The 57,671-nt window shown below is 26.0% G+C and carries 52 protein-coding genes, 7 tRNA genes and 1 CRISPR repeat array (1 of these 60 running past the window's edge); of the genes, 29 read left to right on the top strand and 30 right to left on the bottom strand.

Going from position 1 to position 57,671, the window contains the following annotated elements; all coding sequences use genetic code 11:
• Window positions 1–327, bottom strand: partial view of a 3-oxoacyl-[acyl-carrier-protein] reductase gene (gene fabG, locus AS160_RS02320; protein WP_165144370.1) — the 5' portion only. Its footprint begins 423 nt before the window's first position; 327 of the gene's 750 nt are visible here — the first part of the coding sequence; its start codon is at window positions 325–327; the stop codon falls past the left edge of the window.
• 95 nt (window positions 328–422) lie between these two features.
• On the opposite strand from fabG, the gene AS160_RS02315 reads away from it, so the two are divergent.
• From AS160_RS02315 to AS160_RS02295, 5 genes are read left to right on the top strand one after another with little or no spacing between them, the layout of a single operon-like run.
• Window positions 423–2,588: a bifunctional (p)ppGpp synthetase/guanosine-3',5'-bis(diphosphate) 3'-pyrophosphohydrolase gene (locus AS160_RS02315; protein ID WP_165144369.1), complete on the top strand. Its 2,166-nt coding sequence runs from the start codon at window positions 423–425 to the stop codon at window positions 2,586–2,588.
• 2 nt (window positions 2,589–2,590) lie between these two features.
• Window positions 2,591–3,043, top strand: coding sequence for a D-aminoacyl-tRNA deacylase (dtd, locus tag AS160_RS02310; protein ID WP_165144368.1), 453 nt, complete (start codon window positions 2,591–2,593; stop codon window positions 3,041–3,043).
• Window positions 3,044–3,080: 37 nt separating this feature from the next.
• On the top strand, window positions 3,081–3,278 hold the full coding sequence (locus tag AS160_RS02305; RefSeq protein WP_165144367.1) for a hypothetical protein: 198 nt from the start codon (window positions 3,081–3,083) through the stop codon (window positions 3,276–3,278).
• Between the two features lie 11 nt (window positions 3,279–3,289).
• On the top strand, window positions 3,290–5,959 hold the full coding sequence (polA, locus tag AS160_RS02300) for a DNA polymerase I (protein WP_165144366.1): 2,670 nt from the start codon (window positions 3,290–3,292) through the stop codon (window positions 5,957–5,959).
• Window positions 5,960–5,968: 9 nt separating this feature from the next.
• Window positions 5,969–6,649 (top strand): hypothetical protein, encoded by a 681-nt coding sequence (locus AS160_RS02295; protein WP_165144365.1) that lies wholly within the window; start codon window positions 5,969–5,971, stop codon window positions 6,647–6,649.
• Between the two features lie 19 nt (window positions 6,650–6,668).
• Here the strand turns inward: AS160_RS02295 and AS160_RS02290 are convergent, their stop codons facing one another.
• The 4 genes from AS160_RS02290 to AS160_RS02275 form a co-directional block, all read right to left on the bottom strand.
• A complete protein-coding gene (locus AS160_RS02290; RefSeq protein ID WP_165144364.1) occupies window positions 6,669–8,147 on the bottom strand; it encodes a YfcC family protein in 1,479 nt (492 codons plus the stop codon).
• A gap of 1 nt (window position 8,148) precedes the next feature.
• Entirely contained in the window at window positions 8,149–9,489 is a 1,341-nt protein-coding gene (locus AS160_RS02285) for a Sapep family Mn(2+)-dependent dipeptidase (RefSeq protein ID WP_165144363.1), read from the bottom strand.
• Window positions 9,490–9,749: 260 nt separating this feature from the next.
• Window positions 9,750–10,670, bottom strand: a complete 921-nt coding sequence (gene rbsK / locus AS160_RS02280; RefSeq protein ID WP_165144362.1) for a ribokinase — start codon at window positions 10,668–10,670, stop codon at window positions 9,750–9,752.
• On the bottom strand, window positions 10,667–11,722 hold the full coding sequence (locus AS160_RS02275) for a hypothetical protein (RefSeq protein ID WP_165144361.1): 1,056 nt from the start codon (window positions 11,720–11,722) through the stop codon (window positions 10,667–10,669). Before AS160_RS02275 ends, rbsK begins: the two co-directional genes overlap by 4 nt.
• A 205-nt stretch (window positions 11,723–11,927) precedes the next feature.
• Between AS160_RS02275 and argF the strand changes: the two genes are divergently transcribed.
• Genes argF through AS160_RS02260 form a run of 3 tightly spaced genes read left to right on the top strand, consistent with a single transcriptional unit; the run spans window position 11,928 to window position 14,570 of the window.
• A complete protein-coding gene (argF, locus tag AS160_RS02270) occupies window positions 11,928–12,908 on the top strand; it encodes an ornithine carbamoyltransferase (RefSeq protein WP_165144360.1) in 981 nt (326 codons plus the stop codon).
• Between the two features lie 25 nt (window positions 12,909–12,933).
• On the top strand, window positions 12,934–13,875 hold the full coding sequence (gene arcC / locus AS160_RS02265; RefSeq protein ID WP_165144359.1) for a carbamate kinase: 942 nt from the start codon (window positions 12,934–12,936) through the stop codon (window positions 13,873–13,875).
• Window positions 13,872–14,570, top strand: coding sequence for an HAD hydrolase-like protein (locus tag AS160_RS02260; protein WP_206528045.1), 699 nt, complete (start codon window positions 13,872–13,874; stop codon window positions 14,568–14,570). The genes arcC and AS160_RS02260 overlap by 4 nt, the downstream gene beginning before the upstream one ends.
• A 30-nt stretch (window positions 14,571–14,600) precedes the next feature.
• Here the strand turns inward: AS160_RS02260 and AS160_RS02255 are convergent.
• From AS160_RS02255 to AS160_RS02245, 3 genes are all read right to left on the bottom strand, one after another.
• Window positions 14,601–14,677, bottom strand: a tRNA-Met gene (locus AS160_RS02255).
• 10 nt (window positions 14,678–14,687) lie between these two features.
• Window positions 14,688–14,764, bottom strand: a tRNA-Met gene (locus tag AS160_RS02250).
• 22 nt (window positions 14,765–14,786) lie between these two features.
• Window positions 14,787–14,875 (bottom strand) — tRNA-Leu (locus tag AS160_RS02245).
• 231 nt (window positions 14,876–15,106) lie between these two features.
• On the opposite strand from AS160_RS02245, the gene AS160_RS02240 reads away from it, so the two are divergent.
• Window positions 15,107–16,606, top strand: coding sequence for a GGDEF domain-containing protein (locus tag AS160_RS02240; protein ID WP_206528043.1), 1,500 nt, complete (start codon window positions 15,107–15,109; stop codon window positions 16,604–16,606).
• A gap of 17 nt (window positions 16,607–16,623) precedes the next feature.
• On the opposite strand, the gene AS160_RS02235 is transcribed toward AS160_RS02240, so the two are convergent.
• The 5 genes from AS160_RS02235 to AS160_RS02215 all read right to left on the bottom strand — a co-directional run bounded on the left by AS160_RS02235 (window position 16,624) and on the right by AS160_RS02215 (window position 17,892).
• Window positions 16,624–16,700: transfer RNA gene (locus tag AS160_RS02235), tRNA-Met, on the bottom strand.
• Between the two features lie 10 nt (window positions 16,701–16,710).
• Window positions 16,711–16,787 (bottom strand) — tRNA-Met (locus AS160_RS02230).
• A gap of 22 nt (window positions 16,788–16,809) precedes the next feature.
• A tRNA-Leu gene (locus AS160_RS02225) sits at window positions 16,810–16,898 on the bottom strand.
• A 69-nt stretch (window positions 16,899–16,967) separates the two neighbouring features.
• The gene (locus tag AS160_RS02220; RefSeq protein ID WP_165144357.1) at window positions 16,968–17,720 is read right to left on the bottom strand and encodes an ATP-binding cassette domain-containing protein; all 753 of its coding nucleotides are present in this window, start codon (window positions 17,718–17,720) and stop codon (window positions 16,968–16,970) included.
• Window positions 17,721–17,724: 4 nt separating this feature from the next.
• The gene (locus tag AS160_RS02215) at window positions 17,725–17,892 is read right to left on the bottom strand and encodes a hypothetical protein (RefSeq protein ID WP_165144356.1); all 168 of its coding nucleotides are present in this window, start codon (window positions 17,890–17,892) and stop codon (window positions 17,725–17,727) included.
• Between the two features lie 217 nt (window positions 17,893–18,109).
• Between AS160_RS02215 and AS160_RS02210 the strand changes: the two genes are divergently transcribed.
• A tRNA-Leu gene (locus AS160_RS02210) sits at window positions 18,110–18,197 on the top strand.
• Window positions 18,198–18,229: 32 nt separating this feature from the next.
• Here AS160_RS02210 and AS160_RS02205 read toward each other — a convergent pair.
• The 5 genes from AS160_RS02205 to surE are packed head-to-tail and all read right to left on the bottom strand — an operon-like array spanning window position 18,230 to window position 21,654.
• The gene (locus AS160_RS02205) at window positions 18,230–19,213 is read right to left on the bottom strand and encodes a lysylphosphatidylglycerol synthase transmembrane domain-containing protein (protein WP_165144355.1); all 984 of its coding nucleotides are present in this window, start codon (window positions 19,211–19,213) and stop codon (window positions 18,230–18,232) included.
• Window position 19,214: 1 nt separating this feature from the next.
• The gene (locus tag AS160_RS02200) at window positions 19,215–19,430 is read right to left on the bottom strand and encodes a copper chaperone (protein ID WP_165144354.1); all 216 of its coding nucleotides are present in this window, start codon (window positions 19,428–19,430) and stop codon (window positions 19,215–19,217) included.
• 4 nt (window positions 19,431–19,434) lie between these two features.
• Entirely contained in the window at window positions 19,435–20,376 is a 942-nt protein-coding gene (gene fmt / locus AS160_RS02195) for a methionyl-tRNA formyltransferase (RefSeq protein ID WP_165144353.1), read from the bottom strand.
• Window positions 20,373–20,903 (bottom strand): peptide deformylase, encoded by a 531-nt coding sequence (gene def / locus AS160_RS02190; RefSeq protein ID WP_165144352.1) that lies wholly within the window; start codon window positions 20,901–20,903, stop codon window positions 20,373–20,375. Before def ends, fmt begins: the two co-directional genes overlap by 4 nt.
• A complete protein-coding gene (gene surE, locus AS160_RS02185) occupies window positions 20,893–21,654 on the bottom strand; it encodes a 5'/3'-nucleotidase SurE (protein ID WP_165144351.1) in 762 nt (253 codons plus the stop codon). The genes def and surE overlap by 11 nt, the downstream gene beginning before the upstream one ends.
• Before the next feature lie 270 nt (window positions 21,655–21,924).
• Between surE and AS160_RS02180 the strand changes: the two genes are divergently transcribed.
• The 7 genes from AS160_RS02180 to AS160_RS02150 all read left to right on the top strand — a co-directional run bounded on the left by AS160_RS02180 (window position 21,925) and on the right by AS160_RS02150 (window position 30,216).
• Window positions 21,925–23,862 carry a hypothetical protein gene (locus AS160_RS02180; protein WP_165144350.1) on the top strand — a complete coding sequence of 646 codons (1,938 nt, stop codon included), beginning with the start codon at window positions 21,925–21,927 and terminating at the stop codon, window positions 23,860–23,862.
• A gap of 4 nt (window positions 23,863–23,866) precedes the next feature.
• Window positions 23,867–24,958, top strand: a complete 1,092-nt coding sequence (locus tag AS160_RS02175) for a BMP family ABC transporter substrate-binding protein (protein WP_165144349.1) — start codon at window positions 23,867–23,869, stop codon at window positions 24,956–24,958.
• Between the two features lie 169 nt (window positions 24,959–25,127).
• A complete protein-coding gene (locus AS160_RS02170; protein ID WP_165144405.1) occupies window positions 25,128–26,672 on the top strand; it encodes an ABC transporter ATP-binding protein in 1,545 nt (514 codons plus the stop codon).
• 16 nt (window positions 26,673–26,688) lie between these two features.
• Window positions 26,689–27,723, top strand: a complete 1,035-nt coding sequence (locus AS160_RS02165; protein WP_165144403.1) for an ABC transporter permease — start codon at window positions 26,689–26,691, stop codon at window positions 27,721–27,723.
• Window positions 27,720–28,670 carry an ABC transporter permease gene (locus AS160_RS02160; protein WP_165144348.1) on the top strand — a complete coding sequence of 317 codons (951 nt, stop codon included), beginning with the start codon at window positions 27,720–27,722 and terminating at the stop codon, window positions 28,668–28,670. The genes AS160_RS02165 and AS160_RS02160 overlap by 4 nt, the downstream gene beginning before the upstream one ends.
• Before the next feature lie 90 nt (window positions 28,671–28,760).
• Window positions 28,761–29,876 carry an MFS transporter gene (locus AS160_RS02155; protein ID WP_165144347.1) on the top strand — a complete coding sequence of 372 codons (1,116 nt, stop codon included), beginning with the start codon at window positions 28,761–28,763 and terminating at the stop codon, window positions 29,874–29,876.
• A gap of 10 nt (window positions 29,877–29,886) precedes the next feature.
• Window positions 29,887–30,216 (top strand): hypothetical protein, encoded by a 330-nt coding sequence (locus tag AS160_RS02150; RefSeq protein ID WP_165144346.1) that lies wholly within the window; start codon window positions 29,887–29,889, stop codon window positions 30,214–30,216.
• An 18-nt stretch (window positions 30,217–30,234) separates the two neighbouring features.
• On the opposite strand, the gene AS160_RS02145 is transcribed toward AS160_RS02150, so the two are convergent.
• Together AS160_RS02145 and AS160_RS02140 are read right to left on the bottom strand one after the other, a co-directional pair.
• Window positions 30,235–31,272 (bottom strand): DUF362 domain-containing protein, encoded by a 1,038-nt coding sequence (locus tag AS160_RS02145; RefSeq protein WP_165144345.1) that lies wholly within the window; start codon window positions 31,270–31,272, stop codon window positions 30,235–30,237.
• Window positions 31,273–31,292: 20 nt separating this feature from the next.
• Window positions 31,293–32,213: an alpha/beta hydrolase gene (locus AS160_RS02140; protein ID WP_165144344.1), complete on the bottom strand. Its 921-nt coding sequence runs from the start codon at window positions 32,211–32,213 to the stop codon at window positions 31,293–31,295.
• Window positions 32,214–32,351: 138 nt separating this feature from the next.
• Between AS160_RS02140 and AS160_RS02135 the strand changes: the two genes are divergently transcribed.
• Complete coding sequence (locus AS160_RS02135; protein WP_165144343.1) at window positions 32,352–32,972, top strand: deoxynucleoside kinase; 621 nt, start codon at window positions 32,352–32,354, stop codon at window positions 32,970–32,972.
• A gap of 1 nt (window position 32,973) precedes the next feature.
• A complete protein-coding gene (locus AS160_RS02130) occupies window positions 32,974–33,600 on the top strand; it encodes a deoxynucleoside kinase (RefSeq protein ID WP_165144342.1) in 627 nt (208 codons plus the stop codon).
• A 15-nt stretch (window positions 33,601–33,615) separates the two neighbouring features.
• Here the strand turns inward: AS160_RS02130 and msrA are convergent, their stop codons facing one another.
• Window positions 33,616–34,113: a peptide-methionine (S)-S-oxide reductase MsrA gene (msrA, locus tag AS160_RS02125; RefSeq protein ID WP_165144341.1), complete on the bottom strand. Its 498-nt coding sequence runs from the start codon at window positions 34,111–34,113 to the stop codon at window positions 33,616–33,618.
• A 111-nt stretch (window positions 34,114–34,224) separates the two neighbouring features.
• Here msrA and AS160_RS11210 point away from each other — a divergent pair, with 111 nt between their 5' ends.
• From AS160_RS11210 to AS160_RS02080, 9 genes are read left to right on the top strand one after another with little or no spacing between them, the layout of a single operon-like run.
• A complete protein-coding gene (locus AS160_RS11210; RefSeq protein WP_206528041.1) occupies window positions 34,225–35,142 on the top strand; it encodes a hypothetical protein in 918 nt (305 codons plus the stop codon).
• Entirely contained in the window at window positions 35,139–36,200 is a 1,062-nt protein-coding gene (locus AS160_RS02115) for a glycosyltransferase family 2 protein (RefSeq protein WP_206528040.1), read from the top strand. The genes AS160_RS11210 and AS160_RS02115 overlap by 4 nt, the downstream gene beginning before the upstream one ends.
• Window positions 36,193–36,768, top strand: a complete 576-nt coding sequence (locus AS160_RS02110; protein ID WP_165144340.1) for a glycerol-3-phosphate acyltransferase — start codon at window positions 36,193–36,195, stop codon at window positions 36,766–36,768. The genes AS160_RS02115 and AS160_RS02110 overlap by 8 nt, the downstream gene beginning before the upstream one ends.
• Window position 36,769: 1 nt before the next feature.
• Window positions 36,770–37,237, top strand: a complete 468-nt coding sequence (locus AS160_RS02105; RefSeq protein WP_165144339.1) for a nuclear transport factor 2 family protein — start codon at window positions 36,770–36,772, stop codon at window positions 37,235–37,237.
• A gap of 1 nt (window position 37,238) precedes the next feature.
• A complete protein-coding gene (locus AS160_RS02100) occupies window positions 37,239–38,234 on the top strand; it encodes an SDR family NAD(P)-dependent oxidoreductase (RefSeq protein WP_165144338.1) in 996 nt (331 codons plus the stop codon).
• Window positions 38,192–39,736: an NAD(P)/FAD-dependent oxidoreductase gene (locus AS160_RS02095; protein WP_165144337.1), complete on the top strand. Its 1,545-nt coding sequence runs from the start codon at window positions 38,192–38,194 to the stop codon at window positions 39,734–39,736. The genes AS160_RS02100 and AS160_RS02095 overlap by 43 nt, the downstream gene beginning before the upstream one ends.
• Before the next feature lie 4 nt (window positions 39,737–39,740).
• Complete coding sequence (locus tag AS160_RS02090; RefSeq protein ID WP_165144336.1) at window positions 39,741–41,264, top strand: FAD-dependent oxidoreductase; 1,524 nt, start codon at window positions 39,741–39,743, stop codon at window positions 41,262–41,264.
• A gap of 9 nt (window positions 41,265–41,273) precedes the next feature.
• Window positions 41,274–42,056, top strand: coding sequence for an EFR1 family ferrodoxin (locus AS160_RS02085; RefSeq protein ID WP_165144335.1), 783 nt, complete (start codon window positions 41,274–41,276; stop codon window positions 42,054–42,056).
• Complete coding sequence (locus AS160_RS02080; RefSeq protein WP_165144334.1) at window positions 42,053–42,790, top strand: SagB/ThcOx family dehydrogenase; 738 nt, start codon at window positions 42,053–42,055, stop codon at window positions 42,788–42,790. Before AS160_RS02085 ends, AS160_RS02080 begins: the two co-directional genes overlap by 4 nt.
• A gap of 5 nt (window positions 42,791–42,795) precedes the next feature.
• Here AS160_RS02080 and AS160_RS02075 read toward each other — a convergent pair whose 3' ends face one another.
• From AS160_RS02075 to dnaN, 5 genes are read right to left on the bottom strand one after another with little or no spacing between them, the layout of a single operon-like run.
• Window positions 42,796–43,053: a hypothetical protein gene (locus AS160_RS02075; RefSeq protein ID WP_165144333.1), complete on the bottom strand. Its 258-nt coding sequence runs from the start codon at window positions 43,051–43,053 to the stop codon at window positions 42,796–42,798.
• Window positions 43,054–43,057: 4 nt separating this feature from the next.
• Window positions 43,058–43,837, bottom strand: a complete 780-nt coding sequence (locus tag AS160_RS02070; protein ID WP_165144332.1) for an inositol monophosphatase family protein — start codon at window positions 43,835–43,837, stop codon at window positions 43,058–43,060.
• Complete coding sequence (gene nfi / locus AS160_RS02065) at window positions 43,837–44,511, bottom strand: endonuclease V (protein ID WP_165144331.1); 675 nt, start codon at window positions 44,509–44,511, stop codon at window positions 43,837–43,839. The genes AS160_RS02070 and nfi overlap by 1 nt, the downstream gene beginning before the upstream one ends.
• A 7-nt stretch (window positions 44,512–44,518) precedes the next feature.
• A complete protein-coding gene (ispF, locus tag AS160_RS02060) occupies window positions 44,519–44,983 on the bottom strand; it encodes a 2-C-methyl-D-erythritol 2,4-cyclodiphosphate synthase (RefSeq protein WP_165144398.1) in 465 nt (154 codons plus the stop codon).
• Window positions 44,980–46,194 carry a DNA polymerase III subunit beta gene (gene dnaN, locus AS160_RS02055; protein ID WP_165144330.1) on the bottom strand — a complete coding sequence of 405 codons (1,215 nt, stop codon included), beginning with the start codon at window positions 46,192–46,194 and terminating at the stop codon, window positions 44,980–44,982. The genes ispF and dnaN overlap by 4 nt, the downstream gene beginning before the upstream one ends.
• Before the next feature lie 145 nt (window positions 46,195–46,339).
• On the opposite strand from dnaN, the gene AS160_RS02050 reads away from it, so the two are divergent.
• Window positions 46,340–47,053, top strand: a complete 714-nt coding sequence (locus AS160_RS02050) for a glycerophosphodiester phosphodiesterase family protein (protein WP_165144329.1) — start codon at window positions 46,340–46,342, stop codon at window positions 47,051–47,053.
• A gap of 353 nt (window positions 47,054–47,406) precedes the next feature.
• Window positions 47,407–49,742: direct repeats of the CRISPR family, unit length 29 nt; unit sequence TTTCCATACCTCATAGGTAGGTTAAAAAC.
• 411 nt (window positions 49,743–50,153) lie between these two features.
• On the opposite strand, the gene AS160_RS02045 is transcribed toward AS160_RS02050, so the two are convergent.
• Genes AS160_RS02045 through AS160_RS02030 form a run of 4 tightly spaced genes read right to left on the bottom strand, consistent with a single transcriptional unit; the run spans window position 50,154 to window position 57,554 of the window.
• Window positions 50,154–51,512, bottom strand: a complete 1,359-nt coding sequence (locus AS160_RS02045; protein ID WP_241244207.1) for a sigma 54-interacting transcriptional regulator — start codon at window positions 51,510–51,512, stop codon at window positions 50,154–50,156.
• 15 nt (window positions 51,513–51,527) lie between these two features.
• On the bottom strand, window positions 51,528–52,310 hold the full coding sequence (locus AS160_RS02040) for a hypothetical protein (RefSeq protein WP_165144327.1): 783 nt from the start codon (window positions 52,308–52,310) through the stop codon (window positions 51,528–51,530).
• Complete coding sequence (locus AS160_RS02035; protein ID WP_165144326.1) at window positions 52,303–56,430, bottom strand: hypothetical protein; 4,128 nt, start codon at window positions 56,428–56,430, stop codon at window positions 52,303–52,305. Before AS160_RS02035 ends, AS160_RS02040 begins: the two co-directional genes overlap by 8 nt.
• Window positions 56,431–56,441: 11 nt before the next feature.
• Window positions 56,442–57,554: a putative CRISPR-associated protein gene (locus AS160_RS02030; RefSeq protein WP_165144325.1), complete on the bottom strand. Its 1,113-nt coding sequence runs from the start codon at window positions 57,552–57,554 to the stop codon at window positions 56,442–56,444.
• Between the last annotated feature and the right edge of the window lie 117 nt (window positions 57,555–57,671).

Below are 57,671 nucleotides of genomic sequence, written 5' to 3'. Positions count from 1 at the left end.
AAAATCAAAATCTTCTTCTTTCATTAATAGCAATAACATATCTTTTGCTACCCCAGCATTATTTACAAGAACATCTATTCTTTTATATTCATTAAATATATCTTTTACAGCATTATTTACTTCTTCACTATTAGAAACATCAACTTTATATCCCCTAAAAAAACCTTTATTTAAAACATTTAATTCTTCTTCAACTTTTTTTAAATCTTCTAAATTTCTAGCAAAACCTAAAACTGTTGCTCCCTCTTCTACAAATTTTCTACATATCTCTTTTCCAATACCTCTATTAGCACCTGTAACAATACATACTTTATTTTCTAATTTCATATTTTTACCTCCAATTTCAAACCTTTGAATATATCATATTATATCATAAAAAATGGTTTTGTGATATAATTATAATATAGGAAGGATGTGAATAAATGGATAAAATAAACAAAGAATTCGACTTATATTTGAAAGAAATTAAAAATTTATTAGAAAGAAATTTAAATACTTCTGAAATAGAAATATTAAAAAAAGCATATTTTTTGGCAAAAGAAGCGCATGAAGGACAAATGCGTGCTTCTGGAGAACCTTTTTTTGAACACCCTAAGGAAGTTTCAAAAATTTTAGCTGAATTAAAAATGGATATTGAAAGCATTTCATCAGCATTATTACATGATGTAGTAGAAGATTGTAATGTAAATATAGAAGTTATTCAAAAAGAATTCGGAGATGATATAGCCAGAATTGTAGATGGAGTCACTAAAATTAGCAATTTAAAATTAAATGAAAAATTAAATAAAGTTGATATGAAATCACTAGAAAAAATAGAAACTATACGTAAAATGTTACTTGCTATGTCTAATGATATTAGAGTTATAATTGTTAAACTTTCTGATAGATTACATAACATGAGAACATTGCAATATGTTCCACAAAAAAAGCAGATAATAAAAGCTCAAGAGACTCTTAAGATATATGCTCCAATTGCTCATAGGTTAGGAATACATAAAATAAAAGCAGAATTAGAAGATTTATCTTTTATGTATCTTTATCCACAAGCATATAAGGATTTAAAAAATAAACTAGAAGAAAAAATTAAAAATGTTCATGATAGAATGGAAGAATATAAAGAGATAATTTTAGAACAACTAAAAAAACATAATATAAAATCTTCTCTTCAAGGAAGATCAAAGCATTTATATAGTATATGGGAAAAAATGCTTAGAAAAAATAAAAGTTTTGATGAAATATATGATGTTATAGCTTTAAGAATTATTACTGAATCACCAACCGCTTGCTATGCTGCATTGGGGGTTGTTCATTCTGTTTGGAGACCTGTCCCGGGAAGAATTAAAGATTATATTGCTGTTCCTAAATCCAATGGATATAGATCTATTCATACTACAGTAATTACGAATAAGGGTGAAACATTAGAAATACAAATTAGAGACTGGGAAATGCATGAAGAAAGCGAATATGGATTAGCTGCTCATTGGGCATATAAACAAGGTGTTGATTCTAAAAAATTATATTTTGTTAAAAGATTAATGGATTTACATAAGGAAATTGCACAATCAGCATTTAACTTAAATGATATAGAAGAAGAATTAAGTGTCCATGAAGTATTTGTTTTTACTCCTAAAGGAGAAATTTTACATTTACCATATGGTTCTACACCTATTGATTTTGCATATGCAATACACACAAATGTTGGAAATCACTTTGCCGGAGCAAAAGTTAATGGAAAAATTGTACCTATAAGTTACGAATTGCAAAATGGTGATATTGTTGAAATTATTGTCAATAGAAATTCACCTGGTCCTAGTATAGATTGGTTAAAATATGCAAAATCTTCTCGTACAAAACATAAAATAAAAAGATATTATAGATTAAAAAATGAAAAAAACCTTGAAGAAAAAGGTAGAGAAAAAATAAGAGAGATAGCTAAAGATTTAAATATTTCAATAGATAATTTAATTCACGACTTAAAAGAAAATCAGGTTTTTTGTGAAAAAAACAATGTAAAAAACGAAAATGAATTATATATAAGACTTGGATTTGGAGATATTAATCCTAAAGAAATTTATAAGCTTTTTGAGAAAAAAGATGAACAAATTGAACAAAAAAATGAGAAATTTATTACTCAAAAAATCAATTATAAGAAAAAAGGCATAGGAGTTATCGTTGATGGTCAAGAAGGCATAGATATATATTTTGCAAAATGTTGTAATCCAGTATTAGGCGATGATATTATTGGCATTGTAAGCAGACGTGGTATAGGAGTACACAGGGAAAATTGTATGAATATTAAAGAAGTTCCGCAATCTAGAGTAGTTAAAGTTTCGTGGATTACTGAAGATATAGTTAATTCAAAATATGTAACCCATTTACTTATAGAATTGGAGGATAAATCAGTTTTAAATGATATTAGACGTGTTGTTAAAAACGAAAAAGCTAATATAGAAATGTATGAAACATCTAGAAAAATTGATAGAGTAGATTTGAAATTAAGATTAGCTGTAAAAGATGTTCAGCATTTAATGAGGGTATTAACAGCAATAAAAAACATAAAAGGAGTATTTAATGTAAGGAGGAGTTAGTTGTGAGAGCAGTTGTTCAAAGAGTTTTAGAATCACATGTAGATGTAGAAGGAAAAACTGTAGGAAAAATTGGAAAGGGTATTTTAGTATTATTAGGTGTAGGACAAAACGATACAGAAAAAGATATAGAATGGTTAGCAGATAAAATTATGAATTTGAGAATTTTTGAAGATTCAGAAGATAAAATGAATCTTTCTTTACTTGATATAAAAGGAGAAATCTTGGTTATTTCTCAATTCACATTATACGGAGATTGTAGAAAAGGGAGAAGACCTTCATATTCTACCGCAGCAAATCCAGAAAAAGGTAATGAATATTATGAAAAGTTTATTGAATACATAGAAAAAAAATATAATTTAAAAGTAGAAAAGGGTATTTTTCAAGCCGATATGAAGGTTCATTTAATTAATGATGGTCCTGTCACATTATTATTAGACTCAGAAAAAACATTTTAAAGAAAAAATATTTTAAAAAAACATTGGAGGGATTATTATGAAAGAGGTAGAAATAACTGTATTTGTATATTCAATTCACCCGTTTGATGCACATATTAGTGCTGAAGGAGTTCAATATGGAATTACTCCAGAAAATATACATAAAATTTTTAGAGAAGAAGAAAAGCCTGCTAAAGGCGTTGTAGTAAAATTTAAACTTCCTGATGGAACAAAAAAGTATATAAGAGCTGAATGAGAGGTAAAAATATGAGAAATTTGTATTTAATTGATGGCAGTGGAATAGCTTATAGAGCTTTTTTTGCACTTGATCAAAATTTACAAACATCTACAGGTATTCCAACAAATGCCATTTTTGGCGTAACTAAGATGTTATTAAAAATATTAGAAAATTATGTAAAAAAGAATGACGATGCAATTATATTTATCATGGATAAAAAAACTGAAACATATAGACATAAATTACTTGAAAGTTATAAAGCTAATAGACCAGAAACCCCAAAAATATTTAAAGATCAATTTCCTTATATTTTAGAAATAGTAAATGCATTAGGTATCAAAACGTTAGCTGAAGAAGGTTATGAAGCTGATGATGTAATTGCTACATTAGCATTAAAAGGTCAAAAAGAGTTTGAAAATATATATATTTTCTCATCTGATAAAGATTTAATGCAATTAGTAAATGATAAAATTAAAATGCTAAGAATTGGGAGAGGAATTACGGATATAAGGGAATATGATATAGAAAAAGTTATAGAAAAATATGGATTTGGCCCAGAAAAAATTCAAGATTTTTTAGCATTAACAGGTGACTCCGTTGATAATATTCCAGGTGTTAAAGGAATTGGAGAAAAAACAGCTACAAAGCTAATAAAAGAATTTGGATCTTTAGAAGATATATATAAAAATATTAGAAATACAACAAATTCAATACAAAAAAAGTTGGAATCTGGTAAAGAAATGGCGTTTTTAAGTAAAAAATTAGTGCAATTAGTTACTGATGTACCACTAAATATAGATTGGAACGACTATATTTATAGTGGTTTTAATAGTAATCTAGAAGAAATACTAAATGAATTTGAATTTAGTTCTATAATTAGAGATCTTGGATTAAAAGAATCAAATAAAAAAATATCTAACAAAGCAAATGAACTCTCTGGTAAAGGAGATTATATACTATTAAAAAAGAATGATTTAAATATTTTATTTGATGAATTAAAAAAACAAGACTTAATATCTTTTGATCTCGAAACAACCTCTGTTGATCCATATGAAGCAGATATATTAGGTATAGCTATATCATATGAGCCAAAAAAAGGATATTATATTGATATCTCAAAAGAAACTAAAGAAGAAAAAATAAAAATTTTAGATGAATTATGGACTATTTTAAAAGAAAAAAATATTATTGGTCAAAATTTAAAATACGATCTATCTATTATGAAAGTTTATGGATTTGACATAAAAACACCTTATTTTGATACTATGATCGCTGCATATTTAATTTCTCCTGATTCAAGAAGATTTAATATGGACGACTTAGCAAAAAAATATCTAAATTATGAGACAATTAAATATGAAGATGTTGTTAATAATACTTTATTCGCTAAAACTTTAAATGACATAGAACCAGAAAAAGTTGCTGAATATTCAGGAGAAGATGCCGACATAACTTTAAGATTATTTCATGTTTTAAGACCAAGAATTTATGAATTCGGATTAGAAAAATTAATGTTTGAGATTGAAAACCCTTTAATACCGGTTTTAGCAAAAATGGAATTAAATGGTGTGTATTTTGATATACATTATTTAAAGAAATTAGAAAAAGAATATACAGAAATCTTAAATAAGACCTTGCTAGAAATATATGAACTTGCCGGTTATGAAATAAATCCTAGTTCTCCAAAACAAATTAGTGAATTATTATTTAATAAATTAGGATTAATGCCTAAAAAGAAAACTAAAGGCGGAGCTTTTTCAACAAGTGCACAAGTTTTAGAAGAAATGAAGGATGAACATCCAATAATAGAAAAAATATTAGAATATAGAAAGTATCAAAAATTACTTTCTACTTATATTCAAGCAATACCTAAATTGGTAAACAAGAAAACAAAAAGAGTACATACATCTTTTAATCAAACAGGTGCAGCAACTGGTAGATTAAGTAGTAGCGAACCAAATTTACAAAATCTTCCTATTAGAGAAGCAGAAGGCGAAAAAATAAGAAATGCTGTTAAAGCTGAAAAAGAAGGATATGTATTATTAAGTGCTGATTATTCTCAAATTGAATTAAGAGTTTTAGCTCATATGAGTAAAGACCCTGTTTTAATTGAATCATTTAAAAATGATTTAGACATACATACAATAACAGCTGCAAAACTTTTTGATGTCCCTGAAAATAAAGTGGATAATCATATGAGACAAATTGGAAAAATGATTAATTTTTCTATTATTTATGGAGTATCTTCATATGGTTTAGCAGAACGAACAGGAATTAGTAGAGATGAAGCTGGTGTTTTCATAAAAAAATATTTCGAATTATATAAAAACGTGGAAAAATACCAACATAATATATTAAGTAATTTAGAAAAAAACGGATATGTTGAAACATTATTTGGAAGAAAAAGGTTTTTAGGAAATCTGAGACTTAATAAAAATGATTTAAAACGAATAGCTATTAATACTCCTATTCAAGGCACTGCTTCTGATATAATGAAATTAGCTATGATTAAATTAGATGAAGTTTTACCAGAATATGCTAAAATGATACTTCAAGTACATGATGAAATTGTAATTGAATTACCTAAAGAAAAAGCTAATGAAATACGTAAAATAGTAAAAGAAACACTAGAAAATGCCTACAAATTAGATGTCCCACTTAAAGTAGATATTAATATATCCGAAAGGTGGACAAAGTGAGGCAATTTTATGAAAAAATTTATTATTTTAATTTTCTGTTTAATAACTATTGTTTCCTTTGGTTATACTAGTATAAATTTTAATTTTTTAATTACTTTCGGGAGTACAAATACAACATATAGTCAAATTGTAAAACTTTATTATATTGATGATTCAATAATATCTACAATTACTTTTAATTTTAAAAAATATCCTCAAAAAATTATTATTGATAATGAAGAATTTATAGTTTATTCAAAACTGCAAAAATTTATAACTGGTTCTGGAAAAATTAATATAAAATATAACAATAAGAATTATGAATTTTTATTAAATAATGAGGAATTAATAATCGGATTTGAAGAAGTAGAACCAAATATAAAACTTTATTATTATACAAAGAATATTTCTCCAAATAATGATTGGTATAATGATTCATTAAGACTTGTCCTTTATTCAAATACATATTGTACTTTGAAGATTCTAGGTTTTGAAAAATATATTTATCCTGGAAAAAATGAATTATATATACCAATTAATTTAAAAGACGGAAATTATAACACATCGCTTAAATTTATCAATTCTAAAGGAATATATACAAAAGATATAGAATTTAAAATTAATAGAAACAAAAAAACTTATACTAAATATATAATACTAAGTATTTTAGGATTATTTATAGGATTTATAGGATATAATATAATAAAATAGGGCGCAAAGCCCTATTTTATTATATATATACAGCTATAGTTAATAATGCCATTACAACTAATGATATTATAATTAATAATTTCCAAACAAATTTAAAGTATGTTTCATATGGAACTTTAGCAATTGCTAATGCACCCATAATAACTGCACTTGTAGGAGTAAATAAATTAATTACACCTGATGCAGATTGATAAGCTGTTATAACTAAATCTCTTCCTACTCCTGCAAAATCTGCTAATGGAGCCATAATTGGCATTGTTAAAGTAGCTAAACCAGATGTAGACGGCACTAAAAATGACATTGGCAAATAGAATAAATAAGCTATATTAACAAATGCTGCTGATCCTAATTTTGCTAATGTTTCTTCTCCCCAATGAAGAATAGTTGCTGTCATTCCTCCATCATTCATAACAACTGTTATCCCTCTTGAAACTCCAATAATTAATGCCACTCCTAATAAATCTCTTGCTCCACTTACAAAACTATCTATATATTCATTTTCACTCATTTTATACATTCTAGAAATTATTAAACTAGCTACAAAAAATAACATTGTTATTTCTCCAAACCACCAGTCTCCTAATGGTATTGGATGTCCTATAATTTTACCTAATACTGGAATATTCATTAAAAAGTTATTAAATTTTTCAAAGATTAATATATCAAACTTCCATGCCCAAGGTATAACCCCTAAAACCATTATAACAAATGTTAATCCGAAAACCCATAATACATTTTTTCTTTCTTTTGTTAAATGAATTTCTTCATTGTTTTCGTTTTTAAAATGTTCTTCATGTTCATCTTTCAAATGATATATTAAGGATTTTGATGGATCTTTTTTTACTTTATCCGCATATTTCATTACATATATAATTCCAATTATTTCTGAAATGAATAATATAACTAATCTCAATATAATTCCATCACCAATTGAAATATTTGCAAACCCAGAGGCTATACCTGTCGCAAATGGATTAACTGTAGAACCTAATACTCCCAATCCAGCACCTAATGCTATTGTTGCAACCGCAGTTAAAGCATCAAAACCTGCTGCTATAAATACTGGAATAATAAGAGGGTAAAAAGCAATTGTTTCTTCTGCCATTCCGTATGTTGTTCCACCCAATCCAAATAAAATCATTAAAATTGGAATTAACAATTTTTCTTTACCATTAAGTTTCTTTAAAACATTTGATATACCTGCTTCAATAGCTCCTGTTTTCATAACTATAGATAAAAAACCACCTATAACAATAACAAATAAAGCTATATCCACTGCATCATAAAAACCTTTAATTGGCGCATTAAAAATTTCCCATAATCCTTGGGGGTTTTGTTCAACCCTATGATATGTACCTGGAATAGGTTGTGGTTTTGAAGCTGTTGGATCAACATAATCATACTGCCCTGCTGGAACAATCCATGTGAAAATTGCTACTACAACTATAATTGAAAAAAGTATAGTGTAGGCTGTTGGCATCTTAAATTTCTTTTTCATCCTAAACCTCCTCACATAATTTATATATAGCTTTGGCATATATTTTAATACTATTTATTAAATCCTCTATTTTTACTCTCTCATTAGGTTTATGTTCTGTTGATATTCCATTTGGAAAAGTTGCTCCAAATGCAATACAATTATCTAATGCCCTTGCATATGTTGCACCACCAGATGATATTGGTTCTGATTCAAAATCTTTTGTTTCCTCTCGATAAGTTTCTAATAATATTTTGTATAAAAAATGTTCTTTAGAAAAATAAACAGGTTGAAGCCAATCTATTTCTTCACATTTAATGTTATATTGGTTTATTTTTTCTTTTATTTTCTCTATTACATAATCCTTTTTTACAGTAACCGGTATTCTAATATCCACTCCAATTTCTTGATAATCACTATCAATATTTATTTTCCCTATATTAAATTTTAAATACCCTGAATCATCATCTTTACATTCTCCAAATATTTTTCTAGCATATGGATCTTCTCCAATTTCATTAACAATAAAATTTATCAAATTGCTGCTATACCCTATATTTTTTAAGGCTATTAATAATCTTTCTATTGCATTTATACCTTTTTCTGTATCTTTTGCATGAGCAGACTTTCCTAAAACTATTATTTTTTTGTCTTTTATTAAATATTCATACCCTAATTTGTTCATTTCTTCTTTCAATTTATCTATATCTTTATCATATTCAATCTTATCAGGTACAGAATTTAATGCATTTCCACCAACTATTTTTATATCGCTTTTTTCTTCTGAATATATTTTTAATTGTAATAATCCTTTTTCTGCATAAACTAAAGGAAATTTAGAATCTGGTGTAAAAGATATATAAGGAATTTCTTCATTTTCTTTATATTTTTGAATTCCTCTCCATAACAATTCTTCATCTGTTCCAAAAATTATTCTTATTCTTTTATTGAATTTATACCCTAATTCGTCTAATATTTTTATTGCATATATTGATGCTAATAATGGCCCCTTATCATCTTGAACCCCACGTCCATATACATATTCATCTTTTATTGTCATATCAAATGGATTATTTTCCCAGTCATCTAAATTTCCAGCTGGTACAACATCTAAATGGCCTAAAATACCAATTAAATCTTCACCATTTCCAATTTCTGCATAACCATAATATTTATTATAGTAAGTTTTAAACCCTAATCTTTCACATATTGATAGAGTTTTTTTCAAAACCTTATCAATATTTTCACCAAATGGATAATCCAAAGAATCTTCATTAACACTAGGAATATCTATAATCTCTTTTAAATCGTGAAAAAATTCACTCTTCTTATTCAATATTAATTTTTCTAAAATTTCTAACATAATACACCCCCTCTTAAGAAACCACCTTATTATATACTATTATTTTCATTATGAAAAATATTTCATGTGTTATTATTCTCAACATAAGAACAATTATATACAAATATAATTAATTAACATTATTATTTTTATTTATTTTTGACTATACTATTTATTATTTCTTTATTAATATTTTATTATTTAAATATTTATAATTAATACTCTATATTAAAAATAAATCCCCACATAGGGGATTTATTAATTAAATCATATTAATTTCTTTACTTAATGTTTAATTTTATAAACTGCTCAACTTCCTCTCTATTTGGTATTGAAGATTGAGCTCCTTTTTTAGTTACAGATAAACCTGCTGCAGCTGAAGCAAAAATTATTGATTCTTTTATATCTTTTTTTTCCGACAAAGCTACAGCTAACGCTCCATTAAAAACATCACCTGCTGCTGTTGTGTCTACAACATCATCTATTTTAAATACTGGTATTTTTAAGATTGAATTAGCATTGTATAATATTATATCCTTTCCGCCTTGTTTTAATATAATATTTTTAACACCTAATTTAAAGAAATTTCTTAATACTTCTTTTAAATTTTCCTCTGGATTTAAATTGAAAAATTTCAAAGATAGATATTTAAACTCTTCTTCATTTGGCGTAAAATAGTCTATGTATTGAAAAATTTCCTTTTCTATATTTTGTGCTGGAGCTGGATCAAAAATAATTATTTTATTTCTTTTACTAAAGGTTCTTGCAATATATAATGTTGTTTCATATGGTATTTCATTTTGTAATAAAAAATATTTATATTCATTTAATATATTAATTTTTTTCTCTACTATTTCTGGGATTATAAAACTATTTGCTCCTTCATATATTATTATTCTATTCTCACCTCTTTTTGTTACTTCAATATATGCTCTACCCGTAGGTAAATCAGTATATATATATCCTATTATATTATTATTATCAAAATTATTTGCTAATTTTTTCCCAAATTCATCATTTCCTAATGCTGTAAAAAAATATACCTTATTTTTAGATAATTTAGCTGCAGTTACCGCTTGATTCGCACCTTTTCCTCCAGGAAAATATTCTAAAGAAATAGCCTTTTGTGTTTCACCTGGATTTGTAAATTTCTCAACAGTTAAAACTATGTCCATATTGGAACTTCCTATTACTGCTATCATTTTATAACCTCCGTTATATATTTTTGATATAGCATATCTAAATATATTAAAGCATATAACATTGAACCCCTAATTGTAACTAAATCCCAATCAGAAAAATACGTTTCTTCATTTCTATTATTTCCTAAATAAAAATATGAAATTAAATCAAAATTTCTCTCACCTTTATTTCCATCACCTATTGTATTATCTGTACTTGCTATCCCCAAAAAATCCGCATCTATTAATGTATGAGTAAGCCCAAAAGATAATGCATATATATTATTATTATCGATTTCAGCTCTGAATGACCCTGGAAAAAATCTCGACTCTTGCATTATAATAGCTAATATTAATTCAACTGGTATATGATTTAACTTAATTAATGAAGGATATAATTCTGATGATGTGTTATGTAATCTATTTAATTCAATATTTGAATTAGTATATGTATATGCAACATCTACTAGATATTCAGAATATTTTTTAATTTCTATATCTGTCAAATTTTCATTTGGATAAAAATATTCAAACCAGGATTTAAATGTTGAAGATGTATTATAATATTCTTTTATTTTATTATATAGTCTATTTACCAAAAATTCCCTTTTTTCAAATGAGGTTATTATATTTGGATTTAATTCTGGATATTTTTTTGAAGAATTTGTGGGAATTATTTCATCATAATTATCAAAAACATTTGGTGAATTATTTTTAAATTGGTCATTAATAATGTTTAATATATAATTTTTTATTTTTGGATTATAATGTGGATCATCTGATAAACTTTTTGTTTTTGTTGTATTATTAATTTCTCCAACAAAATATTTATAAAATTCTAAGACATTATCATCATATATATAACCATTTTCATTTGCATATTTTAATAATTCTTCAAAAGTCTTATTCCCACCTCTATTATATCCAGTAGCTATAACTCTAATTAATAATTCTTTTTGAGTATTAGTTAAATCAGAAAAATTTGTATCTTCAACTTTTGGAATATTTTTTAAACACGATGAATTTAAAATAATTAATAATAATATTATTATATAAACATATATCTTTCTCATTTTATCACCTCATTTAATTATATCATAAATAAGCATACTCAAGCATACTCATTTATACTTACGCATACTCATAATAACTAGGAATAATTATGAAATTTTCTTCATATTATCTGATTTTTTTATTTTTTTTTTGTTTGGAGAATACTAAAAAAAAATGTATAATATGAACGTCGATAGAATCTTATAATATTGAGGAGGAGATAATATGCCAGTAAACTTAAAAGGAAGAAGCTTATTATCATTAAAAGATTATACACCAGAAGAAATAAAATATTTATTAGATTTAGCTTTTGATTTAAAATCAAAAAAAAGAGCAGGTATTAGAAATGAATTATTAAAAGGCAAAAACATTGTATTAATTTTTGATAAAACATCTACTAGAACAAGAACAGCATTTGAAGTTGCTGCATTAGATGAAGGAGCTCATGTAACTTTCTTAACAAATAGTCAAATGGGTAAAAAAGAATCAATAGAAGATACAGCAAAAGTATTAGGTAGAATGTATGACGGAATTGAATACAGAGGTTTTAAACAAAAAGTAGTTGAAGATTTAGCTAAATATTCAGGAGTTCCTGTATGGAATGGTTTAACAGATGAAGCACATCCAACACAAGGATTAGCAGACGTAATGACAATGATGGAATATATTCATAAACCATTAAATCAAATGAAAGTTGTATTTATTGGAGATACTAGAAATAATGTTGCAAACACATTAATGAGAATTTCTGCAAAATTAGGAATGCACTATGTTGCAGTTGGACCTGAATCATTAAAACCATCAGATGAAATGATGAACGAAGCTTTAGAAACAGCAAAAGAAACTGGTGCTGTTATTGAATATACATCTGATTTAGATGGAGTAAAAGGTGCAGATGTTATATACACAGATGTTTGGGTATCAATGGGTGAAGAAGATAAAATGCCTGAAAGAGTAGAATTATTAACTCCATATAGGGTAGATATGGAGTTAATCAAAAGAACAGAAAATCCAAATGTAATTTTCTTACACTGTTTACCTTCATTCCATGACTTTGAAACTGTAGTTGCAAGAGAAGCAAAAGAAAGAGGATTAGATATTAGAGAAGTTACTGATGAAGTATTTAGAAGCAGACATTCAAAAGTATTTGATCAAGCAGAAAACAGAATGCATACTATAAAAGCTATTATGGTTGCTACATTGTAATTGATCTGATTAAGGAGGTTTTTATATGAAAAAATTAGCAGTAGTTGCTATTGGCGGCAACGCAATGAATAGACCTGGTGAAAAACCAACTGCAGAAAATATGTTTAGAAATATTAGAGCAACAGCATCATATTTAGCAGACATGATTGAAATGGATTATGATATTATTATTACACACGGAAATGGCCCACAAGTTGGAAATTTACTTTTACAACAAGATATTGCAAAGGATACTATTCCTCCATTTCCAATGGATGTTTTAGGTGCAATGACTCAAGGTTATTTAGGATATATGATTTCACAAGAATTAAAGAATATTTTAAGAGAAAGAAAAATTGAAAGAGATGTTGCTACTGTAGTAACTCAAATAGTTGTTGATAAAGATGATCCTGGATTTAAAAATCCTACAAAACCAGTAGGTCCTTTCTACACTGAAGAAGATGCTAAAAAAATGATGGAAGAAAAAGGATGGATCTTTAAGGAAGATGCTGGTAGAGGATGGAGAAGAGTTGTTCCTTCACCAATTCCATTAGATGCTATAGAAAAAAATACTATAAGAGACTTAGTAGAAAATGATGTAATTGTTATTGCCGGTGGTGGCGGTGGAATACCAGTTATTATTGACGAAAATGGTGAAGTAAAAGGCGTTGAAGCTGTTATCGATAAAGATAGAGCATCTGCTTTATTAGCTAAAGAATTAAATGCTGATGAATTTATTATATTAACAGCTGTTGAAAAAGTATATTTAAACTTCAATAAACCAGATCAAAAAGCATTAGATGAAATTACTGTAAATGAAGCTATAAAATATATAGAAGAAGGCCACTTTGCAAAAGGAAGTATGTTACCAAAAGTTGAAGCATGTATTTCTTTTGTAAAAGATACAGGAAAACCAGCATTAATAACAGATATGGAAAAATTAAAAGAAGCTTTAGAAGGAAAAACAGGAACTAAAATTTTACCATAATAAAAATTAAACCTTGTCTGGATTGTGAATCTCTCCCTCTCCCCACAATCCAGACCTTTTTATTTGGAGGTGGTATTATTTATATTTTTCTTGATTATGATGGTACATTAATAAAAAATGATGAAGATGAATTTCAAAAATACTATTTTTCTAGCTTTTTAAAATATTCAAAATTAGAAAAAAAAATTATTGATATTGTTTTAGAATGTACAATTGAGTTAATAAAAAAAGATGATGATAAAATAACAAATTTAGAATATTTTATGAATTTAATGGAAGAAAAAACAGGAAAAGATTCTATGTATTGGTATAATATATTTTTAGATTTTTATAACACTGAATTTCCAAAATTAAAAAGTATAATTAAACCTAATGATAAATTAATAAATAAAATAAAATATTCTAATCATAAATTTATTTTTGCTTCAAATCCTCTTTTCCCAGAAATTGCAGTAAAACATAGAATAGAATTTATTAATTTAAAAACAAACGATTTTATTTATATTTCCACAATGGAAAATTCTCATTATTGCAAACCTAATGAAAATTATTTTAATGAAATTATTTATAAATTGAATATTAAACCAGAGGATTGTTTAATGATAGGTGATACAGATTTTGATAGGGAGTGTATAAAAGCTGGAATTAATTTTATACATGTATCTGAAGAAAATATATGGGAAGAAATACTATAAAAAAGGAGCGTAAAGCTCCTTTTTTTAATATGGTGGCGGCGAAGAGACTCGAACTCTTGACACTGCGGGTATGAACCGCATGCTCTAGCCAACTGAGCTACGCCGCCATAAAAAAAATGGTAGCGGGGGCAGGATTTGAACCTACGACCTTCGGGTTATGAGCCCGACGAGCTACCAGACTGCTCCACCCCGCACCGCGTAGTAGAGTAAATAAAATGGTGCCGAGGGTGGGACTTGAACCCACACGGGTGTCTCCACCCAACGGATTTTAAGTCCGCAGCGTCTGCCAATTCCGCCACCTCGGCAACCTTCTTCGGTTATTTCAACCAGATTTATTCTATCACTTTTTATTATTTTTGTCAATACCTTTTTAGTTACAAGTTTTTTATGAATTTATTGGTATTAATTAAATAAAATATTTCCAAAAAAAATTTTATAATTAAACATTATACTTGATAAAAAATAATTGTAATGTTATAATATTACTAACAATAAATTTTATAGGTGATAATATGAAAAGATATATTTTTTTATTCATGAGTTTTTTATTTTTTTTATGTTTTTGGATATTTAGTTATAGAATAAATAACCTAGATGGTGAAAAATTAAATATATGGATTGATGAAAATGGAAATGAATTAAAAGTTCCTATTATAAAAGTATTAAAGGGTAATGAACTAACTTTAATAACCTATTTTAATAAAAATGATAAAAATTATATTATTTTTCCAGAAATATCTGGAAATTATGCAGAAATATACCTCAATGGTAACCTAATAGAAAAATTAGGTTATGGGAAAGATCATTTATTTAATCTTTATTTGAAACCTCATTTATTATTTTTAGGGAATAACTTAAAAGAAAAAAATGAATTAAAAATAGTTATTTTTGATTTATATAAAGGCGGAATTAAAACAACTCCTGTTTTAATCAATGAAAAAGATTTAAATAAATTTTCAATTTTAAAATTTATTAATTATGGTTTTATTTCATCATTAGGCGGAATTATATTCTTCTCTATAATATTAGTTTTAGATTATTTATTTTTTTTAAAATTAGAAAAAAAGGTTTTTTTATACTATCTTTTATCTTTAATTCTTTTACTTGTATCCTCAAGAGATTTTCATTATATTTCTTTGGGAAATCAACATACATATTTAATTATGAAAAAAATATTTTTTGTTTTTTTATTAGCAAGTTTTATGTTTTTTATTCAAACTATCAATACTAGTATCAAAAAAAGAAGATTATTTAATTATATCATTGGTATTTTATTATTAATCCCATCTCTTTTTTATATTTTTTCTAAGGATGTTTATACATTAATGGAATATTATAATAAATTTTCAATTATTCCAACAATAATTTTATTTTTACTTATTATTTTATATAGAAATATAGAAAGATATATTTTTTTATTTACATTTTTAGCTTGTACTATTTTACACGATATATTATTAGTTTATTATCCCATTAATGGAGATAGATTTTTATTTCAATATGGTCTTTTTTCTTACGCAATATTCATAGGATTTAGAATTATTGAAGAATTAAAAAATGCAAATATCAAAATCGAAGATTATTATAATAAAGCTTTTAGCGATCCATTAACTAATTCACATAATAGATTTTTACTTAATCACATCAAATTAACAAACGAAGATACTATAGTATTTTTTGATTTGAATGATTTAAAAAAAATAAATGATAATTTTGGGCATGAAAAAGGTGATGAAGCTTTAATTTTTGTTTCAAGTATAGTAAAAAAACATATTAGGATAAATGATTATTTAATTAGATATGGCGGTGATGAATTTATAGTCATTATGAAAAAATGCAGTACTAAAATTGCAAAATTGAAATTTCTTGAAATACAAGAAGATTTAAAAAAATTTGAAATCCCGCTATCCATAGCTTATGGAATTTCTAAATTTAATGAAAATCTTGATAAAACTTTACAGATAGCTGATATGAAAATGTATAAAATGAAATCTCTAATTAAGAAAAATAGAAGAAAAAAAATAAAAGGAGCGTAAAGCTCCTTTTTTTAATATGGTGGCGGCGAAGAGACTCGAACTCTTGACACTGCGGGTATGAACCGCATGCTCTAGCCAACTGAGCTACGCCGCCATAAAAAAAATGGTAGCGGGGGCAGGATTTGAACCTACGACCTTCGGGTTATGAGCCCGACGAGCTACCAGACTGCTCCACCCCGCACCGCGTAGTAGAGTAAATAAAATGGTGCCGAGGGTGGGACTTGAACCCACACGGGTGTCTCCACCCAACGGATTTTAAGTCCGCAGCGTCTGCCAATTCCGCCACCTCGGCAACCTTCTTCGGTTATTTCAACTAGATTTATTCTATCACTTTTTATTATTTTTGTCAATACCTTTTTAGTTACAAGTTTCTAAATTTATTTACTCTGAAGTTAATAATAAATTCCTTTGGAGTTGAATCAAAAACAATTTCACCTTCATTTAGTACTATTACTCTATTACATATATCAAGATATCTAAATAAATTTCTAGTTGCAAATATTAAAACTCTATTCTGGTTTATATCAAATATTAAATCTTTTATTTTTTTTAATAAATAATCATCTATATGATCAAGTATTGAATCAAACATAAAAATTTTTGGATTTTGCGCTAAAGATATAAAAAGTAATAACGATAACTTATCTGCACTCGACCAATTTGACAAATCATTATAATATTTTAAACTTTTCAAATCGGAAAACTTATCTATCAAATCTATTTTTTTTAATAATGTTATATTTTCATAAGATAAATTTTGTGGAGAAATTCCTAATGATATTTTTAATAATTCTTTTAAAGATATATAATTAAAATTTTGCAAAAATTTTGGTTCAGTATAAGTTATATTGCTTCTTAAATATTTTTTATCTTGCTCTCTAACATCTATTCCTTTATACTTTATATCCCCTTTCCCATACACATTACTAAATAATTCTTCATTCAAATGGACAAATGATCTTAATAATGAAGATTTACCCGAATTTCTTTCTCCGTATATTAATACAGATTCATTATTATATAATTTTAAGTTAATATTTTTTAATACCTCTTGATTATCAATAAACAAAGAAAAATCCTTCACCTCTATAATAGGCTCATCATCATAATACATATGTTCACCTATTTTCTTTCTTTTCTTTTATTTCTTTAGAATTAACATTTTCAATTGAATTAAAAAATCTTTTTTTAGTTATATTTTTTATTTCTTCTTCATTTTCTATATTTTTTATTTGTTTTAAAAAATCATATTGTGATAAGATATGAATTTTGTTCTTATATTCCATTTGAACACCTCCATAATATTATAATAATACAAAATTATATACATGATTTTGAAAAAATATATATTTTAATATTCTTTTTTGTTAATTGTTTTAGTTTTAATTTATTATATATATATTTTTTACTTTTGCGAAATTTAATTAATAGATGTTACTTATCAACAATTAAACGTCCACTATTGACAAAAAATAAAAGATATTGTATAATAGATAAGGTTATGCCGAGGTGGTGGAATCGGCAGACACGCATGGTTGAGGGCCATGTGGGAGTTTATCCCGTGCGGGTTCAAGTCCCGCCCTCGGCACCAACAAAAAAGAGTCCCGTTTTGGGACTCTTTTTTTAAACTTTTTTTCTTTTATGATTATACAATACAACAATTCCCCCAACTAATAAAACAAAATAATATATAGAAAATCTCCATAGTATAATAGCCGCTCCAATTTTTTCTGAAGGAATTATATTAGAAAATAATAAATAAAATATACCTTCTGCTCCTCCAGATGTACCTGGTGTTGGAACAATTGAAGAGGTAATTTGGGTAATTAACGACCTTATAATTATATTTAAGTTCATATTTAACCCAAATCCTTTCATAACAAAGGGTAAAACAAGAAAAGAAGTACTAAATTGTAAAAAACTTAAAATAAATAAAATTAATATTTTTATTATTTTTTTTGATTCTTTTTTAAAGATTTCTATAAATTTTTCAATTTTAAGAATAATTTCATTGGTGTATTTCTCTGGTTCTTTTAAAACGCCAATTTTTTTTAAAATTCTAATAAAATACATAGTTGTATTAATTGCAGCATTTTCATTAATAACATAAAACAATATCAAAAAAATAGCTAAAGAGTTCATAAATGTACCTAAAATTATACCAATTGTTATACTTTTATTATAATTAAATAAAGAATAAAATATACCTACCGCTCCTAGAAAAGCCATATTTATTTGAAAAATAAATGTTTTAAATAAAATTACAGCGGTTGCTTCACCGGGATCAATACCATATTTTGACAAATATATTATCTGAAATGGTTGTCCTCCTGTATAAAAGGGCGTTAAATAACTATAAAACTGTCCAATTAAGGTAAAATTTATCGCACTTTTATAACTTATTTCTTTCAATAATACTTTTATTATTAAAGATTCAATTAACCATTTTATAATCATTATAATAATTGATATTATAAAATATATATAATTATATCCAAAAAATGAATTAATATTTTTTATAAACCCATTTATCCCAGATACCAATATAAATACTACAATAGTAGTTATTAATGTAAATAAAAATCCATATAAATATTTCTTTTTCATATTAGTACTTTAATTCAAAACCTTTACTTTTCAATTTTTCACTAATTTCTTCCCTAGATACTTTTTCATCATCAAAAGTTAATTCCACAGCGCCAAAAGCTTTTTCAATTTTAAATGTTATTATTCCATCAATACATTCTAATATTTCTTCAATTATTTTTGCATCCTCTTCATTTTTATAACCTTTTATCATATACATGTTAAATGTTTCAGCCATAAAATCACTCCTTCCTAATATTTTTAAATATATCTCCTACTTTTATTTTTCTACCATTTAAAGCATCTATAAATTTCATGGCTTTTTTACCAGGAAATTGTACTTTTTCAACCCTTATACTTCCTTGGGCAGTTGATATAATAGCACCATCTTTATCAACGTTTAATATTTTGCCAGGTATATCATTATATGATGAATATATACTTGTATTAAAAAGTTTAATTATTTCTCCATTAAATTCACATTTTGCACCTGGGATAGGATCATATGCTCTTATCTTATTAAAAACTTTAAAATTGTCTTCAAACCAATTTATATATGTATCTTCATTAGATATTTTATTAGCATACGTAGCTTGTGAATCATCTTGGTATATAAGTTTCTTTGTATATAAATCAAAATTGTTTAAGAAATCCACTAATGATTCACTTCCAATTTTGGCCAATCTATTATATAATGACTCAAAATTATCTTCCATATATATAGGGGTTTCCTTCATAAAAGCAATTGGCCCAGCATCTAATGCCTCAACTATCTTAAAAATCGAAATACCTGTTTTACTTTCACCGTTTTCAATTGCTCTTTGTATTGGTGCAGCGCCTCTATACTTTGGAAGTAAAGATGCATGCACATTCCAACATCCATATTTAGGTAAATTTATTACATTTTCTTTAAGGATTTTTCCATATGCCACAGTAATTATAATATCTGGTTTTAATTCATTTAATTGTTCAAATCCAGATTTCAAATTTACACTATTTGGCTGAAAAACTGGTATATTATTTTCTTGAGCTATTATTTTCACGGGTGTAGGTAATAATTTTTTCCCCCTACCTTTGGGTTTATCAGGTTGAGAAAATACTCCCACAATATTAAAATTATTTTCAATTAATTTCTTTAAATGAATTGCAGCAAAATCTGGAGTTCCCATAAATACTATTCTCATTCAATCACCACTTCGCCTAATTCTTTAGCTATTTTTCTACCTTCTTTCATTAATTCGTTTAATTTCCCTTTATATTTTGCTTTTGCTGCTGTACTAACTTTATCTACGAATAAAACTCCTTCTAAATGATCATATTCATGTTGAAAAATTCTAGCAGTATAATCATGTAATTCTTCTTCTATTTCATTACCATTTTCATCAAAATATTTAACCTTTATCCCTTCAGGCCTTTTTACGTTTATAAACACACCTGGAATACTTAAACATCCTTCTTCATATACAACTTCATCACCAAGAAATTCTATTATTTCAGGATTAATAATTTTTCTTAATTTTTTACCATCATCCATTATAAAAAATCTTTTATTAATACCTATTTGTGGAGCAGCTAATCCAACTCCATCTTCTTTATACATAACATTAGTCATATTATTTAATAACTCTTGAAATTTTTCATCAATTTTTTCCACTTTTTTTGCTTTTTTCCTTAATATAGGATCTCCAATTATTCTCACTTTATATTCCATTTTTATCCTCCTTTAAATTTTTCATATATTCAAAATCCGTCAAAAAAGATTTTATAGGGGTAACAGAAACATAATTATCCTTTAACACTATATAATCTGACTCTTCACTATCATCATCTTCTATTATTTCTCCTAACATCCAATAATAGGTATTCCCATATGGGTCTTTTCTTGGCTCAAAATAATCTCTATACCGCCTTTTACTTTGTTTTGTTATTTTATATCCTTTGATTTCAGAAAATTCTATATTTGGAACATTTATATTTAATGCACTAAATTCTGGCATATTTTTAATATTAATTTCATCTAAAAAATGTAAAATAAATTTAGCTGCGCTTTCATAATTTGGATTTTGATAATCACTGGAGGAAATTGCAATAGAAGGATATCCATTCAATGAACCTTCTAATGCACCTGATACTGTACCGGAATATAACAAATCCGTACCCAAATTAGGTCCTTTATTAATTCCACTTATAACAATATCAAAATCTACATCCTTATATATTGCTTCTAATCCAAGTTTAACACAATCAGCCGGAGTACCATTAACCGCATATCCCAAAAATTCATCATTTATATAAATTTTTTTAGCCCATAATGGATTTCTTATAGTAATCGCATGACCTGTTGCACTTCTTTCTATATCAGGAGCAACTACATATACATTATGCTTTTTCGAAAGTTCTTTTTTTAATGCATATATTCCAGGAGCCATAATCCCATCATCATTTGTAACAAGTATATTCATAATATCACCTCTATTTTAAATTTCTAAAAAGAATTGTTAAACACATTAGCTTTCTATACAATTATAGCATGTGTAGTTTAAAAATAAAGATTATTTGCTTTAAACTTTAAATAACTCTATTCTAACCAAAATAAATAAATATATTTTGTGAAACCTATTACACAAACTTCTTGAAATTTAAATAAAAATATGATAATATCCTTTTGCAATTTTTCTCAAATTAAGATTTTGTGATATAATAATATTAGCCATTTTATAGGAGGTGCTTTTGTGAAAAAGGTTATTTTTACTATTATATTTTCACTTATTGCTTTAAGCATGTTTTCACTAAATATGGATGACATAAAGAGTTATTATACTACTTATATCAATGAATATGAATCAAATTCCGAAAATTTAAATTGGTTTTTTACGGAATTAAAAAACTTAGGATTATATAAGTTTTATAAAACTCAAATGGTTGGAAGTGCCGAATATACTGATAGACCATCTTATATTTCGAAACATTTATCTACTATATCTGAAAATCACTCGTTTAAATCATTAGAAGAAGAAATTGCATTTTCAGGTTTTCTTGCATATGTAGAAAGTAAGCTTTCCGGAAAAACATTAAAAGAAGAAACTATTAGATCCTTACCTGCTTTTTATCTAGCTTTAGAAGAATATTCTTCATATTTGCAAGATAATGGATTCTTATATATAAAAAATGCTATAGCTTATTCATTAGGATTAGTTAAAGATTCTCCAAATAAAACATTAATAATGAAAAAAATGAAAAATAGAAAAGCCGAACTTGAATTCCCAGAATATTATATATATGATGGTGAAGCAGATGAATTTTTTGATAACATTATTTCTAAAAATAAGGATTTATTGGAAGATGGCATAAATGAAATTTCAAAAATGATGATAACTGGAGAAGATTTAGAAATCGAAATTGATGATTTAGCTTCCAGGGTTTTATCTTTTGTTCCTGACACTATTAAAAATGATACACAAAATATTATTTCAATATTTTTAAATAATGCTAAGGTCGAAAAAAGTAATGAATGGATTAGATTTATAATATATATAGCTATTATATTAGCAATATACATTATGAAAAAAACAAACTTATACAAATGGGCTTTTTTTGTAATATTAATTTCAGAAGTAATATATATATTATTCTATTATAATTTTACTAAAGATATGATCACATCATTTATATACGGTTCATTTATCTTCACAGCATTTTTATTAACTTTAATTGTTTTATTCTTTAAAGCTTTTGGTAGAAATACATCATTATTATCTAGAATAATAAATATTTCATTTATTATAATTATTGGATTTTTATTTACAATTCCTCTTTTCACTGATGTTCAAGAAATAAAAATGGAAAATAACATTGATTTTCATAATTCTCCAATGCAAAAAGAATTATTAAATGACACTTTGATATATCCATACTCATTTGTAAATAAAGATGTTGCGTATATAGGTTCTCAATTATCAGCTGAATTTTCTGAAATAAGAAATATTTACAATCAATCTTTAAAGAAATTTTTATTAGATTCAGGAAAAAATAATATTTTAGATTATTTAACTTTTGAAGATGGTAAAGTATCTATGGATTTATTGGAAAAAGGAATATATATTGACAATATTGAAGTTTATAAAGAATTAACAGATAACTTTAGGAAAGTATTGGAAGATTTTGAAAAATCGTCTCAAAAGAGATATGAAAATATTTATAATGGCTTAAATATCTATAATAATCATGTAGCTAATATCTTAAAATATTCAGATAAAGAATTTATGGACTTATTCAAAAACAACCTTGAAACAAAATTAATAAAATCTAATGTTTTAATAAACTTCAAACCAAATTTATTGAAAGTTTTTTCAAATGAAATTAATTCTCCAATTAATTTAAAAGCTATTATTACAGATTGGGGAACAAAAATATTGATATTATTGATTATAGGATTTTTATTCTTTAATTTGAATGAAACACTATTATTTAAATTAACAGGTTTATCGATTATGGTAATTGCATCAATATTGTCATTTATAAAACCTGAAACAATACATATTTTATCAGAATTCAAATATCCACTATTAAACGCAAATACCTTTGGAATAAATGCTACTTTTGGATTATTGATGATATTATTTACCGCATTAAGCGGATTAAAAATTATTAAATTCTATAAAGGGAGGTAAGGTTATGAAGAAAGCTGTACTTTTAGTATTATTATTAGCATTAGTAGTTTCATCATTTGCTTTCAAAGTTATTATGGTAACAGACGTTGGGGGATTAGGTGACAAATCATTTAATGATGGAACTTGGAATGGTGTTTTAATGGCAAAAGAAAAATACGGTATTGATGTTCAAGCAATTCAATCAAAAGAACAAAGTGACTATGTAGATAATTTATCAAATGCTGCTAAAGAAGCTGACGTTGTTATTGCCGTTGGATTTATGATGAGTAATGCATTATTTGATGTTGCTCCTCAATATCCAAGCACAAAGTTCATTGGTATTGATATTGCTCCTCCAGAAGGTGGAAATGTACCTAAAAACGTTCAATTATACTTATTTAAGGAACAAGAATCAGCATTCTTTGTTGGTTATTTAGCGGCAGCTATGACAAAAACTGGAAAAGTTGGTTTTATTGGCGGTATTGCTATTCCTCCAGTTGAAAGATTCAAATATGGTTATGTTGCAGGTGTAAAAACATATAATGCTATCTATGGAGAAAATGTAGAAATAGTTGTTGGTTATACAGAATCATTTGTAGACGCTGCTAAAGGTAAATCAATGGCTTTAGCACAATTTGCAGAAGGTGCTGATATTATATTTGCAGCTGCTGGAGCATGTGGAAACGGTGTTATTGACGCTGCTAAAGAAAAATCATTAAACGTTTATAATGTTTCTCCAGATGCTAATTTAGCTGAAATTATTGACGCATATTATGAAAAAGGTGAAGGTTATTTTGCAATTGGCGTTGACTCAGATCAAGATTATATGGCACCTGGTTATGTATTAGCAAGTGCATTAAAAAGAGTTGACAATGCTTCTTATTATGGTGTAAGAGACGCTTATAGAAACAGATTCAAAGGCGGAGTTGCTACATTAGGTGCTTTAGAAGATGGTGTAAGTTTATCTCCAATGAAATACACAAAAGGATTAGTTCCTGCAAGAATTTTAGCAGAAATAGAATACTTAAATTACGCTATAAAATCTGGATTATTAGTTGTTCCTGATAATGAAAATGATTTAAACAACTTTACAGTTGACGTTGAATTTCCATTCTAATTAAATTATAATAACGGGGCGGGATTATCCCGCCTTATTTATAAATTTTAATGTTAATAGTTTATAAATATTGGTTATATAATCAATATTTATAAGCTATTAATGTTAGGAGGTGTAACAGTTGAGTATAGATTTATCATCAATAAACAAAAAGGAATATGCTGTTATAATGCATAACATTGTAAAGCAATTCCCGAAAGTTTTGGCAAATGATAACGTGAACTTTTTAGTAAAAAAGGGTGAAGTTCATTCTATCATTGGTGAAAATGGAGCAGGTAAGTCAACTTTGATGAATCAATTATATGGTTTATACACACCAACCTCTGGAGATATTTATATTTTTGGAGAAAAAAAAGTATTCAAAGGTCCAGGGGACGCTATAAGAGCTGGTATAGGTATGGTTCACCAACATTTTATGTTGGTAGACACATTAACTGTTGCAGAGAACATTGTCTTGGGTTCAGAACCAAAAAATGGTATGGTTTTTGATTTAAAAAGAGCAAGAAAAGAAGTTAAAGAATTATCCGAAAAATATGGTTTATTTGTAGATGTTGATGCTAAGATAGAAGATATACCTGTTGGTATGCAGCAAAGAGTTGAAATTTTAAAAACTATATATAGAGGGGCTGAAATATTAATTTTAGACGAACCTACTGCCGTTTTAACTCCTCAAGAAACAGAAGAATTATTTGGTATTATTAGGAAATTAAAAGAAGATGGAAAAACTATTATTTTTATTTCTCATAAACTTCATGAAGTTATGGAAATTAGTGATAATATAACAGTTATGAGATTAGGAAAGGTAACTGGTAATGTTGCTGCCAAAGATACAAATGCAAGAGAACTTGCTAATATGATGGTTGGAAGAGAAGTTGTGCTTAGAATAGAAAAAAATAAAAAAACTCCTGGAGATGTTGCTGTTGAAGTTGAAAATCTTTGGGTAAAAGATAATAGAAAATTAGATGCTGTTAGAGGAGTATCATTTAAAATTAGAAAAGGCGAAGTTTTAGGTGTTGCTGGTGTTGCTGGGAATGGTCAAACTGAGCTTGTTGAAGCATTAACTGGTCTTAGAAAAATAGAAAATGGAAAATATATATATAATGGTGAAGACGTTTCTAAAATGACTGTAAGAGAATTAAGAGAAAGAAATATAGGTCATATACCTGAAGATAGATATAAATATGCTATGGTAAAAGAATATCCAAATTATTATAATATGATTTTGGGAAAACATTATAAGGAACCATTTGCAAAAAATGGATTTTTAAATCATAATGTAATATACAAAAATGCTGATATTTTAATTAAAAAGTTTGATGTCAGACCTGCTGATGGAACTATTCCTACTGGTAATTTATCTGGTGGTAATCAACAAAAAGTTGTTATCGCTAGAGAGGTTAGTTTTAATCCAGAATTTATTGTAATTGCACAACCAACTCGTGGTCTAGATGTTGGTGCAATTGAATATGTTCATAAGGAAATATTAAATTTAAGAGATAAAGATGTTGCAGTATTATTAGTTTCTATGGAATTAGAAGAAGTTTTATCTCTTTCAGACAGAATTATTGTTATGTATGAAGGAGAAATAATGGGAGAAGTAAAACCCGAAGAAGTAACTATTGAAGAATTAGGTTTAATGATGGCAGGTCATAGATTAGAAGATATAAAGCTTGAAGAAAAGTATGTACATGGAGGGGATTCAATTGAAAAATAAACTCTCAAAAAATGCAATGAGTATTCTCGTTCCAGTAACTTCAGTTATAATAGCATTGTTAATAGCAGCTGTAGTTATACTTTTAATTGGTAAAAATCCGCTAAATGCTTATTGGGTAATGTTAAAGGGTGCTTTTGGCGGAAAGGCAGCTTGGGCTGCAAATATTTCAAAAATGATGCCTCTAGTTTTGACTGGTTTAGCTGTTGGATTTGGATTTAGAGCAGGAATATTTAATATTGGTGCTGAAGGTCAATTGATGATGGGTGCTATATTTGCAACCTTTGTTGGTATAAATTTAGGAAATGTATCTCCTATTGTTGCTATACCTATTACAATGTTAGCTGGTATATTAGGTGGGGCTTTTTGGGCTTCTATTGCAGGTTATTTAAAAGCAGCTACCGGAGCTCATGAAGTTATTACAACAATTATGCTTAACTGGATAGCTGTATATTTAACAAATTATTTTGTTGTAGGTCCTTTGGCCGTTGGGCAAGGTGTTCCTAAATCACCTGAAATTGCTCAAAGTGCTCAATTACCTCCTTTAATGACGGTTCAAGCAAATACTTTACCTTCTGGTATTATTGTTTCAATAGTAGCCGCAATACTTGTTTATATATTATTAGATAAAACTACTACAGGTTATGAAATAAAAGCTGTTGGTTATAATCCATATGCTTCTGAAGCGGGTGCAATTTCTTTAAAGAAAAATATTGTTTTGACTATGGCTATTAGTGGTGCTTTAGCTGGATTAGCTGGTGCTATGGAAGTTATGGCTGTTCATCACAGAATTTTTGGAGACTTCAGTGGTGGTAAAGGTTTTGATGGTATTTCAATTGCATTAATTGGTCAAAATAATCCAATTGGTATTATTTTTGCTGCATTTTTAATATCCTCTTTAAGAACAGGTTCAAATGCTATGCAATTTGCTAAAGTTCCAGATGATATAGTTACAATTATTCAAGGTATTATTATATTCTTAGTTGCAGCTGATAGAATAGTTAGAACATTACTTGCAAAAATGGCCATTTCAAAAGGTGGTGAAACAAAATGAATATTTTTCAAGCAATAATATATAGTTTTTCTACTCCTATTTTCTATAAATTAATGTTATTAAGCGCAACTCCATTGATTTTTGCAGCTTTAGGTGGTGTATTTAGTGAAGTTACTGGTGTTACAAATATTGCTTTAGAAGGTATAATGAAAATATCTGCTTTTTCTGCCGTAGTATTTACATTTTATACTGGCAATCCCTGGATTGGATTAATTGGAGCTTTAATTTCAGGATTAATTTTTGCCTGGTTACATGCGTATGTTTCAATTAGATGGAGTGCTGATCAAATTGTTAGTGCAACTGCATTAATACTTATTGCATCTGGTTTATCAGCGTTTTTAATGGAACCAATTTTTGGTCAATCAGGTCAATCTGACTTTGTTTCAAAAATTCCTAAATTAAAAATGGATTTCTTAAAAGATGTTCCATTTATTGGTCAAATTTTTGACGAATTAAGTATTTTTGTATATCTAGCATTTATTGCTGTAGCTTTAAGTTGGTTCTTAATATATAAAACTCCATTGGGATTAAGAATGAGAGCTGTAGGTGAAAATCCAAAATCAGCAGATACTTTAGGGGTAAATGTATTCAGAATTAGATATTTTGGCGTTTTAATGAGTGGTATTTTAGCAGCTTTAGGTGGAGCATATTTAAGCATCGGAGAATTAGGACAATTCCAAGAAAATATGCCTAGTGGTAAAGGTTTTATTGCTTTAGCAGCTATGATTTTAGGTAATTGGAATCCTGTTGGTGCAATGTGGGCTGCGTTATTATTTGGTGCATCAGATGCTTTAAATATTCAATTGCAATCTATTCTTGATATACCTTCAGAAATGAAAGCATTACTTAATTTATTACCTTTTGTAATTACTATTATAGTTGTTAGTGGATTTGTTGGAAAAACAAGAGCTCCTGCAGCAGATGGTATTCCTTACGAAAAAGAATAATAAGTCCGGCCGAGTGCCGGATTTTTTATTGTATTTTAATATTTTTTATGATATAATTTGTTCGGAATACTAACAAACAGGAGGTGTAATATGACCTTTGCAATTTCTTTAGCTCATTTTTTAGCAGATTTTTTAAATTCATTTTTTAAACCATTAGGTCCATATTTTATTGAAAGATATGGTATAGATAGTAGAACATTTGCTAGTTTAATAACATTAATAGGTGCTTTTTCATCAATTTTTCAAATAGTTTTTGGATTATACTTTGATAGAAAAAAAAGGGATGGAATATATGTATTTTTATTAATATTTTTAGAAATACTCTTAATTTCACTAATAGGATTTATAAATAGCTTTTATATATTAATAATTTTAATCTTCTTTATTAGATTAGTAAATTCTGCTTTTCACCCTGTAGGTGCAAGTTTTGCAGGAAGATTAAATAAAGGTTCTCATATAGCTTGGTTTTCAGTTTTTGGAACATTTGGAGCTGCATTGGGACCAATATTTATTACAGCATATATAAAATTATTTGGAATTGAAAAATTATATTATGTTGGTATATTCAGCCTATTATTTCTAATAATATTTTATAAAAAATTATGGCATTATGAAAAAACAGTCATTGCAGAAAAAAGGTTACCAAGTTTTAATGAAGTAATTGTATTATTACCTGTTTTCTTAATGGTTGTTCTAAGGGGATTTATAATGGATATATTCCATACATTTGTTCCAATATATGTTAATCTTAAAGGATCTAGTTTGGTTATAGGAGGAGCTACTTTAAGTATTGGTATGATTGTTGGTATGTTTACAAATTATTATGGTTCAATTTTAAGAGATAAAATTGGAATAAAATTTATTAATTTAATAGGTTTTTTGGGTATGGGATTTTTTGGAATATCATTACTATATATGAATTCAGAAATTACTAGAGTGTTGGCTTTTGCTGCCTTTGATGCATTTGGATTTTTAACTATGTCAGCTAATTTAGTAGAAGCTCAATTTTTAATGCCTAAAAATAAAAGTTTTGCATCATCTGTATCTATGGGATTTGCATGGGCTATAGGTAATTTTATATCTAGTGGATACTCAGCTATTTTTGGAAATAATGTACCTTTTGTATTGTTAAGTGTAAGTATTATTTCTATATTATTAGGTATAATATATCCTATAGTATATAAAAGGAAATCTAATTTACAATAGAGGTGATTATATGTTTTTTGATAATGATTCGGAAAATGATTTTGATGAAATAGACGATTTAGAAGAATTGTTTGAAAAAATGAATAAAGAAGAAGAACATTGCCCTGAATGTGTACAATGCGGGTATTGTTGTAAACATACACCATGTTATTATGGAAAATGGAATGCAGAAAAAAATCAATGTGAATATTTAACTGAGGATAATAAATGCAGTAAATATAATGAAATTGTAGAATACGAAAATAGTATTAATTTAAAAGTAAAAATGTTTGGTTCGGGATGTTGTTTAAATTATTTAAATCCTGATAGATTAAAAAAAATAAAAGAGAAAGAGGATTAATCCCTCTTTCTCTTTTTTCTATATAATTTTTCTAATTAACTTTATAGCATCTTGCGGACAAACTTCATGACAAACATAACACCTTATACATTTTGAATAATCAATTGTTTTATTATTATCTATATCTATAGCTTCTGCTGGACATCTACTTTCACATATTTTACAAGATATACATTTATCAGCATTGATTTTTGGAACTCTTTCAAAAACTCTTGTTAAATTAGTCACCGTTTCAAATATTGGAGCTGTTAAAGGTAATTTTATTTTACCACCCTCCCAATCACTTTCTAAATCATAGTTAGGAATTAAATTTCTTTTCATCGCTTCTTTGATAATATATACATATTTTTCTTTTACATTTAATGATTTTATTATAGCGTGATCTAATGCATATGCATTTTCAGAAACACCTATTACATTAAATCTTTTTTGAACCCCATTTGCTGGACCATTGCCTTCCATACCCAAAATCCCATCCATTATATTTAATGTTGGTTTTACTATATTATGAATATCAATAATTACATTTGCAAAATTAGTATTGGTTTTTGCTCTAAAATGCCATGCTGATTTTTCTTTTCCAACAACACATCCAAATGTGTTTTTCACAGCTAATGTCATTATCATTTGAACATGTGTTTTTAATTTGGCAATATTTACGATTTTATCTGCTTCTAAAACCTTTTTAGATATTTTAATTCCTTTATATATTTCTCCATCTACATCAATTGGATCATCTAATTCTACTACTGGAACATTTAATTTTTTACATACATCATATATACCATTTGCTTTGACTGCTTCTAAAGCAGTTCCAGTTGCAGGACTATCTCCTAAATATGGTTTTGTACCTAAATCCAATAAGAATTTTAATACAACTCCTACTACCTTTGGATGAGTTGTAATACCTGTTTCAACATTTTTTGGCGATAATAAATTTGGTTTTACTAATACTTTTTCACCTTCATTAAATTTATCTTTGAATTTTTCTAAAATTGGCAATAATATATTCTCAACATTATCATAATCATCGCATTTTTTTAAATATACTTTCATATTATACCTCCTATAATTTATTAAATTTTTTTATCATATAATATAATGTTATCAAAAAATCTTATAGTCTTTTTTAATATATATCTTTTAAAAACATATGAAGATAAATGTCCCGACGGAATATTATATAATTCTTTTTTAGCCTTTATTCTTTCATATAAATCTAAAGTAGATTTTTTGGGAATAAATATATCAAATAATGCTCTAAAAATTATAGTAGGTGATTTTATAAATTTTGCAAATGTTGATGGATCATATTCAAAGCATGCAATTGGAGCTTTATCTAATTCAATATCTGGATTATTTAAATTTCTTAAATATTCTGGATATTCTTTTATGTGATAATTCAAACATTTTTCAGGATTACATTCTTTATTTTCTTCATACTGGACTCTTAAAACTCCAGTAACAAAACTCTTCCAGGTTATATGATAAAAATTACCTCCTGTAACCGCTAAGGATAATCCTTTAATATCATCTCTTAATGATGCAGCTATTGTAGATACCATCCCGCCAAAACTAAATCCCATTAGAAATAATTTTTTTGAAAATCTTTCTTTTAAATAATTTAATGTCGTAAGTGTATCCACTACTGAATGCTCAAATCTTGATCTTAATATTTCATTATTTGTAGTTGACAGAAATAATTCTCCACTTTTATATCCTTTAGGTGTCCTATCAAAATGATATGGTAATATCATTAATGCACTATTATAACCATTTTTAGCAAAATTTTCTGGAAACCATTTTAAATATTTTAAATTTTTAGTACCTAATCCATGTATAAAAAGAAGTGTTTTATCAGAATTGGCATTGTATATATACAATGGTATTTTAGAAGATTCTGGATATTCACACGGAAAATTTGATTTTAAAATTGTTTTCTCTTTCTCTTCTTTTAATATTACAGGATTATTATCATAATTTTTTGCAAATATCATATTACACCTCACAATTTATAGTTATTGTGATTAAAATAACTACAACATATAGTAATTTTAAAGAAAATTAAAGAAAGATTAAATATTTTTAATATATAATGATATCACTTATTATTATAACACTTTTAGGGGTGAAATATGGATACAATATCAAAATATTTCAAAGGAAAATCAATTAGAATTAATATCGAAGGAAATATCGGCAGTGGAAAAACAACTTTAGCTAACGCTTTATTTTATAAACTAAATGCTGATGAATTAATATTAGAAGAGTTTGAAAATAATCCATATCTACCATTATTGTATAAAAATGAAGATGTTGGATTTCAAACAGAAATGTTTTTTTTAGTTTCAAGGTATAAGCAATATCATAAGAATAATTTTTCTAATCTTGTAATATCTGACTATGATATGCTAAAAAATAAAATATTCGCTGATATTACAATTACTAATAAAAATGAAAAAGAAAAGTTTTTTAAAATATTTGATATTTTAACAGAAGATATATCTAAGCCTGATGTACTAATATATATAGATACAGATGTTGATACTATTGTAGAGAGAATAAAAAAAAGGAATAGAGATATGGAAAAAATAATAGCTAGAGAATATTTAGAATTGGTAGATAAAGGTTACAAGAAATATTTTTCTAAAAAGAAAGATTATTTATATATAGATGGTAATAAATTTAATGTTTTTGACGAAAAGCAATTAAAAGAATTAATAAAAAATATAATAAAGTACATGGAGGGGAAATAATATGGGAAAAATGATTGTTTTAGCAGGAAATGTGGGGGCGGGCAAATCAACTTTTACAAAAGTATTATCCGAGAGATTAGGTTTTGTTCCTTTTTATGAATCTGTAAATGATAATCCTTTTTTAGAAGATTTTTACAAAGATCAAAAAAAATGGTCATATCATCTACAAACTTTTTTTCTTTTTCATAGATTTAATAGTATAAAACAAATTATAGATTTAGATGAAAATGCAATATTAGATAGATCTATATACGAAGATGCAGAAATTTTTGCAAGAAATTTATACAATAATGGAAAAATGAGCAAAAGAGAGTATGAAACATATAATCAAATATTTTATACAATGCTAGAATTTCTTAAAAAACCTGATTTATTAATATATATTAAAACTAGTGTAGATACAATAGTCAATAGAATTAAAAAAAGAGGAAGAGATATGGAAATGCAAGTTCCTATAGAATATTGGAAACAATTAGATAATTTATACAAAGATTGGATAAATACTTATGATCAATCTAAAATATATGTAGTAGACGGAGATACTATTGATATAGTTGAAAATCCAGAGTATATTGATAACATTATTTCAGATATTTCAGAAATATTAGAATTAGAAAATGTAAAATAATAGCCGCTTTTGCGGCTATATTTTAAAATTAATCCATACATTTCTCCTATAATGACAATATGGTTGTTTCCCAGTTTTATCATAATAATCTTGATGATAATCTTCTGCCTGATAAAACTTTTTTGCTTCTTCTATAGACGTTTCAACTGTATATTTTTCTTCCAATACTTTTTTTAATTTTTCAGCAATTTCTTTTTGAATTTCATTAGTATAAAAAATAACACTTCTATATTGAGTTCCTACATCAGGACCCTGCCTATTATATTCTGTAAAATCATGAATTTCAAAAAAGTATTTAATTAATTCTTCTTCAGAAATCAAATCCTTATCAAAAACTATCTTTACTGTTTCAGCGTGGCCTGTTCTTCCTGTACAAACATCTTCATATGTTGGATTTTCTAAATTTCCTCCCATATATCCAACCTCTGTTTCAATTACACCTTCTAATTTTTTAAATAAATGCTCAACACCCCAAAAACATCCTGCGGCAAAATAAATTATATCTTTATTCATAATATCACTCCTATAATTATTTTAAAATTATTATCATTACATATATTATATTGTTTTTTTATTAAATGTTTGTTATAATATACGTAAAGAAATTGTCATTTTGGAGGGATTATGAAGAAAATATTATATTTATATTTACTAGTCACTATATTTTGTTTTTCTAATTATAATGATTTTTTTGATGCTGCTTCAAAATTTGCTTTGATACCTAAATTAGATGAAAATTATGTTCCTCAAGGATTATCCAATTATAATAATTGGATTATTATTTCATATTATAGCAATAAAAATAAGCCAAGTATTTTAGCTGTTTTAGATAAAAATACTGGTAATTTTATTAAACATTTAGAACTATATTTTTCTAATGGAAAACCATACAAAGGACATGCTGGTGGTGTAACTGTAAGCAAAAAATACATATGGATATCTTCTGATTATCATATATTTAAGATACCAAATGATATTATTAATTCAAAAGGAAAAATCAATATTATAGAGAGTATAAAAATTCCTGTAAAAGGAGCTTTTATACAGTATTATAATGATTATATATGGGTAGGGGAATTTTACCACTTTTATGATTATTTAACAAACCATAAGATGATTAATAGAAATAATGATGAGTATAATGCCTGGATAATTGGTTTTTCATTAGATAAAAATGAAAATATTAAATCTCTTGAAAAGATTTTTTCTATACCAGATACCGTTCAAGATATTGAATTTATTGATAATTATATTGTTTTAAGCAGATCATATGGAAGAAAAAATGATTCCGTTTTAGAGTTTTATCTTAATGAAGAGAAACCTCATACAACTATAAATTTTTTAAACAAAAAAATTCCCGTATGGTTTTTAGATAATTTAGTAAAAAAAATAAATATTTTGCCAATGTCAGAAGGAATTACTAAAATTGATAATTCATTGTATATCTTATTTGAATCGGCTGCATTAAAATATATACATTCTGGCAAATATCCAACAAAATATATATGGAAATTAGATTTAGAAAAGTTGGTGAATAAATGAATATATTTTTTTATTTTTCATTTATAATATTATCTTTGATTTTTATTTTTAATGGAAAAAGAAAATTGTTAAATCATAATATAAATACTAATCAATATCAAAAAATATCTATTATTATACCTGCAAGAAATGAAGAAAAAAATATTGCAAAAATTTTATATAGTATTATTAATCAATGTTATAAACCATATGAAATTATTGTAGTAGATGATTCATCGACTGATAAAACCCATGAAATTGTAAAAAATTTTATTGACAAAGGATTTGAGGTTAAATTAATTAGACTTAATAGTGATCCACCAAAAGGTTGGAATGGAAAATCATGGGCAATTTGGAATGGTTATTTGAATTCTAAAGGTGATTATTTATTATTTTTAGATGCTGATGTTGAACTAAATAAAAATGCACTTGAAATATTGATTAATTATTATATGAAAACAAATGGGCTAATATCCGTATGGCCATATCAAAAACTAGAAAAATTCTATGAACATTTAATTTTTTTATTTAATATAATTATTGTTCACGGTAGCAATATGATAAGATCAAATAAACCCTCAGGTGCATTTGGACCTGTTATATTAACTAGCAGAAAAAATTATGAATTAACTCGCGGACACGAAGCCATCAAAGATTCAGTATTAGAAGATATTAAACTTGGACAATTATATGTTAAAAACAATATCAATGTTTCTAATTATTTAGGAAATAATATTATTAAATTTAGAATGTATCCAAATGGTCTATCTCAGCTATTTGAAGGATTTACAAAAAATATATCTTCAGGTTCAATAAGTGGTGGATTTATAAATTTAATAATAGCATTATTATGGATATTTTCTATATTCCATTTATTTTTTACTTTTAATATATTATATTATTTTACTATTGTTTTTTTGTTATTTTTTATTTCTAAAGATTTAGGCGATTTTAAATGGTATGATTATCTTATTTTCCCAGTTCATTTAATATTTTTTGCTATTACTTTTTTCTACTCTTTATATAGAAAAATATTTGTTCATACCGTTACATGGAAGGGAAGAAATATAGATGTATAAACTTTTCATTATTCTTTTACAATTTCTTTCAGGATCTATTATGTATTCATATATATTTGCAAAGTTAGCTAATGTGGATTTAAGTAGATATCGAGATGGAAATCCAGGATCATCTAATCTTTGGAGGATAAAAGGATGGAAATTTGGATTTCCTGCTATGATATTGGATTTTTTAAAAGGAATATTTCCAATAATTCTATTTAAAAATATAGATAATATTACTTTAAATATTGCTTTAATCGCAGGTATTGCTGGACACGCTTTTTCACCTTGGTTAAATTTCAAAGGCGGAAAATCCATTGCTATAACTTTTGGTGCATGGACTTTAGCAACTATCGGAGAAGCTCCTATAATTATGGGTAGTGTTTTAGTATTGTTAAAAAAATTGTTTAACAAAGAAAAATCCCCAGAAAAAGATTTTATTATTTTCATTATTGGCTATCTTTTTTTAATACCGTACATTATTTTAAAGAAAAAATATTATTTATTCATTCTGTTTATATGTAACTTATTAATAATATTATACAAACATAAAATAGAGATAAAAAATATATTTGTGGAGGGATAATATGGATAATATAAAAACAAATGAAAATACAAAATATGCCGTTAAAGATATTGAACATTTAAAAGAATTATGGTCAAAAACATATAACACTGATGGAAAACCTGATTGGTCACATCTATTGCCATATTATCATGAAAATATTCATTTTAGAGACTCTATTCAGGAAATTAATGGATTGAAAGATTTCAAAGAAATGATTGAAAGGCTTACTAAAAGATCAAAAAAATTAGAAATGAAAATTGTTAACGCTGTACAAAATGGAAATATAATGTTTTTAGAATGGGAGATGACTATTTTATTTAAAAAAACTAGAACTTCAGTAGTATATGGAGCTAGTAGGGTTATTTTAAATGAAGAAGGAAAAATCATTGATCAAAGAGATTATTATGATTTATGGGGAGACATATTTGATAATATCACCGGATTAGCAAAACCATATAGAAGATTTATGAGAAGGGTGTTTGGATAATATGAAGAAAAAAATATTTAAATATTGGAAAGAATATAAATGGTCAAATGTTATGGCTATGATAAAAAATATGAGAGAAGAACCTAAAAGATGCGATTTAAGATTTGACAATAAGCTAGTTGTTATAACCGGTGCCACTTCAGGAATTGGCTATTATACAGCTAAAAAATATGCTTCAATGGGTGCAAATTTATTAACTATTAACAGGAATTTGGAAAAATCTAAAAAATTAAAAGAAGAAATAGAGAATGAATTTAATACCAAATGTGATTATTTTATTGCTGATTTAAGCATTTTAAATAATATATATAATACTGCAAATTATCTATTATCTTTAGATACTAATATAGATGTTTTAATTCATAATGCTGGAGTTTTTTATACAAAAAAGAAAATAACAAAAGATGGTTTAGAAGAAAATTTTGTTGTACATTTTCTTGCTCCGTTTATTATTAATAATATATTGCTTGATAAATTTAATAAACAAGGTAAAGGTAGAATTATCCTTGTTAGTTCTGAAGGGTATAGATTTTCTGTATGGGGTCCTGATCTAGATGACTTGATGTTTGAAAAAAATAAGTATAGTGGTTTAAAAGGGTATGGTAATGCAAAAATATGCCAAATTTTAACTATGCACATATATTCAAAACTATTAAATGGACCAACAATAATTGCTATGCATCCTGGTGCTGTAAAAACTAATACAGGAAAAGATAATGGAAAAACTTATAAATTATTTAAAAGTACTTTTATTGATTCTTTTTCAAAAACTCCAGAAATATCTGCAGAAGCATTATATTATTTAGGAGTTTCTCCAGAAATGGAAAATGTTACTGATAAATTTTTCCATCTTACAAAAGAAGAAGAATTAACACCACCAGCTAAAGATATGGAAATAGCATGTAAATTATGGGATTTATCTGTTAAAATTGCAAAATTAGAAGGAGTGAGCTTATGTCAAAAGTCATTGTTGTCGGAGGAGGAATCTCTGGCTTAACATCTGCAATTTATTTAGCGCGTGCTGGTAAAAATGTATTATTAATCGAAAAAAATAACTCTTGTGGTGGCCTTTTTAATTCATTTTATAGAAATGGATTTAGATTTGAAGGTGGCGCTAGAGCAATAGTAAATTCAGGTTTAGTTAAACCTATGATTGAAGAGTTGAATATAGATTTAAAATTTTATCCTAATCCAATTACATTGAGAGTTGAAAATGAACAAATTGTTGTTAAGGGCGAAGACAGTATTGAAGATTATACTATGCTATTAAAAAAATTATATCCTAATAGCTCAAAGTATATTGACAATATTATAAAAGAAATAAAAAAAATAATTGAAGATATGAAAGTATTGTATGGAGTAGATAATCCTTTATTTAAAAAAAACAAAGCATTATTAATACCTCGTTTAATAGCGTGGGTATTTAAGTTTATTCATACCATGTATAGAATTAACAAATTAAATATGCCATTTGAAGAGTATTTGAAAAAACTTTCTAAAGATAATTCATTAAATGATATTATTGGACAACATTTCTTTAAAAATACACCAACATTTTTCGCATTTAGTTATTTTGCACTGTATAATGATTATCTTTATCCAGAAGGTGGTATGGGCAATTTAGTAGAAAAATTAGTGGAAAAATTTTTAGAATTTGGCGGAAAAACATTGTATAATACAAAAATTGTCAAAATAAATCCTGAGAATAATTCAATAGAAGATGAATATGGGAAAGTATATTATTATGATAATTTAATTTGGGCAGCGGATTTAAAATATTTATATAATAATATTAACTCTAATAGCAATAAATTTAATATTAAAAAGAAAAAAATTTTAGCATCAAAAGGTGCAGAATCTGTGTTTTCAATTTTTTTAGGCGTTGATGAACCATATGAAACATTTGAAAAAATTCATACATGCCATGTATTTTATACACCATTTAAAAAAGGATTGGGTGAGTTAAAAGATTCAACATATATTTTAGAAAATTGGAATAGCATTTCTAAACAAGACAAAATTAATTGGATAATTAATTATTGTAAATATAATACATTTGAAATTTCTATACCTTCTTTAAGAGAACCTTCTGCTTCCCCTGAAGGAAAAACTGGTATTATAATTAGTTTCTTATTTGATTATAATATAACTAAAAAAATAAAAGATGAAGGTTGGTACAATGAATTTAAGAAGTTAATAGAAGATACAGTTATTTCTATATTATCAGAAAATTTGTATATAGGTTTAAAAGATAAGATAATACTTAAATTTTCTGCATCACCACTAACTATAGAAAATACTGTATTAAGTTCAGAAGGGTCTATAGTAGGCTGGGCTTTTGATCAAGAATTACCTGTGACAAATCATATATTTTATTTGAGTAAATCAATTAAAACTCCATTTAAAAACATATATAATGTTGGAAAATGGGTATATAGTCCTGCAGGTGGCCCAACTGCTATAATGACAGGCAGAATTGCAGCTAATGCTATTAGGTGATAATATGAAAACAATTATTGTAGGTGGGGGTATTTCAGGATTAACAGCTGCTTGTTTTTCAAATGATTTATATAAAAAAAGAGATGTGTTGTTAATAGAAAAAAATAGTAAATGTGGTGGATTAGTTAATACATTTACAAGGGATGGTTTCAGATTTGAGGGCGGAGTTAGAGCTCTTTTAAATTCTGGAATAATATTTCCTATGTTAGAAAAATTAAATATAGAATTAGAAACTCTACCAAATAAGGTTTCTATGGGAATTGAGGATAAAATAATTCATATAAGAGATGAAAATAGTATTTTAGATTATGAATTAATGTTAAAAGAATTATATCCTGAAAACTCTAATGAAATATCTAATTTAATAAAAATTATTAAAAAAACGATGGATAATTTAAAAATATTGTATAGTGTAAAAAATCCACTTTTTGCAAATACTAAAGATTATATAAATTATTTACCTTGGTTGTTTAAAGCTATTAAGGTTTTTGCTGCTATGAAAAACTTGAATGAACCTATTGAGGAGTTCTTAAAAAAAAGAATATCCAATAATTCTTTAATAGATATTATTGATCAACATTTTTTTAAATATATTCCTTCATTTTTTGCTTTAAGTTATTTTTATATTTACTCAGATTATTTCTATCCAAAAGGTGGAGTTGGTGTATTATCAGAAAAATTGGAACAAAAATTTTTAGAAAATAATGGAAAAATATTATATAACACAGAAATTATATCAATTGATGTAAATAAAAAATATGTTGTTGATCAAAATGGTGAAAAGTATTATTATGATAAGCTAATTTGGGCAGCAGACTTAAAAAATTTATATACAATGGTTTATGTTAACAACAATAAGTTTATAGAAGAAAAAGAAAAAATTTTAGCAGCAGAACCTGCTGAATCAGTTTATACTGTATATGTGGCAGTTGATGAGCCTCCTGAAACCTTTTCAAAAATTTCTAATGGACATTTCTTCTATACACCTTCAAAAAGAGGTTTAGGTGAAATTCATAAATCTGAGTTAGAAAAAATAATACAAAATGGCAAAAAAGAAGATATTATTGAATGGATAGAGAAATTTGCTAAATATAATACATATGAAATATCAATACCAGTATTAAAAGATATAGACGCAGCTCCAAAAGGCAAAACTGGATTAATTATTAGCACATTATTTGATTATAGGCTTGTTAAAAAATTATATAATGATGGATGGTATGATGAATTCAAAGGTTATATGGAAAAGCATTTTATTGAAACATTATCTAATATTTATCCCATGTTAAAAGATAAAATTATTTTTAAGTTTTCTGCTACTCCATTAACAATAGAAAATTATGCTGATACATATAATGGTTCTATTATAGGTTGGTCATTTAAAGATAAATTACCAATAGTAAATAGTTTAAGTAAATCAGCTTTAACTTCTATTCCAAATGTATATAAGGCAGGAAAATGGGCATATAGTCCATCAGGTATTCCGATGGCAATTTTAACAAGCAAAATTGCTGCAGATAAGATTTGAGGTGATTAAATGATTATGATGGCTTATTTTTCAGGAACGGGAAATACTGAGTATGTTTCAAAGCTATTAAAAGAGAAGTTAGAATCTATGGGGAAAAAAGTTGAAATAACAAAAATTACTTTAAAAAATTATGATTATTCTGTAGATGATTGCGAATTATTTATATTATTATATCCAATACACTCTTTTGATGTTCCTTGGCCAGTATATAAATGGTTAAAGAAAACAAAGTTAAATAATATAAAAACTGCTATTTTAACTGTATCAGCTGGAGCTTTTATTCCTCCAAATAGTGGATCAAGAATAAAGTTAAAGAGATTTTTTAAAAGTCGTAATTGTGAAGTTTTTTATGAAGATGATATTCAAATGCCATTAAATTGTATAAAACCTATGGAAGAAAATGAAATATATCAAATTTTAGATAAACTACCTGATAAAATTGATGAAATTGCTAATAATATTTTAAACAATGTGCATAAAAACACAAAACCACATTTTAAAGGAATAATGTTGTCTAAAGTGGCTATATTTCAAAATTTATTTGCAAAAATATTTGCAAAGGGGTATATTGTTAATGATAATTGCAATTTATGTCAATGGTGCATAAAAAATTGTCCTACTAACAATATTTCATTAAAAGATGGAAAAATAAAATTCGGATTAAATTGTTCTCTTTGTTTAAAATGCTTATATAATTGTCCTCAAAATGCTATTGAACAAAAAAAGTATTCTTTTATGGTTTTTAAAAATGTATACAATTTGAAAAATTATTTATCGGAGGTGAAAAAATGAAGAAATGTGGAAGAGAAATATTAAAATCAAATTGGAAAGCACTAGAAACTGAGAAACCTGATAAAGCTAAAAATATACCTATTCCACCATATATTAAACCATATGATGAAAATGGTGAGTTTATAGATTTATTGCCACCAGAATATATAAAACTTGGTAATATTGATATTCGAAATATTTTGGAAAATAGAAAAAGTAGGAGATCTTTCCAAGATAAATCATTAACTTTGGAAGAATTATCTTATTTATTATATTATACTCAAGGGGTTAAAAATATAGTAAAAGACATGGTGACTTTCAGAACTGTACCTTCTGCAGGTGCAACACATCCTTTAGAAACTTATTTAATTATTTTTAATGTAGAAGGTATTGAAAAAGGAATATATAGATATATTCCAACAATACATAAGTTATTATTAATTAAAAAAGGAGATTTTTCAAAGGATATAGTTGATGCAACAATAGGTCAAACATTTTTAGGTAAAAGTGCTGTAGTTTTTGTTTGGACAGCCATTCCATATAGAACAGAATGGAAATATTCATTTGAATCACACAAAACCATTGCAATAGATGCGGGTCATGTATGTCAAAACTTATATTTAACAGCTGAATCAATTAATTGTGGAACTTGTGCTGTTGCAGCATATGATCAAGAGAGTATGGATAAACTAATAGGCGTAGATGGAAATGATGAATTAGTAGTTTATTTAGCTCCAGTTGGTAAAATAAAATAGTGGATTTACTCCACTATTTTATTTATTCTTTCTATAAAAAATTCTCTATCTATTGGTGTAAAAATTTCTTGTGGATATAAATATATATTAGCAAAAATTTCATCTATGGGATCGATAACTATTTTTAAATTTGTTCCATTAATATAATCAACAATTTCTTTAAGTAATTTTACAGAATTCTTGTTATCTGTGTTTATCTTAAATCTCCACGTCTCAATTTTTTCTCCTTTTATTTCCAAAACTTCTACATCATATTTTTCCACAAAATCACTCCTTTAATATTCTATATACTTCATCTATATTTTCTTTAAATGTTGCTATTATTTCTCCTTTTGAAATATCAAATTCTTTTTGATGAATACTATAAACCTCCATACCTGCTTCTTTTGCTATTAAAACTCCTGCAGCTAAATCCCATGGACCAAGACCATATTCCCAATATCCATCTATTTTTCCTTCTGCTAACATACATAATTCACCAGCTGCACTACCTAAAATTCTAACCTCATGAATGTTTTTTTGAATTTTTGCAATAGCATCATATGCTTTTTTAAATAATTCTTCTTCATATGGCCAACCTGTAACAAACATTGATTCTGATAATTTCTTATTATCATTCCTAAACAATTTAACTCCATTTAAATATGATCCTTTACCTTTTTCTGCATAATACAATTTATCAATTTCTGGTAAATAAACCACTCCATATTTTATTTCTCCATCATCTAACATTCCAATTGAAACAGAATAAAAATCCATTCCATGTACATAATTTAATGTACCATCTAAAGGATCTATAACAAATACTTTTTTCCCATGTTTTAATATTCTTTTATCACCATTCCATGTTTCTTCTGCTAAAATAATTGCATCTGAAAATTCATTCATAATAATATCTATTATTATTTTTTGTGATTCCAAATCTGCTTCACTTACTAAATCCGAAGAAGATTTTTTTGTTTTAATATTTTTTAATTTTTTCTTTTTCGTCAATAATATGTCCCCCGCTTCTTTTGCAGCTTTTATCATTACTTGCAAAATATCCATTATATCACCTCATTTTTTATCTTTTGAGAATAATAATGAGCTAGTCTAGTCGGTTCAGGTATTTTATACTTTGTAGTATATTTCAAAGTTATATCTTTGGATTCATCAACTGTAATATAATTTCCTGGAGATACAAAAACAGGTTTTACTTTTTCTCTTGTTCTTAATACAACTCCTATTTCGTTATCTTCAGTGTCGTATAAATAAGAAAAGCATCCTTTTTTCGTGCATGGTTCTATATATTTGCCGTATAATCTAGATTTTGCTATTCCTATTGTAGGAAGATCTATAAAAAATGAGGCATGTGCTGCTATCCCCATCTTTCTTGGATGAGCAATACCTTGTCCATCAAAAAAAACTAAATCTGGTTTAGTTTTTAATTTTTTCCATGCATTTATAAAAACTGGTAATTCTCTAAAAGCTAATAATCCTGGTATATAGGGAAATTCTATTTTTTGAATATGATATACTAATTCAATTTCATTAAAATTATTATCGATAACAATAATAATAGAAATACCAAATTCACCCAAAAAAGATAAATCAACTCCTGCTACAATTTCAGGAGTTTTACCATATATTTTTAACTCTAATTTATCAACTAAGTTATTTTGTATTTCTATACATTTCTCCACAGTTAATTCTTTAAAGTCATGTATATTATTTATTTTCATTGTTTAATTAATATTCTATTAAAACAACAGCATATGCTTCAATACCTTCGTTTTTACCACCAATACCCAGTCCATTTCCAGATTTTCCTTTAACATTAATTTGAGAAATATCTATATTCATTAATTCTGCTAAGGTTTTTTTTATCTCTAACTTATACTTATTTAGTTTTATATATGAAGTAACTACGGTAGAATCTATATTAATTATTTTTATGCCATTTAGTTTTTCCATTGTTTTTTTTAATAAGATTTTACTATCTATATTTTTAAATTCTTCTGTTTCAGGAAATAATTCACCTATATTTTCCATCCCCAATGCACCTAATAATGCATCAATAATAGAATGAATAAGGACATCCCCATCAGAATGTCCTTTTAATCCTTTATTAGAAGGTATTTCAACTCCACCTATATATAACTTTTTATTATCTTCAAATGGATGAACGTCATAACCAAATCCTACTCTCACTATTTCAACCTCACAGGCATTACAATATACATATATGAATCATCACCTACAGGTTTTATCATTGTTTGAGAACTTTCACTTGTTATATTGAATTCTACTTCTGATGTTCCAATATGATCTATTGCTTCTCTCAAATATTTAGGTGAATAAGCTATCATAATATCTTCGCCTTCTTTTTCTATTTCCAATTCTTCTACAGCAAGACCAACTTCAGGTGATTTTGCCGTTAATTCCATTATATTATCTTTAATTTCCATTTTTATTTGATCATTTTTTGCAGCTATAGATACCCTTTTTAATACATTTAATAATAAATCAGTTGATGTTATTACTTTTGTTTTAAATGCTTGAGGAATAATTCTCACGTAATCTGGAAATGTAGCATCTACTACATTTAAAATAATTTCTATATTTTCTTCATCTAAGAAAAATAATACCCTTGAACCATCAAAGAATAATTCTATTTCTTCTGTTTTAGAACTTCTTAATACATTTAATAATTCTTCCATACTTTTTAATGATAACAAGAATGATGGTGGAGTATTAACAATATCCATTGATAATTCTGCTAATGCTAATCTATATCCATCAGCTGCTACTAAAGTTAAATAACCACCTTCTCTAAAATCCCAATATACACCATTTAAATTTCTTGTCATGTTTTCTGAGTCCTTCAATGAACAGAAAATTACTTTTTCTATCATTGATAATAACTTTTGTCTATCAAAAGTTATTAATCCTTCTTCTACCTTATTTGGTACAATTTCAGGAAATTCTTCCGGATTCATAGTAGGAAGTAAGAATTCAGATTTTCCTGCAATAACCTTAATATTTTTATTTTCTAAATAAATATTTATATTTTCAAAACTTAAATTTTTAATGATATCTATAAAATAAGATGCATCTACTACAAATTCTGGTTTTATATTTTCATCTGAAATTTCTTCAAATAAAGTTTCTGTTTCTGCACCTTCTTCTATATTTTCTACAAACAAATCTTCATTTATATTTTCTACTTTTTCCACTATTATATTTTTTATTAACCCATGAAATGCAGTTTGTAAATCTGTAGCGTATAAATGTAAATCATTATCTTTAACAGAAAATTTAAATCCAGATAAAATAGGATTTGTTGTTTTTTTTGCTACTGCTTTTGATGCCATATCCATTAAATTATTTAATTTGCTTCTTTCTACTTCTAATTTGTATATCATAATAAATTTCCTCCTCTAATTTGTTTTTTCTTATCTTTATTTTACAACAAAGTTCATGCAAAAATCAAGTTAAATATAACATAATAATCTTTTTAATAAAATTATAGTATAATTTATATATCAAAATAAAAAAGGAGAGGATATTGTGGCAAAAGAACGTCCAGTTATATTAGGTCATAGAGGATATAGAGCTAAATATCCGGAAAATACTATTTTAGCTTTCAAAAAAGCAATAGAATATGGTGCAGATGGTGTGGAATTAGATGTTCAACTATCAAAAGATGGAGCATTGATAATTTATCACGATGATAATTTTGAAAAAATCACTGGAGATAATACAAAAATTATTGATTTAACTTCTAAAGAAATTAAGAAAATTAAAAACGGCGGAGAGCCAATACCAACTTTAGAAGAAGTATTTATTAAATTACCAGATTATTCATATATTAATGTTGAAATAAAAAATATTAATGCTACTGAAATGGCATACAATACTGTAAAAAGTTTTAATGCATTAGAAAGAGTGCTATTTTCTTCTTTTAATGTAGATGCTCTTAGAATATTAAGAAAATTAGATAAGGATTTAGATTTAGGGTTGTTAATTGAGGAAAAAGAGATGGTTGATCAAATTATACCTCTTCATAATGAATTAAATTTTTATTCTATTAATTTACCAGTAGAAGGTATAAAAATGTTTGGTTTGGAGAATTATAAGAATTTAATTTCTAAATTAATGGAATTAGGACTTCATATAGTAATATGGACATTAAATGATATTGAAACTTTAAAAAGTTTAGATGGATATCTTGATGCTATTATTACTGATAATGTTGAAACTATTGTTGAATATTATAATTAATCGCATTTATTATAATTAATTTTATCTATTATAAAAATAACATAGCGGCAATAGCTGCTATGTTATTTTTTTACTAACATTAATTCATATAACAATTTGATTATAGACAAAACTAATTTTATTCAAAAAATAATATGTTTTATTTTTATTATAAAATACTTATTCTATACTTTATAGTTTATCTAAATTTTTAATTAGTCTTCATTAAGATTGATTAATTCATATAACATTTCATCTTATTTTAGATACAATGATACACAAATATTCTGCAATATTCACTTCTATTTACTGATAATTTCTTTTTAAATTATACATAAACTTCCAATAATTTTTCAGCATTACTTTTTATTATTATCTTTATACTTTATAGATAGGTTTAAAGACTCTCTTCATCTTTTCTGAATTAAATATCTCTACTTTATTTCCATACCTCATAGGTAGGTTAAAAACATTGTTAAAGTATTTGATGAAGTAAATAACATAGAAGTTTCCATACCTCATAGGTAGGTTAAAAACAAAATATAGTAAGAGTTATAAACGATTCGAAATACTGTTTCCATACCTCATAGGTAGGTTAAAAACATATTCTAAGACGGCTTAGTGCCGTCTTTTTTTTATCTGTTTCCATACCTCATAGGTAGGTTAAAAACTTGAAATTAGCAAATGGGTTAGTGTTCTTGTATAATGATTAGTTTCCATACCTCATAGGTAGGTTAAAAACTTAATTGACAATAAGGGCGAATTAGACGGTGAACTATTAGTTTCCATACCTCATAGGTAGGTTAAAAACCTATTTGTAAGGAACTGTGGGTGGTTTACAAACACCACGTTTCCATACCTCATAGGTAGGTTAAAAACTTTATCTTGGGTAGTTTTGCAGGCATGCTGGCCATGGGTTTCCATACCTCATAGGTAGGTTAAAAACCTTTTTTATTTCAGCGGGTCTTGTAGGGCCTGCTTTTATTTGTTTCCATACCTCATAGGTAGGTTAAAAACTAATATATGCAAACATTAACTGGGAAGATATAAATAGAGTTTCCATACCTCATAGGTAGGTTAAAAACGTTTTACAAGTAATGGTTTTAGAACCGAAATAAGAGTTTCCATACCTCATAGGTAGGTTAAAAACTTTCATCAGCAAAAAAAGCTCTTCTAGAATATGCCAAGTTTCCATACCTCATAGGTAGGTTAAAAACGAAAATCCTTGATTATAAAGGTGGGTGGCTTACTTGTTTCCATACCTCATAGGTAGGTTAAAAACCCTGTAGAAGCCGCCATCAAGGCGGCTGTTCAACAGCCGTGTTTCCATACCTCATAGGTAGGTTAAAAACATTTTTTCTAATTCTGCTAAATTGTAGGCTAAATTTGTTTCCATACCTCATAGGTAGGTTAAAAACCAAAAATACTTTTCGGAATAGCTGATGAATTAGTAATAGTTTCCATACCTCATAGGTAGGTTAAAAACTTAAAACACCATCGTTGGAAACATTTGCTACCCTTTTGGTTGTTTCCATACCTCATAGGTAGGTTAAAAACCGGATCACCCCGTGATTGGAGGGGTGCTACCTGGCCTGTTTCCATACCTCATAGGTAGGTTAAAAACGAGTATTACAAACATTATGGAAAATATCCAGAAAAATATGGTTTCCATACCTCATAGGTAGGTTAAAAACTTAAAAAAACGATAGAAGAACCATCGTTGGAATCATTTGGTTTCCATACCTCATAGGTAGGTTAAAAACCTTGATAGTTGCAAAGCAGTTGAAGATGCCTATATAGTTTCCATACCTCATAGGTAGGTTAAAAACCCGGGGAGGTGAAATTATGTGGAATGTAAGCTTAAAGTTTCCATACCTCATAGGTAGGTTAAAAACCTGTAAAAATGATTGTGAAAATTTGAACTTTAAAAATTTCGTTTCCATACCTCATAGGTAGGTTAAAAACAAAAAATAGCGTCTTGGAATGTCTACAATGAAATATTGGAGTTTCCATACCTCATAGGTAGGTTAAAAACTAGAGCAGGAGGATTTAGAAAACCCAAGTCGTACTTTGTTTCCATACCTCATAGGTAGGTTAAAAACTTTAAAAGCAAGAAAAACAAAATGAATACTTTTGCAAGTTTCCATACCTCATAGGTAGGTTAAAAACTAGAATCACAGGTTACTACATAGGGTCGCCTACTGATGTTTCCATACCTCATAGGTAGGTTAAAAACTATATAGGATCACCCCGAGATTGGAGGGGTGCTACCTGTTTCCATACCTCATAGGTAGGTTAAAAACCCAAATAGGGACTTCGTAAAAGAAGTCATCTTGAAAAAGTTTCCATACCTCATAGGTAGGTTAAAAACATGAAAACTCCAGAAACGATATGAATTTTATAATAGGGGGTTTCCATACCTCATAGGTAGGTTAAAAACGCTTTATACCCATCACAAAACAGGAAGATACATCTTCGTTTCCATACCTCATAGGTAGGTTAAAAACAATTTTAAAGTAGAAAAAGGTAAAGTAAGAGGTAAGTGTTTCCATACCTCATAGGTAGGTTAAAAACTTATTTTAAAATTAAAGAATGAAGCTTTTGAAATTTTTGGTTTCCATACCTCATAGGTAGGTTAAAAACTAATTTAACAAATAAATATGAAGCAACATCAAAATTTGTTTCCATACCTCATAGGTAGGTTAAAAACACGTAGAAATACTGATTATTATTATAACACCTTTTCTTTTCATTTCCTTTATCGTGCAGTTTACCTAATGTAAAATTGCTCAACAATTATATTTTTAGAACTTTATTCGCTTTCCGGATCCCCCCTATTTTTCCTCATTTTTTATGAATTAACCTAAACGTTACATGGTTACAAAATTGTGATTCATTAATAATAATATTTTTAGACGATTTTTATTTCCCCGGATCTCACACTGTAATTCGTATATCAAACTTTATTTTATTTAACAATATTTCTTTTTTATTATTTAATAGATAAATAATTATTAAATATATAAAATTATGTTTTTTAAAACGCATTTAAGTAAAAATTTTACAAATATATTTTGTGTTTTATAATAAATCAGCTCCTATTTAATAGGAGCCGATTTTTTTAATAAACTATATGTTTTTCTAATATTATATTTAAATTTTCAGAAGAAGCCAAATTTACTGCATTTTTTAGAATACCTTCTAGCTCTCTAAAATTACCTGGATAATCATAATTTTCCAATTTTTCTATTGCTTCTAACGATATTTTTTCTATTAAATATGTATCATTCTCATTGTCATAATAATTTATATATGGATTTAATAATATAAAATTAATTAAAAATCTTAAGTCTTCACGTCTTTCCTTTAAAGAAGGTATTTTTATTTTATATTTAAATCTATAATATAAATCTTCTCTAAAATTACCATTATTTATTTCTTTTTTTAAATTTTTATTAGTTGCAGAAATGATAAAAGCGGGAGCTAATAAAGGTGATCCATCTAATCCTTCTGGTCTAATTCTAAAATCATCTAAATATAACAACAATTTTGTTTGAACATCTTCAGGAATTTCTGCAATTTCATCTAAAAAAATACATTTTCCTATATTAGATAATATCTTTCCCTTTCTATCTTTAGCATCTGTATAAGCACCTTCTCTAGTCCCAAACAATTCTGAATCAATTAAATTTTTTGAAATATTTGATAGAGAAAATTTGTATATGCTATTACTTATGGCATTCGATATAATTTCTGCTATTAATGTTTTCCCAGTTCCAGTCTCTCCTTCTATTAATAATGAAGGCAAAAATATTTTTCTATCATATTTTGATAATTCTTTATCTAAATTTTTTATGCTTTTTCCCTTTATTTTTTCTTCCATATCATTCAATTCTTTTTTATATTTTTCTTTTGTATTATTAAAATCCTTTATTATTTCTCTTAATTTTCTAGAAAAATCTTTCATTGCAGGGTCTAAAAATATAGATACATATTTATTTTCTTCGTAGAATTTATATATATTTTCTGTATTAGGGAAAAATTTCCAATTTCTTAAATTTTTATATGGTATATATTTATAAATTTTATTCCCTTCAACTTTTAAATCATAATTCATTTTTCTAATATATTCTTTTAATAATTTTTCAAACTTTCCTAATTCTTCAAATTCATACATTAACCTTTTTTTTCTAAAAATGCCTATTATCTCATATTCTAAAAATTTATCAAATATATTTCCATTTATCTTATCATCAACAATTAAAATTATTTTTTTGTTTTTTAATTCTTCTGTATTTATATTTTTTCTTTTTGCTGGATTTTTTGGTTCCTCTAAAAAACTTTCCTCTATAATACATAACTCCGAAGATTTAAAATCACTATCAAAATATTCATCAATTGATATTCTTTCTTTTTTTTCATCAAACTGAATTTTTAAAGATTCCATTATTTTATTAATATATTCTTCTTTTTTATGCACATATATCAAGATCAATCACTCCCAAAAAAATTTTTTATATTCTTTAAAAATTTTTTCTACTAGATGATTATCAATTAATCTATCTTCATCTTCAACAATTGTATAATAACTTTCATTTATATAACTTTGATTATAATTTCCCTTTTTTCTTTCAATTGCAACTAAAAACTCTCCTATAAATATATTTAAATCATCTTCTTCTTTTATAGCTTCTTTTTTTACATCTCCTTTTTTTAATTGATTGATATAATTGATATTTTCATTAATAAATTTTCTAAACTTTCTATATTTACTAAAAAATGGATTTTCATATTTTCCTTTTTCTTTTACCATTGTTGATAAAGGTACTATATCTCCATTTGGTAATTGAATAGAATAATTAAATCTATAATTTTTATCTAAGGTTAGAATTCCGCCTGATCTATTATCAGATGCTAATGCATAAAATTTTTCTTTTGTTAATGTTTCAAACCAAGGAAAAAAATTTATTATATTTTTTAAATTATTATATAATTTAATATTGTTAGTTAAATTAATTAATTCATATGAATATTTATCCCTCTCTTTTACCTTAATTATTTGAAATCCTATTTTTCTTTTACTGATTCTTTCAGTTTCAGGGTTAACTAAATTTCTTTCATTTTTACTTATTTCTCTTTGCGAATAATCATCTTCATTATTTTCATCAATATCAGATATTATATCTTCTTCTTCAGTATATTTAAATTGAAAATTATTAAAATAAGTTTTATATTTACTAGTTGTTTTTATTTTTGACTGACGTCTTCCTTTATTCATTTATATCCCTCCAAAAAAAAGCATATTCTATTCTTGGATGAGTTTCATTATATAATTTACCTTCTTCCAAATTCTTCATAACATCTAATCCTTTTTCAAATGTCATACATGTCAAAGGCCCTCTTAAATCAATATTATTAAAATATTTATTAACAGACTCAATATTTTTATTATTTTTCAAATATTGAGCAAATAAATACAATAGCTCAAAATAAATAGATTTTGAATTTAATTTGTTAAATATAAATTCTCTTGAATTATTTTGTTTTACATTATCTTTGTTTAATTCCATGTGGAACTTATCTTCAACAGAAATTAAAAATTCCATATATGTATTACTATTAAATGCACTATTAAATATCAAACTGCTTACATTTTGCATGTTTATACCTTTACTTCCTGAATGAAAAGTTTCCATAGATAATTGCGTTCCCCTCTCACCAAGAACATGTCCTGATGATATTCCAATATATTCATTTAAATCAAAATCCTTTAATTTTGATACATCATATCCTAAATATTTCTTACTTACAAAATACATATTCTTCTTCTCTTTTATTTTTGGAGATAATAGTATGAATTTATCTGGTAGAATATCTATATTTTCTGGAGTAATAAAAAGTATTTTATTATTTATTTTCACATATCTGTATAAAAATCTATCTTTACCAAAAACATCTTTAATTTTATTATTTTCATCAAATGATTTATCTAAATTTATTTCAATCTCTTCATACTCTTCAAAATCTCCAACAACCAGCGTACCTAAAAATTCTACTAATTTTCTTGTAAAATATCCAGCATCTGCTACTTTTAATTTTTTATCCATTAAAGTTCTTCTTGCTCTTTTTGCAATACCCTTATTTACATCAAAATACTCTTCAACTTTTAATCCGTGAACAAATCCCTTCCCAAAATCTTCCACACTAATATTTAATTGATTGAATTGTTTATCATTACCTCTACATTTTGATTTTTTTATATCCTGCATACTTTCAGCATCATTAATTATTTCAAAAATACTCAAAGTTAGATTCTTTTCTGTAGCTAGCTTTACATCCTTACCAATTATTTCTTCATTTATTATTCTTTTTATTGAATCATAATCCTCATTTATTATATATTTTCTAATAATTTCACTATAATATTTTTTTATTTCCTTTTTGTTTTTGCCTGTTGTTAAATATCTACCGTATACCATATCTTGATCTATTGAATACAATAATTCACCATCACCTAATTTAAATGCATTCCTTGAAGGTAACATTTTTTTCAATTCATCTTTTATATCTTTATCTAAATCAATATTTGGAAAATATACAGCCATTGTATCTCCATCAAAATCCGCATTAAATCCTTCACAAACATTTATAGGCAATCCTATTGTATAATTATGCCAGAATCTAGGTATAAATGATTGTATAGAATGTCTATGTAATGATGGTTGTCTATTTAAAATAACATATAATTCTTCATTTTCAATATATTTATTTAATAATTTTGCAATTTCAATTCTTTTTTTCTTATTACCTTTAAGAGCACTTCTTAAATCATAATTATCATACTTAAACTCTTTTAACCACTCTACACCAAATTCAATTGGTAAAATTACAGTATCTATATCAACTTTTAAATCATATTCTTCTATATAATTTAAAGGTTGTGGAGTAATTACAGTCCTTCCAGAAAAATGCAATCTTCTAGCTATTACTAAATTTCTTAAATATCCGTCCTTTTTAAATAAATAATTTTTTAAAGCACTTTCTATTTTCTTATTATTATCATTTTCAAAATATTCAATGGATTTTGAAAGTTTGTTATTATCAATGATAAAATATTTGTATTCGTTATCAAAAATACTATCGTTTTTTGAATTTGGTAAATTAGGAGCATCTTTTTTAAAATTTTCATATGATTTTTTAAATAACCCTAAATTATTCATAACAAATTTCACATATGCATTTTTAAAGCCCTCATACATAAAATCATATATATATTCTTCTATATTATCATCTTTAAATAGTTCTTTTATATTATCTTTGAATTCAAACTTTGATTTCATATATTCTGGTGTATATAAATATATATTAAAGTATTTTAATATTTTTTTGAAATGTTCTTCAGGATATTTATGAAATTCTTTTTTAGTATGTTTATCTAAATTCTTCTTAGCAAACAGTTTAGCTAATCTCTTGTTATTATATGAATATATAGACCAAAACTCCATTTCGCCAAACCTTTGACCACCTTGTCTAGATTTTCCTTTTAATGGTTGCCAATTAATTTCCCCTTCTCGCGCAAAAGATACTACATGTATTTTATCCCTAACACAATGATCTAATCTAACTAAATATTGAAATCCTGATGTCAAATACCATTCATTATTGTTATATAAAACTTTAAATCTTCCATAATTATCAGATCCCAATTTTTTTAATTCTTTTAATAATTTATCCTTATATTCAAAACCATTTTTAAATGAATCTACACCATTATCAAAGTCCCTAAAATCACCAAACTTTTTAGCCATTGAAAAATGAACTTCATATAATTGTCCTATATTCATTCTTGAAACAACACCTAATGGACTTAAAATAACTTCTACTGGATATTCATTATTATTTATTACTACTTTAGGCATTTCATCATCAGGAACAATTAAAGAAATTGTTCCTTTATTTCCATGCCTTCCCATAATTTTGTCTCCAACTTCCAAAGGTTTTTTTACCAAGAATTCAATTCTAATATCTATCATTCTTTTTGAATCTTTTTCATAATTTTCATATGGAAGCTCTGGAAAATCTGGTATATTTTTAACTTGAGCATCATATTTTCCGTTATAATATATTGTTTTTATTAACTTTTTATTGTCATATATTTCCATTATTTTATCTTTATATGATACCCAATCACCCTCATTTACTTTCCATACTATTTCTTGTATATCATTTTTATTTCTTTTATATATCCATTTATTTCCTTTTTTTTCTGGATGTTTATCCTCTTTTACTTCTAAAGTATATTTTTCTTCTTCTAAAACATCTGTCTCCATTTTTTTTGCAAAACTTTCAGATACTACTATACCATCTTCAAAATTAAAACCTTTAAAAAGACCATATACAACTAAAGCATTAATTCCTATATTATCTAATTCATTACCTGTAAATATAATAGGCTTCTCTGCATTATTTAATTTTATTGCTTGTTTTAAATTTTTTGAACCCATTAATATTCTTGCTCCATCTGAATGTAAAATAAAAGGAATTTGACTAGTTGCAAAAGATAAAATATTTTTACTTTTATTAAAATTTAATTTTTCAAAGTCATATGTTAAATCATCATATACCAAACTCAATGTAAGCCCTATTTTTTCAGATTCAGGTGTTTCTAAAAAATCTACAATTCCACCATGACTTTCATGTGGTAATCTCATAAATTCATTTACTTTTTCATTTGGATATACTACTTTCCTTGGATTTGTATAATATTCTATATAATTTAATTCATCTGGTTCAAAAAATATAGGAATTTTTTGATAAATATATTTTTCATTTTTTGATAAATAATATTTATAGTATTTTACACCTATTGTTTTAGATAATTCGTTTATATAATTACCTTTTACTCCTGTTTCTTTAATATTTTTTTTCCTTTTTCTTTCTACAGAATTCACTATTCTAAAAAATGTTGATAATACCGCTAAATAATATCCTTGCATAATAATTGCATTTGATAAATCAAGATATTTTTTATCATTTTCCATATCTTCACGTTCAAATTTATCAAATATTACAAATGGTGAATATAATCTTCTATTCGCAGAATAAAAATATCCATCTTTATCAGGTATTAGTATTAATATATTTTCATATGAATCTTTTTCTTCATCTTTAAAATAATATTTTATATTATATAGGTAGCCTGTTAATTTCTCTTTACCATCTATATTTGAATAAACTTCCCTCTTATTCAAAAATTTAAATTTTGATCTTTTTATATTTTCAATAATTTTATCATTTAATTCACCTATATTTTCTTCTTCTAGCTTTTTGAGAATTTTCTTGAAAAATATATCTATAGTTTTTTCAAAATCTATACTCTCAAAACATTTAAAATCCATACCAATCCTCCTTAAAATTTATTACTTAAATATTCCTCTAATTTAATTTTTATTATTTCTAATTCTTTTTCATCACGTGCGGTTGTTTCCGCTTCCAAATGTATTATCCCTTGTTTTGTTTGTAATATAATTATTAAATTATTTCCCCTTATCTTCACTTTAGCTTTAGAAGATTTTTCACTTAAGGAAAATCTTAAAACTCTGATTTTTTCAATATATTCAAATTCCTCAAAAACTTTTTTTAAATTATATTTATTTATTAATTCTTTAGAATGTCCTTCTGATTCACTACTTAAAAGTAACAAGTTATTTTCTCTTTTTTTAAGAGCTATTTTATCTGATAAATAAAAGAATTCATTTTTTATACTTTCAATATATATTTGTCCCATGGGGCTAATTGATATATATTTCTCATTATCAATTGAAATAATATCAAAAAATATTCTAGCTTCTTTAGATAATGATTTATATATTGATTCATATTCCAAAAATAATTTTATATCATCATTTAATTCTTCAAATAAATCTCTGCATATAAAATATAAATTTGGATCCAAATGTAATGGTAAAGGTTCTAACTCTATAACTTCTGGAAATCTTTCAAATCTATAATATACTGGAACCTTTAACCCTTGTCCCAAAGCTAGAGCAAAAGCTATTTGTGCTTTATATCCACCTGTAGCATTAATTATTACACTTCCATAATGTTGTCTTATTATACTAGCCATATTTTTTATTAAATTTTTTAATCCATACATTTTAAAATCATATGGATTTGAATCATCTAATTTATAGCTCACTTTAACTTCAACTTTTTCAAAACTATATTCCGATTTTTCAAAAAAATTCTTTAATATATTTCCAATTTTTTTTCCATCTAGAGTATCAGAAACCAAAAAATATAAATTTTTTCTATTGGTTAAATAACCTTTTTTTAAAATGCTTATTATTGAATTTATTTCAGCACCAAACCCCCTATAATTTTCTGGATCTTCTTTTAAATTCAAAAAATAATTAACAATTTCCTCCGATTTATTTTTTTCATATAATCCTTTTAATGTTTCATTAGTTCTTAAATTACTTAAAAGACTAGCACCAACAGTACTTATTAACGTATCACTCATTATAATTCCTCCTTTTGATATTTATTTTTAAAAAAGCATTCTAATTCTGAGTTATTATTAGTAATTCTATTCCTCCATGCACAAAAGGTGCTCTGAATAGTCTGACTAACTTTGGTA

This window comes from Marinitoga sp. 38H-ov (assembly GCF_011057715.1).
GTDB lineage: Bacteria > Thermotogota > Thermotogae > Petrotogales > Petrotogaceae > Marinitoga.
This window is presented reverse-complemented; position numbering and strand designations above follow the sequence as displayed.

Bases quoted from the DNA above. Each gene is read 5' to 3' on its own strand.
- AS160_RS02315 (WP_165144369.1), top strand. From the start codon at position 423: ATGGATAAAATAAACAAAGAATTCGACTTATATTTGAAAGAAATTAAA.
- AS160_RS02305 (WP_165144367.1), top strand. From the start codon at position 3,081: ATGAAAGAGGTAGAAATAACTGTATTTGTATATTCAATTCACCCGTTT.
- polA (WP_165144366.1), top strand. From the start codon at position 3,290: ATGAGAAATTTGTATTTAATTGATGGCAGTGGAATAGCTTATAGAGCT.
- AS160_RS02295 (WP_165144365.1), top strand. From the start codon at position 5,969: ATGAAAAAATTTATTATTTTAATTTTCTGTTTAATAACTATTGTTTCC.
- AS160_RS02290 (WP_165144364.1), bottom strand. From the start codon at position 8,147: ATGAAAAAGAAATTTAAGATGCCAACAGCCTACACTATACTTTTTTCA.
- AS160_RS02285 (WP_165144363.1), bottom strand. From the start codon at position 9,489: ATGTTAGAAATTTTAGAAAAATTAATATTGAATAAGAAGAGTGAATTT.
- rbsK (WP_165144362.1), bottom strand. From the start codon at position 10,670: ATGATAGCAGTAATAGGAAGTTCCAATATGGACATAGTTTTAACTGTT.
- AS160_RS02275 (WP_165144361.1), bottom strand. From the start codon at position 11,722: ATGAGAAAGATATATGTTTATATAATAATATTATTATTAATTATTTTA.
- argF (WP_165144360.1), top strand. From the start codon at position 11,928: ATGCCAGTAAACTTAAAAGGAAGAAGCTTATTATCATTAAAAGATTAT.
- arcC (WP_165144359.1), top strand. From the start codon at position 12,934: ATGAAAAAATTAGCAGTAGTTGCTATTGGCGGCAACGCAATGAATAGA.
- AS160_RS02240 (WP_206528043.1), top strand. From the start codon at position 15,107: ATGAGTTTTTTATTTTTTTTATGTTTTTGGATATTTAGTTATAGAATA.
- AS160_RS02220 (WP_165144357.1), bottom strand. From the start codon at position 17,720: ATGTATTATGATGATGAGCCTATTATAGAGGTGAAGGATTTTTCTTTG.
- AS160_RS02215 (WP_165144356.1), bottom strand. From the start codon at position 17,892: ATGGAATATAAGAACAAAATTCATATCTTATCACAATATGATTTTTTA.
- AS160_RS02205 (WP_165144355.1), bottom strand. From the start codon at position 19,213: ATGAAAAAGAAATATTTATATGGATTTTTATTTACATTAATAACTACT.
- AS160_RS02200 (WP_165144354.1), bottom strand. From the start codon at position 19,430: ATGGCTGAAACATTTAACATGTATATGATAAAAGGTTATAAAAATGAA.
- fmt (WP_165144353.1), bottom strand. From the start codon at position 20,376: ATGAGAATAGTATTTATGGGAACTCCAGATTTTGCTGCAATTCATTTA.
- def (WP_165144352.1), bottom strand. From the start codon at position 20,903: ATGGAATATAAAGTGAGAATAATTGGAGATCCTATATTAAGGAAAAAA.
- surE (WP_165144351.1), bottom strand. From the start codon at position 21,654: ATGAATATACTTGTTACAAATGATGATGGGATTATGGCTCCTGGAATA.
- AS160_RS02175 (WP_165144349.1), top strand. From the start codon at position 23,867: ATGAAGAAAGCTGTACTTTTAGTATTATTATTAGCATTAGTAGTTTCA.
- AS160_RS02170 (WP_165144405.1), top strand. From the start codon at position 25,128: ATGCATAACATTGTAAAGCAATTCCCGAAAGTTTTGGCAAATGATAAC.
- AS160_RS02165 (WP_165144403.1), top strand. From the start codon at position 26,689: ATGAGTATTCTCGTTCCAGTAACTTCAGTTATAATAGCATTGTTAATA.
- AS160_RS02160 (WP_165144348.1), top strand. From the start codon at position 27,720: ATGAATATTTTTCAAGCAATAATATATAGTTTTTCTACTCCTATTTTC.
- AS160_RS02155 (WP_165144347.1), top strand. From the start codon at position 28,761: ATGACCTTTGCAATTTCTTTAGCTCATTTTTTAGCAGATTTTTTAAAT.
- AS160_RS02150 (WP_165144346.1), top strand. From the start codon at position 29,887: ATGTTTTTTGATAATGATTCGGAAAATGATTTTGATGAAATAGACGAT.
- AS160_RS02145 (WP_165144345.1), bottom strand. From the start codon at position 31,272: ATGAAAGTATATTTAAAAAAATGCGATGATTATGATAATGTTGAGAAT.
- AS160_RS02140 (WP_165144344.1), bottom strand. From the start codon at position 32,213: ATGATATTTGCAAAAAATTATGATAATAATCCTGTAATATTAAAAGAA.
- AS160_RS02135 (WP_165144343.1), top strand. From the start codon at position 32,352: ATGGATACAATATCAAAATATTTCAAAGGAAAATCAATTAGAATTAAT.
- AS160_RS02130 (WP_165144342.1), top strand. From the start codon at position 32,974: ATGGGAAAAATGATTGTTTTAGCAGGAAATGTGGGGGCGGGCAAATCA.
- msrA (WP_165144341.1), bottom strand. From the start codon at position 34,113: ATGAATAAAGATATAATTTATTTTGCCGCAGGATGTTTTTGGGGTGTT.
- AS160_RS11210 (WP_206528041.1), top strand. From the start codon at position 34,225: ATGAAGAAAATATTATATTTATATTTACTAGTCACTATATTTTGTTTT.
- AS160_RS02115 (WP_206528040.1), top strand. From the start codon at position 35,139: ATGAATATATTTTTTTATTTTTCATTTATAATATTATCTTTGATTTTT.
- AS160_RS02110 (WP_165144340.1), top strand. From the start codon at position 36,193: ATGTATAAACTTTTCATTATTCTTTTACAATTTCTTTCAGGATCTATT.
- AS160_RS02105 (WP_165144339.1), top strand. From the start codon at position 36,770: ATGGATAATATAAAAACAAATGAAAATACAAAATATGCCGTTAAAGAT.
- AS160_RS02100 (WP_165144338.1), top strand. From the start codon at position 37,239: ATGAAGAAAAAAATATTTAAATATTGGAAAGAATATAAATGGTCAAAT.
- AS160_RS02095 (WP_165144337.1), top strand. From the start codon at position 38,192: ATGTCAAAAGTCATTGTTGTCGGAGGAGGAATCTCTGGCTTAACATCT.
- AS160_RS02090 (WP_165144336.1), top strand. From the start codon at position 39,741: ATGAAAACAATTATTGTAGGTGGGGGTATTTCAGGATTAACAGCTGCT.
- AS160_RS02085 (WP_165144335.1), top strand. From the start codon at position 41,274: ATGATTATGATGGCTTATTTTTCAGGAACGGGAAATACTGAGTATGTT.
- AS160_RS02080 (WP_165144334.1), top strand. From the start codon at position 42,053: ATGAAGAAATGTGGAAGAGAAATATTAAAATCAAATTGGAAAGCACTA.
- AS160_RS02070 (WP_165144332.1), bottom strand. From the start codon at position 43,837: ATGGATATTTTGCAAGTAATGATAAAAGCTGCAAAAGAAGCGGGGGAC.
- nfi (WP_165144331.1), bottom strand. From the start codon at position 44,511: ATGAAAATAAATAATATACATGACTTTAAAGAATTAACTGTGGAGAAA.
- dnaN (WP_165144330.1), bottom strand. From the start codon at position 46,194: ATGATATACAAATTAGAAGTAGAAAGAAGCAAATTAAATAATTTAATG.
- AS160_RS02040 (WP_165144327.1), bottom strand. From the start codon at position 52,310: ATGAATAAAGGAAGACGTCAGTCAAAAATAAAAACAACTAGTAAATAT.
- AS160_RS02035 (WP_165144326.1), bottom strand. From the start codon at position 56,430: ATGGATTTTAAATGTTTTGAGAGTATAGATTTTGAAAAAACTATAGAT.
- AS160_RS02030 (WP_165144325.1), bottom strand. From the start codon at position 57,554: ATGAGTGATACGTTAATAAGTACTGTTGGTGCTAGTCTTTTAAGTAAT.